Source organism: Vibrio sp. CUB2, from assembly GCF_001557945.1.
GTDB lineage: Bacteria > Pseudomonadota > Gammaproteobacteria > Enterobacterales > Vibrionaceae > Vibrio > Vibrio owensii.
The window spans coordinates 1-57,671 of record NZ_LNRB01000016.1; the positions used below are offsets into that span (position 1 = coordinate 1).

The window sequence follows — 57,671 nt, forward strand, 5'->3', positions numbered from 1 at the left end:
ATGAAACCTCAACTTCCTTAGCTCGGCGGCTTATACAGGTGTAGTGCGGGCAAACAAGCGGGATGTTAGCCAGCTTAAATACAGAGTCTAGAAAACCTTGTAGCGCTCTCAATGGCATAGAGAAAATGCGTTTCACCATCAGTGCGGTAGTAATGGCTAAGTCGCTGAATCGGCGAGGTCTACCACGCTTGCCTTGTTTGTTTTGTTTCCACTCAGCTATCGTTTCCTCATCAATCCAAAAGGTCAGAGAACCACGGTTGATTAAGGCTTTGTTGTACTGCTTCCAGTTAGTTGTTTTGTAACGAGGTTTAGGCATGAGGCTACGACGATTGATGGGGGTAGCCGATCAGATCGTAGCTTCTAGATTTAGTTCCATCGATTTAAGCAACAAAGCCCCATAAATACAAACAGGGCAGTACCGATTAAGGTACTGCCCTCTTATTTATAGCGACAAAATACTTAGAACAACAGAAAAGCTATCGCAAAACAAAGTTACGAATGCCTATTATTTTAGATTCTGCATCGCCCACTGCATGAATTCTTGTTGCTCTTGACGGCTTAGATCACTGAATGACTCTTTCAATGTCTTAGTGACAGCCGGAGACGCCGCGATGCTTGCTTTCGTCGATTGCGTGTTCATTGCTTTGTTGTAATCAGCCACTTCACGTTCATAGTCGCGGAACCCTTGTAGGCCGCCTTTGCGAAGTTGAACCATTGAAAACTCAACATCTTTGCCGCTTGCATCTTTCAGCGTCAGTTTCGGATCCATTTCAAATGCTTTGGCTTCTTCAATAGTGCGGAACTTATTGTATGTCAGCGTTAGCTCTGCATCTTTCGGTGCATCGAACTCAAGTAAAAGCGGCTGTGAATCAAACTTACGACGCTTGCCATCTTCAAACACAATTTGACCAACATTCACAGCAAGTTGGTTTGCACCATCTTCAACTTTGATGCTGTTGTTATCAGAGATCCACTCAGGGTAGACGAACTCACTGTTGAGAACGCGAGGAACCAATTCCGCTTGCAGAGTCAGTTGAGCAGCAAATGCAGGCGCAGAAAGGATTGCGCAAAGTCCTAATAGTGTGGTTGTTTTTTTCATCATGGTTTTCTCGTCTTATACCAATTTAGATAAGCCACTGAAACTAACAGGCCGGTCATTCCAATGGCTTATGTGAATAAGTATCAAGACAAAAAGGGCGTTTCCGCCCTTTTAACTGCTTCTATATTAGAAGTAGTATTCAACACCTACAGAGAACTCGTCGTAGTCAGCTGACTTCCAACGTGCTTTAGTGTTATCGTCTAGTTGAGACGCACCGTCACCGAAGTCTAGAGTACGTGCACGAGCGTAAAGTACTGCAGATGGGTCTACGAAGTACATGATCTGTGCAGATAGTACATCATCTGCTGTGTTGTCGATTGTCTTACCGTCACGTTCTAGGTCAAAGTTTGCTGCGTAACCCAGTTTGTACTGCCAGTCACCTGTTGTGTACATCAGACCTGCAGACATTGCATCTTGCTTCTCGTTTACACCGTTGCTTGCGTCAGCTTCCATGTATTTGTATTGAGCGAAGAAAGAGATACCGTTTTCAAACCAACCTTGAACACCTACTAGGTACGTGTTGTTTTCCCAAGTTTGACCTTCACCTTCGATGTTGCGGTTACCTTCGTACGCAGCATCCAATTGTAGTGGACCTAACTTGTAGTGAGCCGCGATGCCGCCCCAGTAATCGTCGCCTTCACCTAGACCAGCTTTGTCACCTGCACCCGCTGCGATATCTAGAGAGAATTTGTCAGCAAACATTGGAGAGTCCCAACGGATTGTGTTTGATTGACGGTCTTGGTACTTAGCACCACCGATCGCACCACCCCAGTCGTAAACATCGCCTAGACCTGGGTTAGATGCTGGCCAGTCAACCAACTCGTACATTGGAGTAAGAACACGACCTAGACGAACTTGACCCCAAGAAGCGCTTTCAAAACCTACGAATGTGTCACGCTCACCAAGGCCTGCACCTTCACCACCGAAGCTTGGGTCTACGTAGCCACCTTCGATTTGCCAAATGAACGTTGGTTCAAAGTTAGCGAATTGCTTTTTACCACGGAAGCCGATACGTGATTCGTTGTTTAGCTGCATGCCGCCCAAATCGTCGTCAGTTGCTTTGCTACCAGAATCGTAATCGCGGTACGCGGCCTGCATCGCGATAATGCCGTAAACTTCGTAAGAGAAAGAGTCTTTAGTTAGGTACTCTTTCGCTGCATCACTGTTTGCACCATCAGCAAAAGCTGAACCACTGAACATCATGCCTGTGATTGCAGTAGCAAGTAGGCTTTTCTTTAGGTAAGACATTTTTAACCCCTATATTTTTAGTTTTTTCCATTTTCAAATTCGCTAACTAGGACATTGCAGGAACTTGAAACAATGTGTGGACGGGGCAAATATGACAAACTTTTTTCGCAGTAAAAAACTTTCCAAACCGCAATCTGAGCAAGTTCAAAATCAGAAGATCAAAAGCAATATAAACCGATAATTAACAACAATTTATAGTGACAAATAAAAATATAAAAACGTCAAAACCACTCAATCTCTCTTTGTTTTTATATAAAAAGCTCAAAAATCGTGAGCGCCCTCACTCAACTTTTAGGCGTTTTAACGGAACTTTATATTCAAAGAGAAAAAACTTTGAGATAACTCGCAACAATCCCTGCACAAAGGCTGTGCAATAACGTCGATTTTGACGAATTTGTTTCGCGTCGAAAAACTTGACCTTCCCCTTGCAGGAAGGTTTATGCTCTGCTCATTACTATTATTGAGGACAAATTATGTATCAGTTCGTTGTACCTATGTCAGGGCTCAACTGCATGGGCTGTGCGAGAAAAGTTGAGAAAGCTTTACATGCCAATCACAGTGTTGAGATCATCAATTTGTCCCCGACCATGGTTGAGGTGAAAACCGAGTCCCCTCTTGCTTCTATTGTTGAATCGATCGAGTCCTTGGGTTATCACGCTGGTCACCAATATCAGTTTCACCTAGCTGGATTAAGCTGCGGCGGCTGCGTTAAGAAACTCTCTTCTTTATTAGAGGAGAATCAAGACGTCATTGCGTTTCAAGCATCGACAACCCAACTCGATATCACGACCCTACTCTCAGAGCAGCAAGTGATCGATCTTGTGGCAACTATTGGCTATACCGCTAGCCTTGATTCTATTGAAGTAGAAGAAGAAGGTTCATCAGAGCCTGAACTGGCAGAAAAGCAAAGCAATATTAAAGATGCACAGGTGCCACCAGCGAGCATTCAATTGCAAATGCTGATTCAAGGCATGACGTGTGCGAGTTGCGTCTCTTCAGTAGAGAAAGCACTTACTAACGTAGAAGGCATTGAGAAAGCACAAGTAAACCTTGCTGAGCAAAGTGCATTAGTGTTCGCCACTCAAGATACAGAAACCCTTCACCAAGCGATCGTTGAATCCGTAAAGCAAGCCGGTTACCAAGCAGAGATCTTGCAAGACGCAGCAACCCAACAAGAAAAGCAAGCGGCTCAACAACTTGCCCAACAAAAACGCTTCAAGCTAGATGCCATTGCTGGCTTAGTTGTCGGTGCGCCACTGATGTTGTGGGGAGTGTTTGGCGGCAACATGGTGATTCGCAATACGAACGACCAGTTGGCTTGGGGCGCGATTGGTATTCTGTGTCTCTTACTGCTTGCAACCGCGGGTAAGCACTTCTTTACTAACGCATGGTTAGCAGCCACTCACAAACGCGCCACCATGGATACGTTAGTCGCGCTAGGTACTGGTGCGGCGTGGTTCTATTCAATGCTTGTGGTGATTTTCCCAGACTGGTTCCCTCTTGCTTCACGCCACGTGTACTTTGAAGCGAGCGCAATGATCATCGGCTTAATTTCTCTTGGTCACTATATAGAGGCAAAAGCCAAAGCCAACACAACACGCTCACTGCAGGCTCTGATTAACCTACAACCTCAACAAGCAACAGCGATTACAGAACAAGGTGATCAACAGATCGCAGTTGAGCAAATCGCGCTAGGCATGAAACTGCGCATCAAACCGGGCGAGAAAGTGCCAGTAGATGGCGTTGTGATACAGGGTGAATCGTACATTGATGAGTCGATGCTAACCGGTGAACCCGTACCAGTGTTAAAAGCGCAAGATGCGCAAGTGTCTGCCGGTACATTAAATACCGATGGTGGATTAATCATTGAAGCAACGGGCATCGGCGCGAACACCATGTTGGCTCGAATCATTCGCATGGTACGCACGGCGCAAAGTAGTAAGCCTGCCATTGCAAAATTAGCAGACCAGATTTCATCGGTATTTGTTCCGGTCGTGGTCGGTATCGCAATCCTTGCCGCTTTGGTTTGGTTTGCTGTAGGTCCAGAACCTAAAGCCAGCTACATGCTTGTGGTAACGACTACCGTGCTGATCATCGCCTGCCCTTGTGCGCTAGGCTTAGCAACACCATTGTCGGTCACCGTTGGTGTCGGTAAAGCTGCAGAGCTCGGCATTCTGATCAAAGACGCTGACGCACTACAGTTGGCGAGCAAAATCGACACGGTCGTATTCGATAAAACTGGCACGCTTACTCAAGGTAAACCGAGTGTGCAGCAAGTATTTACTCACGCCACCAGCCAAGAGCACATGTTGGCTCTTGCATACGCGGCAGAGCGTCAATCTGAGCACCCGTTGGCAAAAGCCGTATGTGATTACGCGAGAAAGAACAATACTGAAAGTGTTGAGTTGAGCGCATTCGAGAACATTCGTGGCCGTGGCATCACCGCGACTTACCAAGCACAACCGCTACTCATTGGCTCATTGCAATTTATGCAAACCGAGCAGATTGATACCAGCTCAATGAAGCAAGCAATTGAAGATTGTGCAAACAACGCTTGGACACCAGTGGCTGTGGCTCTGAACAACGAACTGATTGGTTTAATTGCCATCGCTGACCCGATTAAATCTGATGCCAAACAAGCGGTGTCTGCATTAAAATCGCAGGGCATAAAAACCGTCATGCTCACAGGCGACAACCAACACGTTGCCAATGCTATCGGTAAAGAGCTTGGCATTGATGAAGTCATCGCTCAAGTGATGCCCGACGAGAAAGCACAACATATTGAACTGCTGCAATCTCAAGGCCGCACAGTTGCGATGATCGGTGATGGCATCAATGACGCGCCAGCCCTTGCACTAGCTGATCTTGGTGTCGCAATGGGAAGTGGCAGTGACGTGGCAATCGAAAGCTCACAAATGACCATTCTCAATACATCACCAATGGCCGTTGTGCATGCGATTGAACTCTCTCGCGCAACACTTAAGAACATGAAACAAAACTTGTTCGGCGCCTTTGTTTATAACTCGTTGGGTATCCCTATCGCCGCAGGCGTACTTTACCCAGCGTTTGGATTTTTGCTCAGTCCTGTCGTTGCTGGTGCAGCGATGGCACTGTCTTCAATCACGGTCGTCAGTAATGCAAATCGACTACGACTGTTTACCATTAAGTAAGCGACACTTCTTCTCGAGGATATTATGAAGTTGAAACTATTGACCTTTACAATGCTTGCTGTCACATCGGCGAACGTATTAGCCGCTGATGTCATCAACCACAAATCGCCATACTGTGGCTGCTGTGGCGAATGGACAAAACACATGGAAGAGAACGGCTTTACTGTGGAAGAAAAGCTGCATGATGACATGAATGCGATCAAACGCGATTTGGGCATCAAGAACGAACAGCTTTACTCTTGCCACACCGCAGAGATCGATGGCTACGTATTTGAAGGTCATATTCCTGCAGACGACATTAAAGCGTTTTTGGAAAACCCACCTCGAAATGCAAAAGGCCTGACTGTACCGGGCATGCCAATGGGCTCACCGGGCATGGAGTACGGTGATAAGAAAGACAGCTACGCTGTATACGCCTACAACGAGAAAGGTCAGGTTTACGAATACCGCTACCACAAAGGTAACGACCAATAAAAACAAAGCCCAGCGATTCAAACCGCTGGGCTTTTTCTTAATGGACAGTTAAGACAAACTTTTTAATTAGAAGCCGTAAGACGCACCGAACACGAACGCGTTGTTCACTAGGCTGTCACCCGCTGAGTTTTCTGCACCGTGAGCTTGGCTACGGAACTCAAAGTATGGCTGTACGCCTTTACGAGTCCATGTTGCACGCAACTCGTGGTCCATGGTCTCTGCTTCAATCATGTAAACGTTGTTGTAGCTGAAGGTCACGTCTTCATTCATCGCGTAACCAATGCGGTTATCCATGCGGTAATCTGTATCAGCATCAGCGTCTGTCGCATCAATGTGTGCACGAGTACGGTTGCTTAGCGAGATACCGTTATCGAAGTTGTAACCGATTTTAACCAAAGGACGGTATTGGATGCTCTCACCCGCAGAGAATAGGTGTTGGTAACCTGCTGCAACCCATAGGTGATCAGTGATGTTAAATGCTTGCTCACCACCCACAGTGATTGCTGGAGTTGTGTTACCTGCGCCGCCGTTTTCAGTTTCTAGTTTACCTAGTTGAATGCCGTCAAACTCAGTGTAAACCGTGAAGCCGCCGAATTGGTTATCGAAAGTGTGGCCTGCTTCTAGCGTTGATGTCATGTCCGAACCGTGGATTCGGCCATCATCGTGGAATTGGATGTTACCCGTTACGTAAGATGAGCCTGCGAAAGCGCTTGATGCGAAAACAAGAGAAAGTGCACTTAGTGCAAAAACGTTTTTCATAATTACTGCCTTTATTTGTTCACGTTATGCGATGAGATGTCCGGCTATCACTTGCCCTTCATCGCAAACATTGGGATGTGCCTCCCTGGCGACAGCAATACTGCGCAATTTAATTCGCATTGAAAAATAAATCGTTTAAAACAGTGATCCAATTCAAATCGACATTTTCGAAATCCAAGAATGTTTATTAAATACAATACCTTGCTATAAAACCTAAAAATTCGTCAAAAAAATAAAGTGTGAACTCAGGCTAGTTACACTCTCAAATCAAGCACTAAACAAGCATCAAGATCACACTATTCTTTTCTTTCTAAATTACGAACTTAATTATCAGTAAAAAATAATCAGACATTGATCACGCTTATTTTCCGTAGAAAAATAAACAAAGCCCCCAACATAAGTTGAGGGCTTTGAGTAAGGAACAATGATTTTAGTGAATGATTAGCAGAATTACTTCACGCTAGTCACGCGGCTTGTCTTCTCGCCTGTTGCAGATACAGAGCGAATAAACACTTCACCTTTCACATTTGGACGAGCATTGTCTGCGTAAGTTAGCCAGTTCTTGCCGTCTAGAGAGTATTGAAGCTTCACACCTGGGAACTGAACGTTCATTGCTAGCTTGCCATCTTCTACTTTCGCACCTGGTACAGGTAGGCGGTAGTCGATACCTGATTTCTCTAGCTTAGCCAGTTCACGTTGACCAAGAACGTTCGCAAAGCGGTTGTAGTCTTGGTTTAGCGCAGCTTTGTCTACTAGGTTAGAGTTTTGCGAGTATTCAACACCCACTTTGTAGTCGTTTTCCCAATCAGCACGGTGCCATGCACGCTCAGCGGCTGCTAGTACGCGAGGGAATACCATGTACTCGTATTGCTCGTCGTTACGTACTGTCTCAGACCAAAGCTGTGCTGATAGACCGTAGAAAGGTTTCGCTTCGATTTCACCTTTACCAGTGAAGCCATTGCCATCACGGTCTACTGAGGTTTCTGCGTTCTGAGGCATGTTCTCTGGTGCAAAACCAAACATCTTACGAGTATCTGTTGCACGTGTTGCCCAGTAGTAACCACGCTCTTTCGGGTCAACTTCGTATGGCATGTCCATGTACACGTAGTCTGGGTTAGAAACGATCACGTCGTAACCTTTCTTAGACCACTCGTACACTGATGATGTGCCACCCCAGTAAAGAACGTCCCAGAAGTTAACACGTGTGTTTTCTGTTGCGAACGCTTTCTCACCTTCACTGTATTTAAGACCATCTTGCCAAGCTTGGAAATTTGGAATGCCCTTCTCTGCCACAATCTTAGACACTTCTTCTGCAAAGTGACTTGGTAGATGAGCAAAGTCGCTTACCGTACCGTCTGCAATTAGCGTCTGACATTGTGGAGATTGTGCGAACGGCTTGTCTTGTTTAGACAGGTCAATCGTACCTTTCCAGCTTACTTTGTCTTCAGCGTTCACATCTTGGAAACCAGCGCCTAGCTTGATGTTCTTCGCTTCGTCACCACCAAAGTGCCATGTTGTTAGCGGCGTTCCTGCTTCTTGGTGCATTGCTGCTACTTCTGAAATCACTTTATCAACAAAGCGAGTTGAAGATTCCATACATGGGTTGATGAAGCTTTGCTTGTTGTAGAACTGAACCGTCGTTACGTTTGATGTATCTTGAGGATCCATCAGGCGGAACTCGTTCGCTTCTGCTTCTTTACCTTCTTCCATTAGGCGGTCGTAACGTGCTTCCATTGATACCACTGCTGCACGAGCGTGCGCTGGCATATCGATTTCAGGAATCACTTCGATGTTACGCGCTTTCGCGTACTTCAAGATGTCCACGTAGTCTGCTTTGCTGAAGAAGCCAGAACCAAAGTTGTCTGTCGTTGCACCTGAGCCAAGCTGAGGCAGTAAACAGCTTTTCTCTTCCAAATCGAAACAACGGTTAGCACCCACTTCAGTCAGCTCAGGCAGACCCGGGATTTCTAAACGCCAGCCTTCATCATCCGTTAGATGAAGGTGTAGTTTGTTCATCTTGTACGCTGCCATTTGGTCAAGCGTTGCAAGAATTGCGTCTTTAGAGTGGAAGTTACGAGCCACGTCCACCATCACACCACGGTAATCAAAACGCGGCGCATCTTTAATAGACAGTTGTGGTAGAGAATCAGCATTTTGGCTATCTACCAGGCCAAAGATAGATTGTACTGCGTAGAAAGCACCTGCTTGGTCAAACGCTTTAATCGCAATACCGTCGCCTTTGATGCTCATTTCGTAAGCACCAGATTTTGCTAATTCACCGGTGAAGTCTGCAGGAACAACAGTGATGCTTACAGGAAGATCACCACGAACATCCACACCTACCACTTCTGCACGATCTTGAATTGCTGCGTATTGAGTCGCATCGAATGCGTCTTTAGGCAGCGCGATACCCGCCGCGATATCTACCGTACCTTTACCTGCTTCAACAGACATTGGCGTTGGTAGTAACGTGGTTGATACGTCTTGTTTTGCTAGGTCTTCGTTCTTCTCGAAACGAGACACAGCGTTTGCAAATACGTTGTTGTCATCTGGCGTACGTTTTAGGTTGTTACCCTCAAGGCCAGTCACGAAAGATGCAACGTCTTCTGTGTTAAGAGAAGCGATCATCTTAGGCTCTGCATTTGGTGCAGCAACGAAGGCGCCTGGCATGAAGTCAGTTTCAAATAGCTGCCAGTATTCAGCAACAAGAGGAAGCACAACCTCTTCACCCGCAGCAAAACCATCAAACTTATCTGTTGGTTCTAGTTTGTGTAGGTCACCCGTTACGCGAGAGATTTTGAACTGCTCGTTTTCAACATCCAAAATCAGACGAATGCTGTGGAAGTAAATAGCCCAATCTTTAGAGTCAACCGCTTCACCTTGGTTAACTAGCGTCATGTTTACTTTGTTACAAGACGCCCACTCAGCACCCATGTCTTGACATGCAAGACCTTCATTTGCGCCGTGGTTAGTCAACACTTCATATTGAATATCAAGGTTGTCAGCCAATGAGTTTACAACTTGTTGCTCAGAGTTTTGTAGTGAAGAGCAACCTGCCAATGTAGCGATAACAGAAGCAGCAATCAGACTATGTTTCAACATCTTACTTTCCCCAAAAAGTCAGTGGTTCAAAACGACATTTATCAAAAATGGTGAGCACCTAAATGCGAGGCGCTTAACAGTTGCATTCAACATACAAGCAGTTATTTCTAAGCGTAAAATTAATGGAACTAAGAAGTGATCCAGCTCAAATTCAGCTTCAAGCAGAAAAATATAAACATATTAATTTCAATCACTTAGTCAAAACGTTAAAAACGACCAACTTTTTTTGACGAGTTTGTTGCGATCTCAATCACGAATATTGATGGGGTTCGACTGGTTTTATAGGATTTTGATCACTATTGGTTATTAAGTGAACCATTAACAACAAACTCAATTGAAACGCTTTCGTGAATTAGCTCTCATTTCTCCGCCGTTAAAACTCGTCAATATTTTTAAAAATGACGATTTTGCCGAACCGTGTTATAGATAAGATGCATATTGAATTCGAGGAGCAAAATATGTTTCGACTCTTGTCCGTAATGTCATCTCTGATCGTCTTTTTTACTTCTTATTCAGTTCAAGCCGAGCCACAGCATTGGCTAGCAAAGAAAGGCGATATGGAATACATGATTATTGGCTCCGTCCATGTCGGTGACAAAACCATGTACCCATTGCCAAAAGCCGTCACCCAGTTCCTCAAAAACAGTGATGGCTTAATCATCGAAGCCGATGTTCGAAATACTGAAGGCGTGACCTACCCAAAAACTGCATTTCTGGCCAAAGATGTTTTAGATAGAACCCAGCGCAAACATCTTGCTGAGATAGCCAATGACTTAGGCCTACAAGAAGCACAGTTACTCAATGCGCCGCCATGGTCTGCGGCTTTAACCATTCAATTGATGTTGGTAAACAAACTGGGTTATGCATCCGACCAAGGTGTCGACATGCACTTGATTAACCTAGCCGATAAAAAGCAAGTGCCGGTGCTGCCTTTGGAAAGTGTGCAGTTTCAATTGGATTTGATCGCAGGACAAAAAGATGGTGGTAAAGAACTACTGCTTTCTTCGATTGAAGAATACGATGGTGGTGAAAAACTGGTGCAATGCTTGATCGACAGCTGGAAGAGCGGTGACGGCAGCACATTAGAAGAAGCATCCATGAGCGAACAATCGAGCGATGAGTTCAACGAGGCTTTCTTGTATGACCGTAACCGAGATTGGGCTGAAAAATTAGATTCTGGCAGCGTGTTACCGAAGAAGTCAGGCCAATACACAATTGTTGTTGGCAGCTTGCACTTGGTCGGTAAAGACAACCTGATTGAACTGCTCGAAAAACGCGGCTTTACGATTGAACCACTTGGCAATACACGTAAGGCAGACTGCGATATCTAATCAATAGCTTTTTTAGATAGCCGGGATTAGGGATTCGCGGGATTAGGGATTCGATTGGACTGGCATTCCAGACCCCGACCCTCTGGTTCCAAACAAATATCACCAAATACGAAAAAGGCTCTACATTTCTGTAGAGCCTTTTTCTTAATATGGTCGGTGAAGAGGGATTCGAACCCCCGACCCTCTGGTCCCAAACCAGATGCGCTACCAAGCTGCGCTATTCACCGAGATGTTTAACTGAGGACTTATCCCCGTCAACGGATGCGTATATTACGGATTCTTTAGAGAGACGCAAGCGATTTTTACAAAAAAACCTAATGTCTTAATTCGATTGACGATTTACTGAACACTAGCACGTGAAATGTGACTAAGAACCCACAATAAAATACAGATTATTAACCTTGGCAACATAATTGATCCAGATCAGTGTGCAAAAAAACACCACCCATTAACGTTATCCATGTCGGGAACATCTTGGAGGAAACATATGGACTTTTGGCTTGAACTCCTATTTGGTAATGCGGTGGGACTATCGTCAATGATAGTAATCTTTGGGACAATTGGACTGATGTTGTTTTTCAGCGGTTTCTTCATTTACAAGATCATGAACGACAAATCTCCTCACTAGATCTCGCTTAGCTCTAGAAACGCTTTGCACCGGAGTTGGTAACCTGCCTGCTCCGGTTTTTTATTTGATCCCAGTACACCACTCGTTGATATAATCTAACTATTCCTACCCTGTTCTTTATGAGATTGCCGTTATGTCTCAAGACAACGATTTTGATCTGTTCCAACAGATGATGGGCGATGTAAAACCTATCGACCAAGACACTGCCGAGCATAAAAAAGTGCACCAAGTGACGGATGCTCAACTGGCGAAACGCGAAGCTGCAATTTGGCTTACGGAAGATGATCCAGAATACTTATCGATTGACCATGCAGAAATGCTCAAACCCGATGACTTTATCGAGTTCAAACGCGATGGTGTACAAGATGGCGTATACCGCAAGCTGCGCCTTGGTAAGTACCCGATTCAAGCTCGACTTGATCTGCACCGCAAAACGCTAAAAGAAGCGCGCGACGAAGTCGTTAAATTCCTCAAGCAATGTATTGAGATGGACATCCGAACGGTCGTCATCGTGCATGGCCGTGGCGAACGTTCAAATCCACCAGCATTAATGAAGAGTTTTGTCGCGAGTTGGCTGCAACAAATTCGTGAAGTGCAATGTGTTCACAGTGCACAACGATTCCATGGTGGCAGTGGTGCCGTGTACGTTCTATTAAGAAAGAGTGCTGAAAAGAAAATGGAGACCCGTGAACGTCATCAAAAACGTTTAGGCTAACCGGATTCTCGGTGCTAGAATGCCCGACCTTATCTCACCTTGCTGCTTTAATTAGCAGCAGGTACTTCTATTAACCGCCGTTGTGAAACGTTAGGAGACTTACATGTCACAAGACAACGCAAAACGCTTAAACAAATACATCAGCGAAACGGGCTTCTGCTCGCGTCGTGAAGCAGACCGTCTTATTGAGCAAGGCCGTGTCACGATTAATGGTCAACAACCAGAGATGGGCACAAAAGTACTGCCAGGCGATGATGTGTGCGTAGATGGCAATCCTGTTGCAGCGAAAGAAAAACCAATTTACATCGCGTTGAACAAACCAACTGGTATCACTTGTACTACTGAGCGTGATATTCCGGGCAACATCGTTGATTTCATCGGTCACAAAAAACGTATCTTCCCTATCGGCCGTCTGGATAAACCTTCCGATGGTTTGATCTTTCTAACCAACGATGGCGACATCGTAAACAAGATCCTACGTGCTGGTAACAACCACGAGAAAGAATACGTAGTGCGTGTTGATAAGCCAATCACAGGTGAATTCCTTAAGCAGATGTCGAGCGGTGTGAAGATCCTTGATACAGTAACTCTGCCTTGTAAAGTAGAGAAAGAAACCAAATTCTCTTTCCGTATCGTACTGACTCAAGGTTTGAACCGTCAGATCCGTCGTATGTGTGAAGCGCTAGGCTATGAAGTATTCAAGCTGCGTCGCGTACGTATTATGAACATCTCACTTGATGGCATTCCTAACGGTAAATGGCGTTACCTAAGTGACGACGAAGTGGCAGAGATCCTAGCAATGTGTGAAGGCTCTGTGGGAACAGAAGAAGCATCAAAAACAGATTCTAGAGGCCGCAACATTCGTAAAGCGACCGACGCAAAACTGTTTGATAGCCGTGAAGAGAACCAAGATTCTACTGCTCGTCGCAACCAGAAAACACGTACTTTCCGTGGCAACAACGCAGATGAATTCCGTCATGCACCGAACTCGAAGAAAGGCCAACAGCGTCGTCAGCGTGATGATGAAGGCGGACGTCCAACAAAAGAGCATTACAAAGCGAAACCACAAGGTGAACGCAGCAGACCACAAGGCGAGCATGGTAAATCGCACCGTAAGCCAGATGCATCGAGCAATACGCACTCAGCAAACAAACCTCAATCACCGAGTAAGCCTAAGCAGCATTACATGAATCCAAATGCCGCGAAGCCAAGCAAACCAGCTAAACGCACTGGTGGTACATTGAGTCTGAAGAAATAACGCTTCACTGACTGGCAAGATCAAAAAGGACGCTCATGGGCGTCCTTTTTATTGTATAGAGAAAACCCCCAGCTAGGCTGGGGGTTCCGTAAAGCTTACAGCTATAAGTCAGTTATATAACCCCTTTCAATTTGATAAAAACGTCTTGTGGTCTGGCAACTGCAAGAGTTAATTAAGAATTGAAAGGGGGTCCCAATGGGGGACGAAAAGAGCTTAGCGCATACGCGATGGAACTGTAAATATCATGTGGTCTTTGCACCTAAGTACCGAAGGCAGGTGTTCTATGGTGAGAAACGAAGGGCAGTAGGCGAGATACTTAGAAAACTATGTGAATGGAAGAACGTGAATATTATTGAAGCGGAATGCTGCGCAGATCATATTCATATGCTTTTAGAGATACCACCGAAGATGAGTGTTTCCTCGTTTATGGGGTATTTGAAAGGAAAAAGTAGCCTGATGCTCTATGAGCGATTTGGAGATTTGAAGTTTAAGTACAGGAATCGAGAATTTTGGTGTCGAGGGTATTATGTCGATACGGTAGGAAAAAACACCGGCAAGATACAAAGTTACATAAAGCACCAACTAGAGCAGGATAAAATGGGAGAACAATTGTCGATCCCGTATTCAGGTAGCCCGTTTACGGGTCGCAGGAAATAGTCATATGCAAATGTCAGATCACTACGCGCCTGCTAGGGCGCTGCCAGTAGGAGAGCCTTATAGGCGCATATGAAAAACCACCGGCTATGCCGGTGGATAATTTTTTTTGTCATGTATTTAGAGGCAAAGAGGGGCAAACTGACCACGAGTTAAGCTCAATAAATCTTTCGGTGCTAACTCGATTTCTAAACCACGTTTACCTGCACTCACACAGATTGTGTCTTGCTCTGTTGCGCTTTCGTGCAAAAAAGTCGGTAGTGCTTTCTTCTGCCCCAGTGGGCTAATCCCACCAACAACATACCCTGTGGTCTTTTGCGCGATTTCCGGATCGGCCATATCAGCCTTTTTGCCCTTCGCTGCTTTCGCCGCCAGTTTTAGGTTCAGCTTTTGATCAACAGGGATAATCGCAACTGCAAGGTTCTTTGGCTCGCCATTCAAGCAGAACAACAAGGTTTTGAATACTTTCTTTGGATCTTGTCCCAATACCTCAGCCGCTTCTAGTCCATAGCTGTCTGCTCTTGGATCGTGCTCGTATTGGTGAATGGTGTGTGTAACTTTTTTCTTTTTCGCAAGATTAATGGCCGGAGTCATCAAGATTCTCCTTATAAAACAAAAAACGCTGCACCTAGTGAGGGGCAGCGCTTTAAGTTAATGGTATCAGCGACTTTGAGTCAATCGCTTTTTACTTGTAAACGATGTCACCAGAAGGCGCGTACTCATTTACATCAATTGGACTGTGTGACTCCAAGAACTCTTTCAGTACCTCAGCATCCGTAAAGCCCGTGTTGACGTAACCCGGATGAGTATTTACTTTCGGGTAACCATCACCACCTGACGCATTGTAGCTTGGTACGGTAAAGCGGTATTGACCATCTAGGCGAAGTTGTTTTTCACCGATGAAAACATTCGATACTTTGCCATTTTCAACTGTCATGGTAATGCCAGCAAACTGAGCGTAAGCGCCAGAATCAACGGGTTTGGTCGCAACGACGTTTAAGTAATCAAGCACTTCTTTACCCGACATATCGACGTAAGACACCATGTTGCCAAATGGCTGAACCGTCAGCACGTCTTTGTAAGTGATGTCGCCCGCTTCAATCGAATCACGTACACCGCCTGAGTTCATCACAGCAAAATCCGCTTTAGCGCGCTCCATGTGAGCTGTTGCAATCAAACGACCAAGGTTAGTTTGTTGGAAACGAACGACGTTGCGGTCACCTTCCAGCTTTCCGTTAGATTCGGCAATTTTCACATTCAACTGACCCTGACCTTTTTCTTGGTAAGGGCGAAGGAAATCCAACATTGCTGAGTCTTGTGCGATTTCATCTTGAACCAAGACACGTTGAGACTCACCGTTCACTTTGATTTTCTTCTTCAAGTTAACCGGAATCAGATCGTAGCTCACCATCGACAATTCGCCGTTGCGGAACTCGTAATCAGCACGACCAACGTACTTACCCCACTCGTACGCTTGCACAATGTAAGTACCGTTTTGCTCATCTGGCTTACATTCGTCACCCGGCTTAAAGTTCTTCTTAATGACGTTAGGGCCTTCCATACAAACTGGCTCTTGTGAGTGCCCACCCACAATCATGTCCAAATCACCTTCATTTAGGTAGCGAGCCAAGGCAACGTCACCCGGAGCATTCACACCACGGTTGCCGTTTTCGTAGTGACCCATGTGTGTCACTGCGAAGATAAGATCTGGCTTTTCAGTTTGCTTTAGTTCAGCAATCAGCTTTTTCGCTTCTTCTTTCGGGTCGCGGAAATCAACCTCGCTGATGTATTCTGGGTTACCCAGTTTTGCCGTGTCTTCTGTCGTAAGGCCAATCACCGCAATCTTGATGCCTTGCTTGTTGAACATGGCATAAGGTTGGAACAATCGCTCACCGGTTTCTTTGTCGTAAATGTTGGCAGACAGCATCGGGAAGTTTGCCCACTCTTGTTGTTTGAACAACACTTCCAGTGGGTTATCGAATTCGTGGTTACCCAGCGCCATCGCGTCGTAACCAATCTTACTCATGCCTTTGAAGTCAGGCTCAGCATCTTGTAAGTCAGACTCAGGAACACCTGTGTTGATATCACCACCTGATAGTAGAAGCACGCTACCGCCTTCGGCTTGAATCTCTGCACGCAGTTCATCAATCAGCGTCTTACGTGCCGCCATGCCGTACTCACCGTACTTGTTTTGCCAAAAACGACCGTGGTGGTCATTGGTGTGCAGTACGGTCAGTTTGTAAGTTGTGTCTTCATTCCATTCGTGTGCTGGTTGCGTGGCACATCCGGCAAGAGTTGCCAAGATAGCTGCGCTCAAAGCGGTTTTTACAATCAGGCGTTGCTTCATTGTTTTACCTTTTTATCGTCTGGGGTCCACTGCATTACGCGCTCAGCAACCAAGAAACGGAGTTCTTATTGTGCTAAAACGCGCAAACTTGGCGCTAGTGTAAATCACTAAGGTATTGATTTCATGTTTCTGCGACGCACTTTACTCATAGCGAACCAGTTCGCCGCAAATCTAAGCAAATTATAGACATAATCAAAGTGGTGTAAGGAAGCGAGAAAAGGATAGTGAGGCAGAATCAATGTGCCGATACAAAAATGGCCAGCACATAGGCTGACCATTTCATTTAAACATTCACAGCAACCGATTATTTGATATCGATGTCTGCAAAGCTCTTGATTAGATCGTCTAGCGATTTCATTTGCGCTAGGAACGGCTCAAGTTTGTCTAGCGGCAGCGCAGATGGGCCATCACAACGTGCTTGATCTGGGTTCGGGTGCGCTTCAATAAATAGACCTGCAATGCCTGTTGCTAGACCTGCTTTCGCCAGTTCAACCGTTTGTTCACGACGACCGCCAGATGCCGCGCCCGATGGGTCACGCATTTGTAGTGAGTGCGTTACGTCAAAGATGATTGGGCTGCCTTTCGATGCGTTTTTCATCACACCAAAACCAAGCATATCAACCACTAGGTTGTCGTAACCGTGGCAAGAACCGCGCTCACAAAGGATGATGTTTTCGTTACCACACTCTGCAAACTTCTCAACGATGTTACCCACTTGACCAGGGCTCATGAACTGAGGTTTCTTAACGTTGATCACCGCACCTGTTTTTGCCATTGCTTCAACAAGGTCAGTTTGACGAGCAAGGAATGCAGGAAGCTGGATAACGTCAACCACGTCAGCCACTGGTTGAGCTTGTGCTTCAGTGTGAACATCAGTGATGATCTTCACGCCGAACGTGTCTTTCAGTTCTTGGAAGATTTTCATGCCTTCTTCTAGACCTGGGCCACGGTATGAGTGAACAGAACTGCGGTTTGCTTTGTCGAACGACGCCTTAAACACGTATGGGATGCCAAGCTTGTCCGTTACTTTTACGTAGTGCTCACAGATCTGCATAGCAAGATCACGAGACTCAAGAACGTTCATACCTGCAAATAGGGTGAATGGCTTGTCGTTAGCAACTTGAATGTCGCCAATATTAACGATTTTCTGTTCCATTTTGATTCTCTTTTATCTGTCTTCGACATGCCGTTCGAGCATGCCGATAAAATTAGTGAAGCGTAACGTGCTTTTCGCTCATGGCGTTAACTTGTGATTTTAGTAGCTCTGATGCCGGATCGTCTGGGCATTGGTCAATAAAGTACTGAAAATCAGACACCGCTACCTGATGGCAATCCAACTGCTGGAAGATAAAACCACGATCACGAATTTCGTATGGGTCATCAGGTACAAACGTCAACGCAAGATTGGTACAGCGCAGCGCCAATGTGTAACGCTCTTCACGTAACATGGCGCTCTTGATCAACGCCAACCAGCGACCAATTACAGTCGGGTTATCCGCTTCTTCAAAGTGTTCTGGCTTTAATGTAGCCAGCGGACCTTCTTGACCAATCAACCAAGCTTGAAGGATTTTCTCACCGACATACTCACCATTAAATGGGTTAATGTAGTCTGGTGTTTTGTGCATCCAATCCACTTTGATCAAAAACTGAGTCGGGAATGTCACCCCTTTCATCGGGAAACCAAGACGGTTGCCCAAGTAAAGTAAGATGGCACCAAGGCTTACCGGAATGCCTTTTTTGCGCTCCAACACCTTGTCGATAAAGCTGTTGTCAGAGATAAAGTACTCTTGCTCGTCGCCTTTAAAGCCCCACTCATAAAAGAATAAGCGCAGAAACGATTCGAAACGTTGTTCTTCATCCGTCTCGTGAACCAAGATAGCTTCCGCTTCTTTATAAAGGCGTTCTAGTTCCAGTTTTGCCCAATGGACATTGGTGTCTGGGTTGATGGAATGGTTTAGCTCTAACGCGCCTTCCACCAACGCCATGTTGTCAAAATCTTCGTCAAAAAACTCAAGCATGAAGATTACCCAAATAGGTTTGGATTTTTAGATACTGCAATATTGGCGGCCATGACTAACCAGCCCAGAGCGCCAAAGAAGGCAAAAATTCTCAGCAGCTTGTTTTTCGCCATTTTCAGAGCGAAGAAACCAAGAGCGATGTACGCTAGCACACAAGTGATCTTGTTGGTTAGCCAAGGTGCAGCATCCGTAAATGGAATGAAGCCGGTCACCATAATTAGGCCGATACCTGACAACAATAGTGCCGTATCAACAATATGTGGGATAACTTTCAAGAAGCGATTGTTGCGCTTTGGAGAATCCATCATCAACAATACAAATCGGATCGATAGCAGCGTCGCGCTCAATGCGATCGTTACTAAGTGAATGTGTTTTAGAGCTACGTACATTTTCTTTCTCTTTTATAAGTTACTGCTGACTTGCTCGTTATTATTGCGGCTTGTAACAACCGAGCGTCACTCGATCGTTATCACCATAGTCTTTTTCCGTAACGACTTGTTCAAAACCAAAGTGCGTCATGATCTCACGAACGGCTTCGCCCTGATCATAACCATGTTCGAACGCGAGCCATCCACCTTCTTGCAAATATTGACGAGCAAGATCTGAGATATGGCGAATATCCGCGAGACCATTCTCATCGGCAACTAGTGCCGATTTTGGTTCGAAACGCACATCTCCTTGAGAGAGGTGTGGGTCTTTTTCGTCGATGTACGGTGGGTTGGAGACAATTAAAGCAAACTTTGTTCCGCTGGCAATAGGTTCGAACCAACTACCTTGATCAAACGTCACATTTTTGATGTTTAATCGCGAAGCATTGTGCTCAGCCAGCTCTTTCGCCTCTTGCTTAAGATCGATACCCATCACTTGGCGATTTGGCATCTCGGACGCCAATGCTAAAGCTATCGCACCAGTGCCTGTGCCAAGGTCTAAGATCGGTCCCGTTTGTCCGAAAGTCTTATCTAATGCGACTTCAACCAAACGTTCAGTATCTGGTCTTGGGATCAATGTGGATGGCGAGACTTTAAGAGGTAAAGACCAAAACTCACGTTCACCAATGATGTAAGCCACGGGCTCACCAGCGATGCGTCGTGCCAAGAGTGCATCAAATTGAGCTTGTTGCTCGGTTTCTAATGCTCTTTCTGGCCAGGTCAGTAGGTAGGTTCTTGGTTTGCCAAGGACATGGCAAAGAAGGACAGCTGCATCGAGAGAAGGCGACTCTTTGCCGCCTTCTGTCAGAATTGCCGTCGCACTTTTCAGTGCTTGCTCAATAGATTGAACTTGGCTCATCGATTAGCCGTTCTCAGCTAGCGCCGCTAGTTGGTCTGCTTGGTGCTCTTGAACCACTGGATCGATCAGGCTTTGTAGATCACCTTCCATCACTTCGTTCAAACGGTAGATGGTTAGGTTGATACGGTGATCAGAAACACGACCTTGTGGGTAGTTGTAAGTACGGATGCGGTCACTACGGTCACCAGAACCTAGTAGGTTACGACGTGTGTCAGACACTTCTGCCGCACGACGCTCTTGCTCCGCTTGAACGATACGCGCAGCAAGTACTGCCATCGCTTTCGCTTTGTTCTTGTGTTGTGAACGCTCGTCCTGACACTCTACTACTGTACCAGTTGGTAAGTGAGTAATACGGATTGCAGAATCCGTGGTGTTAACGTGCTGACCCCCCGCGCCAGATGCACGGAAAGTATCGATTTTCAGGTCTGCAGCTTTGATTTCTGGCAGATCCGCTTCTGGGATTTCCGCCATAACCGCTACGGTACACGCAGAAGTATGAACACGACCTTGAGATTCTGTAGCAGGAACACGTTGTACACGGTGACCGCCTGACTCAAACTTCAATACGCCGTATGCACCGTCGCCGCTCACTTTCGCGATCATCTCTTTGTAACCACCGTGTTCTGCTTCGTTAGAAGACATCACTTCGATACGCCAACCACGCTTCTCTGCGTACTTACTGTACATACGGAACAAATCACCCGCGAAGATACCTGCTTCATCACCGCCTGCACCAGCACGGATTTCAAGGAAACAGTTACGATCATCGTTTGGATCTTTTGGAAGAAGAAGAATTTGTAGCTCATCAGTCAGACGCTCGATCGCACCTTTTGCTTCTTTGATTTCTTCCTGCGCCATTTCACGCATTTCTTCGTCGTCTTCGTTAGCCATATCTTCAGCAGCGATGAGATCATCTTGCGCTTGTTGATACGCTTGGAAGCAATTAGTAACTTCTTCTAGCTGAGAGTACTCTTTTGATAGAGCGCGGAATTTATCCTGATTTCCAATTACATCAGGATCACCAAGAAGATGTTGAACTTCTTCGTAACGTTCTACTAGCGTTTCTAGCTTAGTCAGAATAGAGGCTTTCATAGTGTCGTTTTCTTAATAAAAAGCGTGAGTTACAGATCATCCAAACCAAGGGTCTGGCGGATAACCGTTAATTTTGCTGGTTCGCCCTGCTCGGCCGCACTTTGTAGCGCACGAGTTGGGGCGTGAATCAGTTTGTTGGTGAGTTTATTACTAAGCTCGCGCAGCACTTTTTCTGGGTCTGCGCCCGTTGCCAATGATTGTAGGCTCTTACTTAGCAAATCTTCACGAATTTCGTTGGCCGATTTACGATAATCACGAATACTGTCCACCGCTTGGAGTGAACGTAGCCACGTCATAAATGCCGCGCTTTCTTCGCTGACGATCGCTTCTGCTTGAATCGCTTCTACTTTACGTTGTTCAATGTTGCTATCGATGATCGACTGCAAGTCATCCACCGAGTACAAGTAAGCATCATTCAATTCACTGACCTGCGCTTCCACATCACGTGGTACCGCAATATCCACCAAGAGCATCGGCTGGTGACGACGTTTCTTCAACGCAGTCTCGACCATCCCCTTACCAATAATAGGCAGTGGGCTCGCCGTTGAGCTGATCACGATGTCTGCTCTTGATAAATGGTCCGGAATTTCATTCAAGCTGATCACTTCTGCCCCAAATTGCTCCGCTAACACAAGAGCACGCTCTCGAGTACGGTTTGCAACAATCATCTTAGTACAGCCGTTCGACGCCAAGTGCTTCGCCACCAATTCGATGGTTTCACCTGCGCCAACCAACAATACTGTTGAGTCAGACAGTGATTCAAAGATGTGTTTCGCCAGTGTACATGCAGCATAAGCTACCGACACGGCGTTACCACCAATATCAGTTTCTGTTCGAACACGTTTTGCGACTGAGAAAGTCTTTTGGAACAACTTATCAATCGACGCATCCACCGCCTGATGATCTCGGGAATCAGAAAACGCTTGTTTTACCTGACCCAAAATCTGAGGCTCACCTAGTACCAGTGAATCAAGGCCGCAAGAAACACGCATCAAGTGCTTAATCGCCGCTTGCTCTTCATGGACATAAAGGCTGGGCATCAAATCTTCTTGATTAACTTGATGGAACTGGGCTAGCCAGTCGATAAGCTTATTTCGCGCTCCTTGCTTCACGTCGCAGTACACTTCGGTACGGTTACAGGTAGAAACAATCACACTGCCATTTACGGCTTCATGGTCTCTGAGTTGCTCAAGTGCTGGGCCCAATTTATCGGGTCCGAACGCCACTTTCTCTCGCAAGTCAACAGACGCTGTATTGTGATTGATTCCAATAGCAAGCAAGGACATCTAACGTGGTATCTCTGAGATCGGTTATAAAATAGGTTCAGAATTTTACTGTAAGCACGCATTTATTGAAAGGGTAAGCCGGATTTGTTTTCCTTCGCTCGGCTTTTCAATGCTATAGTTGTGAGCGATTACCGATGAAACTGATTAATAAGCCATCAAACATGACCTTACGCTCCTTTCTCATCTTGCTCTTATCGAGCCTAGTACTCGCGGGTTGTAGTTCTGTTCCTGAAAGTGTCACCAGCGTAGAGTGGCAAGCGCACGAACAGCGACTGGAAACCATTGATAACTTTCAAGCTACAGGCAAACTTGGCTACATTGGCCCTGATCAAAGACAAAGCCTGAACTTTTTCTGGAAGCATTCTTCCGCCTTAAGTCAATTGCGCTTAACCACTCTGCTTGGTCAAACCGCATTAAAGCTCACGATTACCCCGCAAGGCGCGACGGTCGAAACGTACGATGATCAAGTACTCTCTGCTCGTGACGCTAACCAACTCATTTTCCGTTTGACCGGTTTGATGATGCCCGTCGACCACATGCCAGATTGGCTACTCGGCTTACCAACCGATGCAGACTCTTTCCAGCTTTCACCAACCAACACGTTACAAGCGCTCGATAAACAGATCGGCCCGAATGATTGGAACATCGCTTATCAACGCTATGGCGACATTGAATGGCATCAACAGACATTGCCTCTACCAAACAAGTTAAAGCTGAGCACAGCAGACGTAAAAATTAATTTAGTGATCACAAAATGGAACATCACCCAATGATCGATATTTCAACCCGCTGGCCATCTCCGGCGAAATTGAATCTCTTTCTTTATATCAATGGCCGAACCGAAAATGGCTACCACGAGCTACAAACACTATTCCAATTCGTCGATCACGGCGATGAACTCACTATTCAAGCAAACGACTCAGGTGAGATCACCATTTCACCTGAGATTGAAGGTGTTCCTCTAAAAGACAACTTGATCTGGAAAGCTGCCACGGCGTTGCAACGCTACGCAAATTGCTCATACGGTGCCCATATTGATCTTCATAAGATCTTACCGATGGGCGGTGGCATTGGTGGCGGTTCTTCAAATGCGGCAACAGCGCTGGTTGCACTGAACTACCTATGGCAAACCCACTTAAGTGATGATGAATTAGCCGAAATCGGCCTTTCGCTTGGTGCGGATGTACCCGTTTTTGTTCGCGGCTTTGCGGCGTTTGCGGAAGGTGTTGGCGAGAAACTTTCTCCGGCTCATCCAGATGAGAAATGGTATTTGGTTGTTCGCCCAAATGTTTCCATTGCAACCGCCGACATATTCGGTCATCCAGATCTGACCCGAAATACGCCAAAACGCGATTTAGAAACGCTTTTAAACGCGCCAAGCGTAAACGATTGCGAAAAAATTGTACGAATGCTCTACCCAGAGGTTGATAAGCAACTTTCATGGCTGCTACAATACGCGCCGTCAAGATTGACGGGGACAGGATCTTGCGTTTTTGCTGAATTTTCGAGCAAAACCGAAGCGGAAACTATCCTTGCACAACTCTCTGATAAAGTCTCGGCATTTGTCGCTCAAGGGCGCAATGTTTCGCCACTGAAAGAGACTTTGGCTGAATACCAATCAGCCTCACACCGACCTATTTAAAACTGGACGCAAACCCGAGGTTTCCACCGTGCCTGATATGAAGCTATTTGCTGGTAACGCAACACCTGAACTAGCCCAACGTATTGCTGATCGTCTTTACATCTCTCTAGGTGATGCATCTGTTTCTCGCTTTTCTGATGGCGAAGTTGCAGTTCAAATCAACGAGAATGTTCGTGGTAGCGATGTTTTTATCATTCAATCCACTTGTGCACCGACTAACGACAACCTAATGGAACTGGTTGTTATGATTGATGCAATGCGCCGTGCTTCAGCAGGCCGTATCACTGCAGTTATTCCTTACTTCGGCTACGCTCGCCAAGATCGTCGTGTACGTTCTTCTCGTGTGCCAATTACTGCAAAAGTTGTTGCTGATTTCCTATCTAACGTTGGTGTTGACCGCGTTCTGACTATCGACCTACACGCAGAGCAAATCCAAGGCTTCTTCGATGTACCAGTTGATAACATCTTCGGTACGCCAGTACTTCTAGAAGACATGCAATCTCGCGGTCTAGAAAACCCAGTAGTGGTTTCTCCTGACCTAGGTGGCGTTGTTCGTGCTCGTGCAACAGCAAAAGCGCTAGGCGATATCGACATCGCTATCGTTGACAAGCGTCGTCCACGTGCAAACGTTTCTGAAGTAATGAACCTAATCGGTGACGTTGAAGGTCGTGACTGTGTGATCGTTGATGACATGATCGATACAGGTGGCACACTATGTAAAGCAGCTGAAGCGCTAAAAGAGCGCGGTGCTAAGCGTGTATTCGCTTACGCAACTCACGCTGTTTTCTCTGGTAACGCTGCAGACAACATCAAGAACTCAGTTCTTGACCAAGTTATCGTAACTGACTCTATCTCTCTATCTAAAGAGATGGCTGCAACTGGCAAAGTAACTACACTAAGCCTATCTCGCATGCTAGCTGAAGCGATTCGTCGTATCAGCAACGAAGAGTCAATCTCTGCAATGTTCAACTAATACGAACATTTCAGTTAGACTGATTTTAAAAGCACCCCTCTTTGGGGTGTTTTTTTATTTGTATCGATAGGCAGAAAATCCCTTGGTCGCCCACTGTGAGAATTCTGTGCTATCATACTGCGCTTTTTGAGATTCCAGAGAGATCCTAACCTTGACTCAACCAATCAAACTTCTTGTTGGTCTTGCTAATCCGGGACCAGAATACGCCAAAACTCGCCACAATGCGGGCGCTTGGGTTGTAGAAGAATTAGCTCGCGTTCACAACGTTACCCTGAAGAACGAACCAAAGTTCTTTGGCCTAACAGGACGCATTATGGTCAATGGCCAGGATCTCCGTTTGCTAATCCCAACCACCTTCATGAACCTATCTGGCAAGGCGATCGCAGCACTCGCGAAGTTTTACCAAATTAAGCCAGAAGAGATCATGGTTGCTCATGACGAGCTAGACTTACCGCCAGGTGTCGCTAAGTTTAAGAAAGGTGGCGGTCACGGTGGCCATAATGGCCTGCGTGACACGATTAGCAAACTGGGCAATAACAAAGATTTTTATCGTCTTCGTATCGGCATCGGCCATCCGGGACACAAAGATAAAGTGGCAGGTTTTGTACTAGGCAAAGCTCCAGCAAAAGAGCAAGAGCTACTAGACGCCGCAGCTGACGAGTCAGTGCGATGTCTAGATATCCTAATTAAGGATGGTCTATCAAAAGCACAAAATCGCCTCCACACGTTCAAAGCTGAATAAGGTTACTATCATGGGTTTTAAATGTGGCATCGTTGGTCTTCCTAACGTTGGTAAATCAACTCTGTTTAACGCACTAACTAAAGCGGGTATTGAAGCAGCAAACTTCCCGTTCTGTACCATTGAACCAAACACTGGTGTGGTTCCTGTGCCAGATCTACGTCTAGATGCTCTAGCAAAGATCGTTAACCCACAGAAAGTTCTGCCTACTACAATGGAATTCGTAGACATCGCTGGTCTAGTTGCAGGTGCATCTCGCGGTGAAGGTCTAGGTAACAAATTCCTAGCGAACATCCGTGAAACTGACGCAATCGGCCACGTTGTACGTTGTTTCGAAAACGACAACATCGTTCACGTTGCAGGTAAAGTATCTCCAATCGAAGATATTGAAGTTATCAACCTTGAGCTAGCAATGGCTGACCTTGATTCTTGTGAGCGCGCGATTCAGCGTAACGCTAAGAAAGCAAAAGGCGGCGATAAAGACGCAAAATTCGAACTAACGGTTCTAGAAAAACTGCTTCCTATCCTAACGGAAGGTGGCATGGCGCGTACTGTTGAGCTTACGAAAGAAGAACTAGCAGCAATTGGCTACCTAAACTTCCTGACGCTAAAACCAACTATGTACATCGCTAACGTGAACGAAGATGGTTTTGAAGACAACGCGTACCTAGACGCAGTACGTGAGTTTGCAGCCAAAGAAAACAACGTTGTTGTTCCTGTATGTGCAGCGATCGAATCAGAGATGGCTGAACTAGAAGACGACGAGCGTGAAGAGTTCCTAGCTGATCTTGGTATCGAAGAACCAGGTCTAAACCGTGTTATCCGCGCGGGTTACGAACTGCTAAACCTACAAACTTACTTCACAGCTGGCGTGAAAGAAGTTCGTGCATGGACAATCCCTGTTGGTGCAACTGCGCCAAAAGCTGCAGCGAAGATCCACACTGACTTTGAAAAAGGCTTCATCCGTGCAGAAGTTGTTGGTTACGACGATTTCATCCAATGCAACGGTGAAAGCGGTGCGAAAGATGCAGGTAAATGGCGTCTAGAAGGTAAAGAATACATCGTTAAAGATGGTGATGTTGTACACTTCCGCTTCAACGTATAATTAAGTGAATGAATTTTAAACACTTCATTTACATAAAAAGCCAGCCGTAGTGCTGGTTTTTTTTATACCTTTCATAAACAACAGAAAATAAACTCCCTCGCTCCAAGCCAATTTATTTCCAGTTTTAGATCATAAACGCGCCTCTTTGTTTAAAAAGGAAGCGAACGATGGATTTTGCGGGATTTATTGAAAAAAACTGTTGACGGATCTCACTCAACTTCGCATAATGCGCGCCGTTCCCGACAACAAGGCAACTTAGCGACGAGAACGAAAAACATGGTAATGGCTACGTAGCTCAGCTGGTTAGAGCACATCACTCATAATGATGGGGTCACAGGTTCGAATCCCGTCGTAGCCACCATTCCTAAACATTCTTTTATTAGAATAGTTAGGAATAGATGCGGTCGTGGCGGAATTGGTAGACGCACCAGATTTAGGTTCTGGCGCCGCAAGGTGTGAGAGTTCAAGTCTCTCCGACCGCACCATGTTTTAAGTAGTAGAAATACTACTGCCTGCAGGTCTATCGCCAAGCGGTAAGGCAGCGGCTTTTGATGCCGCCATTCCCTGGTTCGAATCCAGGTAGACCTGCCATTATTCCAAAGTGAGATTCCTTTAAGAAAAAGGGTTGTCACTTAGAGCGTGAAGGTTTATATTGTCTCGCTCAAAAAGATGGCTACGTAGCTCAGCTGGTTAGAGCACATCACTCATAATGATGGGGTCACAGGTTCGAATCCCGTCGTAGCCACCATTCTTTCTTTAATGAAAGAAAAAAATTCAACGATTAGTTTTTACCAATTAACTAATGGTTAATAGATTTCAAGATGCGGTCGTGGCGGAATTGGTAGACGCACCAGATTTAGGTTCTGGCGCCGCAAGGTGTGAGAGTTCAAGTCTCTCCGACCGCACCATCTTGAATCGAAACTAAATAAATATATGCGGTCGTGGCGGAATTGGTAGACGCACCAGATTTAGGTTCTGGCGCCGCAAGGTGTGAGAGTTCAAGTCTCTCCGACCGCACCATATATTTATTGCCTGCAGGTCTATCGCCAAGCGGTAAGGCAGCGGCTTTTGATGCCGCCATTCCCTGGTTCGAATCCAGGTAGACCTGCCACTATTTTAATTATTGAGTTTACTCAGTAGTTATGCGGTCGTGGCGGAATTGGTAGACGCACCAGATTTAGGTTCTGGCGCCGCAAGGTGTGAGAGTTCAAGTCTCTCCGACCGCACCATAATTAAAGTCTCTTTTATTAGAGCAATGTAGGGCTATCGCCAAGCGGTAAGGCAGCGGCTTTTGATGCCGCCATTCCCTGGTTCGAATCCAGGTAGCCCTGCCATATTTTCCCTTAAAAGGGACGTTATTGAGGTTTTACCAATTCTCTCGATAACAACAATTAAGACGCGGTCGTGGCGGAATTGGTAGACGCACCAGATTTAGGTTCTGGCGCCGCAAGGTGTGAGAGTTCAAGTCTCTCCGACCGCACCATCTTAATTAAAAGAATACATATGTTGTTAAAACATATTGTTGGCTACGTAGCTCAGCTGGTTAGAGCACATCACTCATAATGATGGGGTCACAGGTTCGAATCCCGTCGTAGCCACCATTTATTTTATTGTCTAGGTTTTACCAATTTCCTAGATGATTTAGAAAAGTCGCGGTCGTGGCGGAATTGGTAGACGCACCAGATTTAGGTTCTGGCGCCGCAAGGTGTGAGAGTTCAAGTCTCTCCGACCGCACCATACTTTTCTAATTTGATATGTCTTTTGACTATCGCCCCGTAGGTCTATCGCCAAGCGGTAAGGCAGCGGCTTTTGATGCCGCCATTCCCTGGTTCGAATCCAGGTAGACCTGCCATTATTCTCCCTTTAAAGGGATGTTATTGAGGTTTTACCAATTCTCTCAATAACAACAATTAAGATGCGGTCGTGGCGGAATTGGTAGACGCACCAGATTTAGGTTCTGGCGCCGCGAGGTGTGAGAGTTCAAGTCTCTCCGACCGCACCATCTTAATTAAAAACATATTGTTGGCTACGTAGCTCAGCTGGTTAGAGCACATCACTCATAATGATGGGGTCACAGGTTCGAATCCCGTCGTAGCCACCATTTATTCCGATAAATAGTTTATACTTAAGACTATTGATCAGAAGCGTTAAAGCGCGGTCGTGGCGGAATTGGTAGACGCACCAGATTTAGGTTCTGGCGCCGCAAGGTGTGAGAGTTCAAGTCTCTCCGACCGCACCATAACTTTCCTTAAATGGAAAGCACTTAGCTGAAAGACTAAGACCTGTAGGGCTATCGCCAAGCGGTAAGGCAGCGGCTTTTGATGCCGCCATTCCCTGGTTCGAATCCAGGTAGCCCTGCCATTACAAAACGTTGTTAAGGTTATACCAATCACCTTAGTAACTAAAAAACACGATGCGGTCGTGGCGGAATTGGTAGACGCACCAGATTTAGGTTCTGGCGCCGCAAGGTGTGAGAGTTCAAGTCTCTCCGACCGCACCATACTTTCCTTAAATGGAAAGCACTTAGTTGAAAGACTAAGACTTGTAGGGCTATCGCCAAGCGGTAAGGCAGCGGCTTTTGATGCCGCCATTCCCTGGTTCGAATCCAGGTAGCCCTGCCATTACAAAACGTTGTTAAGGTTATACCAATTACCTTAGTGACTAAAAAATACGATGCGGTCGTGGCGGAATTGGTAGACGCACCAGATTTAGGTTCTGGCGCCGCAAGGTGTGAGAGTTCAAGTCTCTCCGACCGCACCATGATTGAAAAACCCAGCATTAATTTGCTGGGTTTTTTCTTTTTTCCGATTCTGGACTCGGTAGATCTCTGATTTATCGAATTAAAAAAGCGAGCTCATGGCTCGCTTTTTTTCTATCTATTGCTTTTCTACCTGACGCTTAACGGTATCCAGACTTACATACCCAATGCGTACTTCAATACTTGTGCTTTAATCGGCCCTGAGTTTTCCGCCAACTTTAATGCCGCATTACGAGCGAACTTCAGTGCCCCTAAATCATTACTAAAGCCTTTGTAGAACACATCCATGCCCGTTTGCATTAGCAAGTTATCTGGTCGACGCGCGCGCTCATACTTGGCGAGTAATGAATTATTAAGTTGCTCTTGCTGATCCGTCACTGAAAGCAGCACATCAACATCCTTGAAGCCAAGATTCACGCCTTGCCCAGCAAGTGGGTTAATTGTATGAGCAGAATCGCCCACTAATACGCAATTCTTGTTTGAATAACTTTGAGCATGACGGCGAGTCAATGGGAATGAGCCAAACTGTAAAACCTCGACACCACCCAGTTCAGCAGGGAAATGACGTAGGATCTCTTCTGTTAGCTGAGGTTTGGTCATCGCGCACAATTGCTTAATGCGTTTTGGCGAGTCATACCACACCAACGAGCCCTGCCCTACTTCTTTGCCATCTTCAGTTAATGAGCATAGTGGCAAGAACGAGCGTGGGCCTGATGGAGTAAATTGCTGCCAAGTGATGTCTTGTTGAGGAAATTCGGTTTTCACGTTGATCAGCATGCAGTGTTGACGGTAATCCCATGCGGTTACGCCAATACCCGCTAATTGACGGACTTTTGAGTTCGCGCCATCGGCACCAATCACCCAACTCGCTTCAAACTGCTCACCACTTTCTAGTGTTATACGGTTAACCTCGGAAAATTCAATGTCTTTTAGTCGCTCTGGGCACATCACCGTTAAGTTGTCGTATTGTGCGAAAGTTTGCCAAAGGCCTAGTTGGATTAGGCGGTTTTCAACAATGTATCCTAACTGCTCCAATGACAGCTCATCAGAATGAAAACGAGTACGGCACTCTGGGTGTTCCCACGTTTCCAAGCGGCGATAAGGACACACTCGCATGCTCTCAATTGCTGACCATGCACCTAATGAATCAAGTAGCTTCACTGACTGATGAGAAATCGCAGAAACGCGAATATCCAACGCTTGAGAAGCCTCAAACGCCTTTGGCTCAGCACCTTCTACCACTACAACGCTTCTGCCTTGCTTGGCAAAGCCAACAGCCACCGCTGCCCCGACCATGCCGCCACCGATTACGGCGATGTCATACTTGTTCATTTTTTGCTCTTCATCATATTGATTAATTGGCGTTTTTTAATTGTACGTTCCGTGGCTATTTTTACAAAATTGTTTAACAAAAAACCTTGCTGTATATAGGGCAAAAAACTAGATTTCATCAGGGTTTGCAGAGAATTTGTCAGATCACTAGTCAGGTGCTTTTTAAAGCAGTACAATACGCCGCTTACCGCCGAGATGGCGGCTATAATTTGAGCAATAGCTCTCCGATTTAAGAACAACTGAACGAGCGAAAGTGAGATGAGTAAGAAACTGCTAATTAAAACCTGGGGCTGCCAGATGAACGAATACGATTCATCAAAAATGGCCGACCTGCTTAATGCTGCAAACGGCTATGAGCTGACCGAAGAGCCAGAGGAAGCAGACGTACTTCTACTTAACACCTGTTCGATCCGTGAAAAAGCGCAAGAGAAAGTTTTCCACCAGCTTGGCCGTTGGAAGACACTAAAAGATAAAAAGCCTGGCGTAGTTATCGGCGTAGGTGGTTGTGTAGCAACTCAAGAAGGTGATCACATCCGTCAGCGTGCTCCATACGTTGATGTAATTTTTGGTCCACAAACTCTTCACCGTCTTCCTGAGATGATCAAACAATCTCAATCGGATGAAGCACCAGTAATGGACATTTCATTCCCAGAAATCGAAAAGTTCGACCGTCTACCTGAGCCTCGTGCTGAAGGCGCAACAGCATTCGTTTCTATTATGGAAGGCTGTTCTAAGTACTGTACTTACTGTGTTGTACCGTACACTCGTGGTGAAGAAGTAAGCCGTCCAATGGATGACGTACTGTTCGAAATCGCTCAGCTAGCAGATCAAGGCGTACGTGAAGTAAACCTACTGGGTCAAAACGTAAACGCGTACCGTGGTCCTATGCACGACGGTGAAATCTGTTCATTTGCAGAACTGCTTCGTTTGGTTGCGTCTATCGATGGTATTGATCGTATCCGCTTTACAACAAGCCACCCATTAGAGTTTACTGATGACATCATCGCAGTATACGAAGACACACCTGAACTAGTGAGCTTCCTTCACCTACCAGTACAAAGTGGTAGTGACCGAGTGCTGACTATGATGAAACGTCCTCACACTGGGATTGAGTACAAGTCGATCATCCGTAAACTGCGTAAAGCACGTCCTGATATCCAAATCAGTTCAGACTTTATCGTTGGTTTCCCTGGTGAAACAGACAAAGATTTCCAAGACACAATGAAGCTAATCAAAGACGTAGACTTTGACATGAGCTTCAGCTTCATCTTCTCTCCACGTCCAGGTACGCCAGCGGCAGACTACCCTTGTGACCTATCAGAGCAAGTGAAGAAAGAGCGTCTATACGAACTACAACAAACCGTAAACGCACAAGCAATGCGCTACTCTCGTCTAATGCTAGGCACTGAGCAACGCGTTCTGGTTGAAGGTCCTTCTAAGAAGAACCTAATGGAGCTTCGTGCTCGTACAGAAAACAACCGTGTAGTAAACTTTGAAGGTAGCGCAGACCTAATCGGTCAGTTCGTTGACGTGAAGATTACGGATGTATTTGCTAACTCACTACGTGGTGAGCTAGTACGTACAGAAAAAGACATGGACCTTCGTAGCGTGATTTCACCAACGCAAATGATGGCGAAAACGCGTCGCGAAGATGAGCTAGGTGTAGCTACTTTTACGCCATAAGCTCGTACAAATAGCCATTGAGAGCCTGGTCGTTATCAGGCTCTCGTTAAATGGCATAAAATGAGAGGCAACATTGAGCAATAAAATCGTAACGCTAGAAATCAATCTAGAACCTTCAGACAACCGCCGACTAGCAAGCCTGTGCGGTCCATTCGATGACAACATCAAGCATTTAGAACGTCGTCTAGGCGTTGAAATTAACCACCGTAGCGACCTTTTCACCATTGTCGGTAAACCTCATACCGCAGCAGCTGCGCTGGATATTCTGAAAACCCTTTATGTAGACACCGCTCCTGTCCGCGGCGAAACGCCTGATATCGAACCAGAGCAGATCCATCTGGCGATCAAAGAATCAGGTGTGCTGGAGCAAAATACCGAGTCGAACATCGAACACGGTAAAGAAGTCTTCGTAAAAACTAAGAAAGGCGTGATCAAGCCTCGTACACCAAATCAGGGTCAATACCTGATGAACATGGTGACGCACGATATCACTTTCGGTATCGGTCCTGCAGGTACAGGTAAAACTTACCTAGCGGTTGCAGCAGCCGTTGACGCACTAGAGCGCCAAGAGATCCGTCGTATTCTACTTACTCGTCCTGCGGTTGAAGCGGGTGAGAAACTGGGCTTCCTACCTGGTGATTTGAGCCAGAAAGTCGACCCTTACCTACGTCCTCTGTACGACGCCCTATTTGAAATGCTGGGCTTTGAGCGCGTAGAAAAGCTGATTGAACGTAACGTGATTGAGGTAGCACCTCTTGCTTACATGCGTGGTCGTACTCTAAACGACGCCTTCATCATTCTTGATGAGAGCCAAAACACCACCGTCGAGCAGATGAAGATGTTCCTAACGCGTATCGGCTTCAACTCTCGCGCAGTTATCACCGGTGACGTCACTCAGATTGACTTGCCTCGTGGTGCAAAATCGGGTCTTCGTCATGCAATTGAAGTACTGAGCGAAGTTGACGACATCAGCTTTAACTTCTTCCAAGCTGACGACGTAGTGCGCCACCCAGTGGTTGCTCGTATCGTTAACGCCTATGAGAAGTGGGAAGCGCAAGACCAGAAAGAACGTAAAGAGTTTGAAAAACGCCGTCGTGAAGAACGTGATGCCAAACTGCTAGAAGCAGCCAAAGCAGAACTGAGCGCACAAGTCGCGGCAACTAAGGAATAACCATGGCAATTGAACTTGATTTGCAACTGGCAGTCGAAAATGAAGAAGGCTTACCTTCTGAGCAAGATTTCCAATTGTGGCTAGATAAGACTATTCCTCTTTTCCAACCACAAGCGGAACTGACGATTCGTATTGTCGACGAGCAAGAAAGTCACGAGCTAAACCACGAATACCGTGGTAAAGACAAGCCGACCAATGTGCTGTCTTTCCCATTCGAAGTACCACCAGGTATGGAGATGGATCTACTGGGCGATTTGATTATCTGTCGCCAAGTTGTTGAAAAAGAGGCAGTAGAGCAGAACAAGCCTCTACTAGCACATTGGGCGCATATGGTTGTACATGGCAGCTTGCATCTGCTAGGTTATGACCATATCGAGGATGATGAAGCTGAAGAGATGGAATCCCTCGAGACAGAAATCATGCAAGGTATGGGTTACGAAGACCCGTATATTGCTGAAAAAGAGTAACTTTGGTTGCTCGACAGGGAAAGGCGAACCACCCAGATAACCATCTCGTGCTCGTCTTTCTATGTGAGCTATCACACATCTGATAGCGTTACTTAATTGAGAAACAATGAACGAAGATAATTCTCCCTCTTCTAATGAAGGCAAGAAAGAAAAGGCAGAAGGTCCGAGTAGAAAGTCCTTCTTTGAACGTCTAGGTCAACTATTTCAAGGCGAACCAAAAGACCGCCAAGAGCTTGTAGATGTAATCCGCGACTCTGAAATTAATGACCTGATTGACCACGACACCCGCGACATGCTTGAAGGTGTTATGGAAATCTCCGAAATGCGCGTGCGTGACATCATGATCCCGCGTTCGCAAATGGTTACCGTTGAGCGCACAGACGATCTTGATACTTTGATCGCGCTAATTACTGATGCTCAACACTCTCGCTACCCTGTGATCAGCGAAGATAAAGACCATGTGGAAGGCATTCTACTAGCGAAGGACTTACTCAAATACTTGGGCTCAGGCAGTAACCCATTTGATATCGAAGAAGTAATTCGACAAGCAGTGGTTGTACCGGAAAGTAAACGTGTCGACCGTCTGTTGAAAGAGTTCCGTGAAGAACGTTATCACATGGCGATTGTTGTCGATGAATTCGGTGGCGTTTCTGGTCTCGTGACTATCGAAGATATCCTTGAAGAAATCGTAGGGGATATTGAAGATGAGTTCGATGACGATGAAGAAACCGATATCCGTAAGCTAAGCAAACACACGTTTGCTGTCAGAGCTCTGACAACCATTGAAGAGTTTAATGAGACATTCGGTACCAACTTCAGCGATGAAGAAGTGGATACCGTTGGCGGCATGGTAATGACTGCTTTTGGTCACCTACCATCGCGTGGCGAAGTCGTAGAAATTGATGCATACAGCTTCAAAGTAACGGCTGCCGACAACCGTCGTGTCATTCAACTACAAGTGACGATTCCAGACGAAGAAACGCTGGTTGAAGCCACTCAAGAGTAACGCGATACCCTAACAACGGGAATATCAGAAAAATATAATGATGAATGTACTCTTTCATCGCCTCAAGCGGCCCTTAGTGGCCGCTTTTGTTGGCGCCTCCACTACCCTAGCATTTGCCCCTTACCAGTTATGGCCAATCGCCATACTCAGCCCTGCTATCCTACTTATTCTTCTTGCAAACCAGTCACCTAAGCGAGCGCTTTGGATCGGTTATGCATGGGGTTTAGGACAATTCGCCACGGGTGTAAGTTGGGTTTACGTCAGCATTGCTGGCTTTGGCGGTATGCCGCTGATTGCAAACGTCTTCCTAATGGGTCTACTGATCGCTTACCTGTCGGTTTACACCGGCCTGTTTGCTTGGCTCAGCAATAAATTCTTCCCTGAATTCACGATAAGCAAAGCCCTTCTAGCAACTCCAGCGTTATGGCTAGTTACTGATTGGCTGCGTGGTTGGGTGATGACAGGGTTCCCTTGGCTATGGCTTGGCTACAGCCAAATCGACGCGCCTTTCGCAAGCTTCGCCCCTATTGGTGGCGTAGAGCTTCTAACGCTATTCATTATGATCAGCGCCGGTGCACTCGCTTACGCTTGGGTTCACAAACAGTGGTTGATGATCGTCATCCCTGCAGTGCTATTAAGTGCGGGCTTTGGTATTCGCCAATACGACTGGGTAACCCCTCGTGTTGAAGACACCACCAAAGTGGCTCTGATCCAAGGTAACGTTGACCAAAATCTAAAATGGTTACCGAGCCAACGTTGGCCAACCATCATGAAGTACGCAGACCTGACTCGTGAAAACTGGGATGCGGACATCATTGTCTGGCCAGAGGCTGCCATTCCTGCGTTTGAAATCGAAGTACCATCTTTCCTAAGAAACATCGATGCCGCCGCGAAGATGAACAACAGCGCCATCATTACTGGTGTCGTGAACCAAGGTGAAGACGGCCAGTTTTACAACAGCATTCTATCGCTGGGTGTGAATCCATACGGCGACTACAGCTTTGATATGGATAAGCGCTACCACAAACACCACCTATTACCATTTGGTGAGTTTGTTCCGTTTGAAGATGTACTGCGTCCACTAGCACCATTCTTCAACTTACCGATGTCATCGTTCAGTCGTGGTGACTTTGTTCAGCCAAATATCGTGGCGAACGGTAAGCACATGGACCCAGCACTGTGCTACGAGATCATCTTCAGCGAACAAGTACGCCAAAACGTCACTGACGATACTGATTTCATCCTAACGCTGTCTAACGACGCGTGGTTTGGTCATTCGATTGGTCCATTGCAACACATGGAAATCGCGCGTATGCGTGCTCTTGAGCTTGGTAAGCCACTTATTCGTTCGACCAATAACGGCGTAACAGCAGTAACCGACCATAAAGGTAAAATCATTGAGCAAATCCCTCAGTTTGAAACCGCCGTACTTCGTGCAGAACTTGTTCCAACTGATGGACAAACACCATACCGTGTTGTCGGCACTTGGCCGCTGTACATTTGGTCGGCGCTGAGCTTGCTACTTGCTTGGTGGTTACCAAGAAAGAAAAAGTCATAAACGCAAAAAAGAGGCTCTAGGGCCTCTTTTTTATTCTTTGTTCTTTCAACTACAAACGTTATGGCTTGAGTGACTGACGACTAAAGCCAGTATGATTGCACTTGATGCATGGAATGATCACGGTTGGGTGGTTGTATGTCGTCTTATGACCACATTCGTCACAGACTAAAGTACCAAGGCCAATCACCTCGCCCGCTTCATAAAGCCCTTGATGCTCCAAATCATCAAAGAGCTCGACCCATTCCACTTTGGTTCGATCGGTAATATCGAGCAGACCTTGCCAAATTGAATCAGCAATCGTGAGATAGAAAGGCCCACTCTTACCTTCTTCATAATTGTCGGAGAACTCTTTTAAATCGGCTTTTACATAGGCGGATATCAGTGAGAGTTCGTCTTTGGTCATGTCGTTGGCAGCATCCACTACTTTGCCCGACGTTTCGAATACTTTGTTAACTTCATCCGGACTGTGCTTCAAGGCTTCAATCACATCCTCGAGCATTTCCTCATAACCTGCTTTACGTTTAGGCATAACTGACCTCCATCTTTCCACTACCAAGCGTCACTTCAAGGCGCATGGGTATAGATTGGCTATTGTTGTGATCCCTAGCTTTAGGTATTCTATGACGATCTATTTAAGTCTGTTCTAACCGAACTCACAAATTCCAAGATAACCGGATACCATCGATGCAAGAACAATACAATCCACAAGACCTTGAACAGAAAGTTCAAAAGCACTGGGATGACAACAAGACCTTTGTTGTAAGTGAAGACCCAAACAAAGAAAAATTCTACTGTCTATCCATGTTCCCATACCCAAGTGGCCGACTGCACATGGGTCACGTGCGTAACTACACCATCGGTGACGTAGTATCTCGTTTCCAACGCCTACAAGGCAAAAACGTAATGCAACCAATCGGTTGGGATGCGTTTGGTCTACCTGCAGAAAACGCAGCGGTTAAAAACAACACCGCGCCTGCACCTTGGACTTACGAAAACATCGAATACATGAAGAACCAACTTAAGCTTCTTGGCTTTGGTTACGATTGGAACCGTGAATTCGCAACATGTACACCTGAGTACTACCGTTGGGAACAAGAGTTCTTCACTAAGCTTTACGAGAAAGGTCTGGTTTACAAAAAGACTTCTTCTGTTAACTGGTGTCCAAACGACCAAACTGTTCTTGCAAACGAGCAGGTTGAAGACGGCTGCTGCTGGCGTTGTGACACTCCAGTAGAGCAAAAAGAAATTCCTCAGTGGTTCATCAAGATCACAGAATACGCTCAAGAGCTGCTGGACGACCTAGACAAACTTGAAGGTTGGCCAGAAATGGTGAAAACCATGCAGCGCAACTGGATCGGTCGTTCTGAAGGTGTTGAGCTTAAGTTTGAAGTTAAGGGTCAACAAGACCTAGAAGTTTATACAACACGTCCAGACACACTAATGGGCGTGACTTACGTTGGTATCGCAGCAGGCCACCCTCTAGCGGCTATCGCAGCAGAGAACAACCCAGAACTAGCAGCGTTCATCGAAGAGTGTAAAAACACTAAAGTAGCAGAAGCTGAATTGGCGACAATGGAGAAGAAAGGTATGGCTACAGGCCTTACTGCTATTCACCCATTGAACGGCCGTGAAGTTCCTGTTTACGTAGCAAACTTCGTATTGATGGACTACGGTACAGGCGCTGTAATGGCAGTACCTGCACACGACCAACGTGACTTCGAATTCGCAACTAAGTACGGTCTAGATATCGTGCCTGTTATCAAGCCAGTTGATGGCAGCGAGCTAGACGTTTCTGAAGCGGCATACACAGAGAAAGGTGTACTGTTCGATTCAGGTGAATTTGACGGTCTAGAATTCCAAGCAGCATTCGATGCAATCGCAGCGAAGCTAGAAGCAGAAGGCAAAGGCACGAAGACAGTAAACTTCCGTCTACGTGACTGGGGTGTATCTCGTCAACGTTACTGGGGTGCGCCAATCCCTATGGTAACGACTGAAGACGGTGAAGTTCACCCAGTACCAGCTGACCAACTACCAGTCATTCTTCCAGAAGACGTGGTAATGGACGGCGTAACAAGCCCAATCAAAGCAGACAAAGAATGGGCGAAGACAACCTTCAACGGCGAACCTGCTCTACGTGAGACTGACACGTTCGATACGTTCATGGAGTCTTCTTGGTACTACGCACGTTACTGTTCACCACAAGCTGACGACATCCTAGATCCAGAAAAAGCAAACTACTGGCTACCAGTAGACCAGTACATCGGTGGTATCGAGCACGCTTGTATGCACCTATTGTACTCTCGCTTCTTCCACAAACTGCTACGTGATGCAGGCTACGTAACGTCTGACGAACCGTTCAAACAACTACTGTGTCAAGGCATGGTACTAGCAGACGCGTTCTACTTTGAGAACGAGAAAGGCGGTAAAGAATGGGTTGCTCCAACTGACGTTAAAGTTGAGCGTGACGGTAAAGGTCGCATCACTTCTGCTACTGACAACGAAGGTCGCAACGTTGAACACTCAGGCATGATCAAGATGTCTAAGTCTAAGAACAACGGCATCGACCCACAAGAGATGGTAGACAAGTACGGTGCTGACACGGTACGTCTATTCATGATGTTTGCTTCACCAGCAGACATGACACTTGAGTGGCAAGAGTCTGGCGTAGAAGGTGCTAACCGCTTCCTGAAACGTGTTTGGAAACTGGTTAACACTCACGCTTCAAAAGGCGCTGCTGAGTCTGTTGATACAGCTGCACTTTCTGGTGACCAAAAAGCGCTACGTCGCGACGTTCATAAGACTATCGCAAAAGTGACTGACGATATCGCTCGTCGTCAAACATTCAACACTGCGATTGCCGCTATCATGGAACTGATGAACAAGCTTGCGAAAGCGCCTCAAGAGTCAGCGCAAGATCGTGCGATCCTTGATGAAGCACTTAAAGCCGTAGTTGCAATGCTTTACCCAATCACTCCGCACATCTCATACGAGCTATGGACTGCGCTAGGTGAATCAGACATCGACAACGCAGTTTGGCCAACGTTTGACGAGAAAGCACTGGTTGAAGACGAGAAGACTATCGTTGTAATGATCAACGGTAAGCTACGTGCGAAACTAATTGTTGCTGCTGACGCTTCAGAAGAGCAAGTTCGTGAGCTTGGTCTAAACGATGAGAACGCGAAGAAGTTCCTAGATGGCCTAACTATCCGTAAAGTCATTTACGTACCAGGTAAACTATTGAACATCGTTGCAAACTAGCCTCTCGCTATTAACGAAACGCAGCTTGCAAAAGCTCAACGCCGAGCGAACTTATTCGTTCGGCATGAGTCTTTTAACAGGGTGAGTCATCACCCTGTTTATTTACCTCAAACCATTCACGTCGAGTGGTTTAAGGTAAATAACCCCTTCAATTTAGGATGAATACAATCAATGCGCTTTTTCTCTTTGATTAAACTGCCAGTGGTATTGGTATTAGCGGGGCTTCTTTCTGCCTGTGGTTTTCACCTTCGTGGTGAGTACTCCGTTCCGGAAGAACTGCACACAATGTCTTTCACGAGCTACGACGAATACAGCCCATTGACGCGCTACATCCGCGATCAACTTGAATTGAATAAAGTCGACTTGGTTCAACCATCTTCGAACACACCAAACCTGCATCTCATTGAAGCAACCATCGACGAGCGCACGCTATCTCTGTATCAAAACAGCCGTGCTGCAGAAAAAGAGCTGACTTACGTAGTGCAATACCGCGTGACCATTCCAGGCTTCGGTGCAAAAAACTTTACGACAACGGTAAACCGTAACTACCTAGACAACCCGCTAACTGCACTAGCAAAATCGGTAGAACGTGACGTTATCGAGGACGAAATGCGTCAACAAGCGGCGAGCCAAATGATGCGTCAGCTTGGTCGTGTTCGAGCGGAATACGAACAAGGTCACGTTGATCCTGAAGCGACAAACGCTAACTCTACGAACACTAACTCTTAATCAGAATGCGAATTTTTGCCGACAAGCTGGCTGACCATCTAGCGAAACACATTAAGCAGGTTTACCTGATCTTTGGTAATGAACCTCTGTTGATTCAAGAAAGCCGTCAAACGATCCAAAACATGGCTCGTCAACAAGGCTTTGAAGAAAGACACCGTTTTGCTGTCGATGCCAGCTTAGATTGGAATCAAGTGTACGACTGCTTCCAAGCGCTAAGCCTATTCTCTAGCCGTCAGCTCATTGAACTGGAGCTGCCAGAGGCAGGAGCTAACGCAGCGATCAGTAAAGAGCTGGTCAACCTATGCGAAATGCTGCATGACGACATCATGCTTGTGGTTGTGGGTAGCAAGCTGACCAAAGCGCAAGAGAACGCAAAATGGTTTAAAGCTCTGAGCGGCAAAGGCGATTGGGTAAGCTGCTTAACGCCGGATTTACAGCGTCTACCAATGTTCGTCCAAGCACGTTGCCGAGCTTTAGGACTAAAAGCAGACCAACAATCACTGCAAATGTTGGCACAGTGGCACGAAGGTAATTTGTTCGCGCTATCGCAAAGTTTAGAGAAACTTGCTCTACTCTATCCTGATGGTGAACTGACCGTTGTACGCTTAGAAGAGGCTCTGAGCCGCCATAACCACTTTACAACGTTCCACTGGATTGATGCTCTGCTTGCAGGCAAAGGCAACCGTGCCCAGCGTATTCTGCGCCAACTGGAAGCAGAAGGCGTAGAAACCGTTATGCTGATCCGTAGTGTCCAAAAAGAGTTCAACCAACTACTGAATATGCACCGTGACTTAACCCAAATGGGCATGAGTCAGGTGTTTGAAAAGCATCGAGTGTGGCAAAACAAACGCCCACTCTACAATGCTGCGCTGACTCGTCTGTCAGCCTCACGAATTTGCGCGCTTTTATCTCTTTTGGCGCACGCCGAGATAAAAGCCAAAACCCAATATGATGAATCTGTGTGGCCAACGATCCACCAGTTGAGCTTAGAAACCTGCTCTCCTGATATTAAGCTGGCAATTTAAAATTCAAAGCGTGATATAGTGCGCGACCAGTTTTGATAACCATTATTCAAAACGCCCACAGACAGAAAAGAAAATACCGAGGAAAACCGAGTGCTTCGCGAAGAACTTAAAGACTTTTTAGCCGATAAAGCCGACGACATGAAAGCGGAAGAGATTGTTATTCTAGATGTAGAAGGCAAATCAAGCGTGACAGATTACATGATCATTTGTACTGGTACGTCTAAGCGTCACGTTTCATCTATCGCTGATCACGTCGCATCTGAAGTGAAGAAAGCAGGTCTAGAGCCGCTAGGTATGGAAGGCGAAAATGAAGGCGAATGGGTTGTCCTAGATATGGGTGACGCAATGCTTCACGTGATGCAAGAAGAGCACCGCGAGCTATACCAACTAGAAAAACTCTGGGGTTAATCGTTTGAAAATTCAACTAATTGCCGTCGGCACAAAAATGCCAAAATGGGTCGAAGAAGGTTTTCAAGAATACCGTCGTCGTTTCCCACACGATATGCCACTCGAGTTGGTTGAAATCCCTGCGGGCAAACGCGGCAAAAATGCAGACATCGCGCGTATCTTGCAAAAAGAAGGCGAAGCGATGTTGGCAGCCGTACCGAAAGGTGCGCGAATTGTCACCCTAGATATCCCGGGCAAAAAGTGGGACACACCACAACTGGCAGAGCAATTGGAAGCGTGGAAACTCGATGGACGTGACGTATCGATTCTGATCGGTGGCCCTGAAGGTTTAGCTCCAGCATGTAAAGCCGCTGCAGACCAAAGTTGGTCACTGTCAGCCCTGACGCTACCGCACCCACTTGTGCGTATCGTGATGGCGGAAAGTTTATACCGAGCGTGGAGCATTACTGCTAACCACCCTTACCACCGCGAATAATCGCTACTAAGCTGTAGAGACAAGCGTTAATGATTCGTAAACGCCGCAGTCAAATTCGAGATTACCAAGCAGAAGCGCGCCTATTTTCTAGTCGCGCTATTTTTGCTTTTCTGGGTATCATCATTTTGATGGGCTTGCTGGTCACCAACATGTACAACATTCAGGTGAACCAGTTCCAAGACTACCAAACCCGTTCTAACGACAACCGCATCAAAGTGGTGCCAATTGCACCTAACCGTGGTCTTATCTATGACCGCAACGGTATTTTGCTCGCTGAAAACCGCCCTGTCTTCAACCTGGAACTGACTCCAGAAAAAATCAAAGACATTGACGGTACGATCAAAGAGCTACAAACCATCCTTGAGATCACGCCAGAACAGGTCGAGCGTTTTCATCGTGAGCGCAAGCGTACTCGCCGCTTCAAATCGGTACCATTACTGACTCAATTAGATGAAAGCCAAGTGGCTATCTTCTCGGTAAATCAATACCGATTCCCCGGTGTAGAAATCAGCGCAACACTGAAACGCTATTATCCATTCAGTGAAGTTCTAACCCACGTTATCGGCTACGTATCGCGCATTAACGATCGCGATATGCAGCGTCTGATCCGTGAAGAGAAAGATGCCAACTACCAAGCGACTCGTGACATCGGTAAGTTAGGTATTGAAAAGTACTACGAGGATTTATTGCACGGAACTGCGGGCTACCAAGAAGTTGAAGTCAACAGTCGTGGCCGCGTGATCCGCACCTTAAAGTACGTGCCACCGATTCCCGGTAAAGACATCGTATTGAACCTTGATATCAACCTACAGCTCTACGTACACCAACTGCTTGATGGTCGACGTGGCAGTGCTGTCGTACTTGATCCAAGAGACAACGGCGTACTTGCGATGGTATCGAGCCCAAGTTACGACCCGAACGCGTTCGTTCACGGTATTTCTGGCAAAGCATACCGCGCTCTACTGAACGATAAGAATCGTCCATTGGTCAACCGAACGACACTAGGTATCTATCCACCCGCCTCAACCATCAAGCCATTTATGGCAGTGGCAGCGCTGGAAGAAGGGGTTATCACACCAAAAACAACGCGTAATGACCCGGGTTACTGGCGCATTCCAAATTCAGACACTCGTCCATTCCGTGACTGGTTACGTTGGGGCCATGGCCGCGTTGATATCATTAAATCGATTGAAGAGTCCGTAGATACCTTCTTCTACCAAGTGGCTTATGACATGGGCATCGACCGCATCTCGAATTGGATGATGATGTTTGGTTTTGGTGACTACACGGGCATCGATATTTACGAAGAAAGTAAGGCCAACATGCCGACTCGTGAATGGAAGATGGCTCGTCATAAAACGCCTTGGTACAAGGGTGACACGATTCCGGTTGGTATCGGTCAAGGTTACTGGACAGCAACGCCAATGCAGATTGCCAAAGCAACCTCAGTACTGGTCAACGAAGGGGCAGTGACCGCTCCTCACTTATTGAAAGCTACCATCGATAATGGTGGTGATTTCGAAGAGCAAGAAAATTCGGAATACGTCACCTACCCACCGATTCAAAATGTGCCAGACAAGTACTGGAATATGGCGAAAGAAGGCATGCGTTTAGTAAACCATGGTACGAAAGGCACCGCTCGTCGCTCTTTCTACAATATGGATTACCAAACCGCAGGTAAGTCTGGTACGGCTCAGGTCTTTGGCCTTGGTGAAGACGAAGAGTACAACGCCGATGAAGTCGCCGAACACCTACGCGACCACGCCTTGTTCACTGGCTTTGCCCCATTTGAAGACCCCGAAGTTGTGGTATCAGTTGTACTAGAAAACGCCGGTGGTGGTTCAAGTAACGGTGCGCCAGTCGCGAGAAAGATCTTCGACCGAGTGATTATCGGCCCTGAAAAAATAGAACCTGATGAAGAGCAAAACAACGCGAAAGAAGAGGTAACGCAGTAATGAAAATGGATCCCTCTACAGGTAAAAACCGCGCCCTGTTTGAACGCTTCCATATCGATTTGCCGTTATTGCTCGGCATCTTTGCATTGATGGGCTTTGGCCTAGTTATTATGTACAGCGCAAGTGGCCAAAGCTTGGCGATGATGGATCGCCAAGCTATGCGTATGGTGCTGTCTTTGGTTGTGATGATCGTTCTGGCGCAAATCTCGCCCAGAACCTATGAAAGCCTTGCCCCATTGATGTTTGTTGGTGGTGTGGTTCTGCTGTTTGGTGTGCTGTTTTTTGGGGAAGCCTCCAAAGGTGCTCAGCGCTGGCTGAACCTTGGCTTCGTTCGATTCCAACCTTCCGAACTTCTCAAACTCGCGGTGCCATTAATGGTCGCGCGTTACATCGGCCGCCAACCACTTCCGCCGACATTCAAAACACTCATCGTCGCGCTGATCATGGTGTGTTTACCGACCATTCTTATCGCAAAACAGCCCGATTTAGGTACGTCGATTCTGATTGCCGCTTCCGGTATTTTCGTTATCTTCTTGGCAGGTATCAGTTGGAAGATCATTGCGGGTGCTGCAATCGCACTCGGTGGTTTCATTCCTATTCTGTGGTTCTTCTTGATGCGCGAATACCAAAAAGTTCGCGTACGTACTCTGTTTAACCCAGAATCAGATCCACTTGGTGCGGGCTACCACATTATCCAAAGTAAAATCGCGATTGGCTCTGGTGGTATTTCCGGCAAAGGTTGGTTGCAAGGTACTCAATCACAACTGGAATTCCTTCCAGAGCGACACACTGACTTTATCTTTGCAGTAATTGCAGAAGAATGGGGTATGATTGGATTTCTTTGCCTACTAACCATCTATCTATTTATTATTGGCCGAGGTCTCTACCTCGCTAGCCAAGCGCAAACTGCGTTTGGTCGAATGATGGCAGGCAGTATTGTACTCAGCTTCTTTGTGTATATTTTTGTAAATATCGGCATGGTGAGTGGCATCCTACCTGTAGTAGGCGTACCTTTACCGTTGATCAGTTATGGTGGTACCTCGATGGTGACGCTTATGGCTGGTTTTGGCATTCTAATGTCGATCCATACGCATCGAAAAGCATTCTCTAAGGCAACCTAGACCATGCAAAAACGCGCTTTATATTCCTTAGTCTTCTCTGCTGTGATTTTGGCCGGCTGTTCGTCTACCGATCAAAAAACACAAGAAGGCCGTTATGAACTTGAATCCGACGTGGCTCCTGACAAACCACTTTCGGTCGAGCACATTGAGGATGCGCATCCTAAATATGAGCCGTACAGCTTAGGCGGTAACAGCGATTACAACCTACGCGGTTCGGATTACAAAATCGTTCGCGATGCGAAAGGCTTTACAGAAAAAGGCCGCGCCTCTTGGTACGGCAAGAAATTCCAAGGCCACTTAACATCGAACGGTGAAATCTACGACATGTATTCGATGACAGCGGCACACAAAACGCTGCCACTGCCAAGCTACGTGAAAGTAACTAATACCGACAATGGCAAATCAACCGTTGTACGTGTTAATGACCGTGGCCCTTTCCACGAAGGTCGCATCATTGATTTGAGCTACGCCGCGGCACATAAGCTAGATGTCGTAAAAACCGGTACTGCGAACGTAGAGATTGAAGTCATCACGGTAGACAAACCAACCGATGAAAAGTCACTCGCTGCGCACCCGAGATATGTCATCCAAGTTGCTTCTTCAAAATATGAAGATCGAGCGCGAACTTTAGGCCAAGAGCTTGGTCAAAAGCTGGATACGGAAACTTTCTTGGAATCAACGAAAGATACGTATCGCTTGTTGTTGGGTCCATATACTGACTATTCCCTGACGCAAGCCACTCTGGATAAAGTAAAGTTGCTCGGCTATTCGTCCGCATTTATTAAAAAACACAAAACTGGCAAATGACCTTGGTGTCATGATTTTCTATGCAGAGCCCCTCTTACATAAGTGGGGATTCTGGTAAGATGTCGACAGTTAACCAAAAAATTTGAATTACCATGAATAAAAATAAGTTTGTGAAATCTATTCTCGTTTCTTCGGTTGCCCTATCTGCAACCATCGCTCAATCTGCTTTTGCTTCACCAGTTGTTGTCCCAGATGCGCCTCAAATCGCAGCTAAAGGCTATGTCCTTATGGATTACAACTCAGGTAAAGTTCTGGCTGAGAAAGAGATGAACACAAAATTGTCTCCTGCTAGTCTGACAAAAATGATGACCAGCTACGTAATTGGCCAAGAGCTAGCGCGTGGTAATATTTCAGAAGACGATGATGTGACCATCAGTAAGAATGCTTGGGCGAAAAACTTCCCTGATTCTTCAAAAATGTTTATCGAAGTAGGCACAACGGTTAAGGTTCACGACCTAAACCGCGGCATCATCATCCAATCAGGTAACGATGCTTGTGTGGCAATGGCAGAACACATTGCTGGCTCAGAAGACGCATTCGTTGATCTAATGAACGCATGGGCAAACACACTAGGCATGAAGAACACGCACTTCGCGAACGTTCACGGTCTAGACAACCCGAACCTATACTCAACGCCTTACGATATGGCGCTGCTTGGTAAAGCACTGATCCGCGACGTGCCAGACGAGTACCGTATCTACTCTGATAAGAAGTTCACTTACAACGGCATCACTCAGTACAACCGTAACGGTCTACTGTGGGATAAGAGCATGAACGTTGACGGTATCAAAACGGGTCACACGAGCAATGCAGGTTACAGCCTAGTAAGTTCTGCAACAGAAGGTCAGATGCGTCTGGTTGCTGTTGTAATGGGTACAAAAGATGCGAACGCACGTAAATCAGAAAGCAAAAAGCTACTGAGCTACGGTTTCCGTTTCTTCGAAACAGTAGCACCACACAAAGCGGGTGAAACCTTCGTAGAAGAAAAAGTATGGATGGGTAACAAAGACACAGTAGCACTGGGTCTTGACCAAGATACTTACGTGACGCTACCTCGCGGCGAAGCGAAGAACCTAAAAGCAAGCTTCGTACTTGAAAAAGAGCTAGAAGCCCCAATTAAGAAAGGTGATGTAGTTGGTAAGCTATACTATCAGATTGATGGTGAAGATATTGCTGAGTACCCACTAATGGCACTGGAAACAGTAGACCAAGGCAGCCTATTTAGCCGCATGTGGGACTACATCGTATTGTTGTTTAAGAGCTTCTTCTAACAGTCGCTTCTGACCAACAAACAAGTCTGCAAAGCCGCCAACTAGGGCGGCTTTGTTAATCTTGAGTTCACCCTAATTTGACTGTACTATTTCGCACCGCAACGAATACCAACTGGAGTTACCGATATGCTAACCATCAACTCTGATGCAAAATTGAAAGACCTGCTTGAGTTCCCTTGTTCATTTACATACAAGGTAATGGGTCATGCAAAGCCTGAGCTTCCAGAGCTAGTTCTAGAAGTTATCCAGCGCCATGCTCCAGGTGACTACAGCCCAACAGTAAAACCAAGTGCTAAGGGCAACTACCACTCGGTGTCTATCAACATCACTGCAACGTCTATCGAGCAGGTTGAAACCCTTTATAAAGAACTGGGTGAAATCGACATCGTACGCATGGTTCTATAATTTTTTGATAAATTAAATTTTTTTTGAAAGCAGCTTCGGCTGCTTTCTTTTTATTTATCATATAGATAATGCAAACCAACATATCTTTCAGTTAAAAATCTGTTACTCAGCTGTAGAGCATCGGGTTCATCCGGTTTATAATCCAAAAACTTTATTTATTAGCGACAGGAATTCCCATGCAACACCAACTTGTTGTGAAACGACTTGGACGCCAAGATTATGAGCCTGTATGGAAGGCGATGCATGAGTTCACTGACCAACGCGCAGACGACACGCCTGATGAAGTTTGGTTGGTAGAGCACAACCCAGTATTCACACAGGGTCAGGCGGGTAAAGCCGAGCACCTGATTAATACGGGTGACATTCCTGTTGTTCAAAGCGATCGTGGTGGTCAGGTGACTTATCATGGCCCGGGTCAATTAGTCGCGTACTTCTTGATCAACCTACGTCGCAAGAAATTAGGAGTGCGAGATCTCGTTACGCACATCGAGAACCTCGTTATTAACACTCTTAAGGCATACAATATCGATTCTGCTGCGCGACCTGACGCTCCGGGCGTTTATGTCGACGGTAAAAAAATATGTTCTCTCGGACTTCGTATTCGAAAAGGATGCTCATTCCATGGTCTAGCGTTGAACGTCAATATGGACTTAGGTCCGTTTTTACGTATAAACCCATGTGGCTATGAAGGAATGGAGATGGTTCAGGTTAGCCAAGTTGGTGGGCCAGAAGACATCGAAGCCGTGGAAAAACAACTAATACAAGAACTCGTTACTTTGCTTGATTACGAGCAAGTAGAATTCAGCACAGAAGCACCTTCTCAAGGTAACAAAGCATGAGCAAACCAATCCAGATGGAAAAAGGCGTTAAATACCGCGACGCCGACAAGATGGCATTGATTCCCGTAAAGAACATGCCTACAGAGCAGAAAGAAGTGCTACGTAAGCCTGATTGGATGAAAATCAAGCTACCAGCAGACAGCCAACGTATTCAAGACATTAAATCGGCGATGCGTAAGAACAACCTTCACTCAGTATGTGAAGAAGCATCTTGCCCTAACCTAGCTGAATGTTTTAACCACGGTACGGCCACTTTCATGATCCTAGGCGCGATCTGTACTCGCCGCTGTCCATTCTGTGACGTTGCCCACGGTCGTCCGCTTGCTGTTGAAGCTGAAGAGCCGAAGAAACTAGCAAAAACCATCGCAGACATGAAACTGAAGTACGTAGTAATCACTTCTGTTGACCGTGATGATTTGCGTGACGGCGGTGCTGAGCACTTTGCTAACTGTAACCGCGAAATCCGCGAACTGAACCCGCACATCAAGATTGAAACGCTGGTTCCTGACTTCCGTGGTCGTATGGATGTGGCACTTGATCTAATGAAAGACAACCCGCCAGATGTCTTCAACCACAACCTAGAAACAGCACCTCGTCTGTACCGTAAAGCTCGCCCAGGCGCGAACTACAAGTGGTCACTTCAATTGCTGCAAAAATTCAAAGAGCAGCATCCAAATGTACCGACGAAATCAGGTCTAATGATGGGTCTTGGTGAAACCAAAGAAGAGATCGTTGAAGTACTGAAAGACCTTCGTGCACATGGCGTAACTATGTTGACTCTTGGTCAGTACCTAGCACCAAGCCGTCACCACTTACCAGTAGAACGTTACGTTCCACCTTCAGAGTTTGACGAGCTAAAAGAAATCGCACTAGAACTTGGCTTCACTCACGCAGCGTGTGGTCCATTTGTTCGCTCTTCTTACCATGCCGATATGCAGGCTCAAGGTATTGAGATTAAATAAGTACTCGCTTGTTTTGAAAAGAAAGGTTGGCTCAGTGCCAACCTTTTTTTGTCTCTGCTAAATATAAACCACTGTCGCTCGTATAACGAACCTATCTCCCCAAATCAAAAGCGCGTCATTCAGAGAACCTAAGCGATATCAGGAATCTGATTTCAGCGCACTCTAGACAACAGTGGCAATTAGAGATTCCCTATCCCGCTCGTACCTCGCTTGTAGGGAATGACGCAGTTGGCTCTGGAGTAAATTCAAAGTATCTTCAGAGTCTAATCATCACTTTCGTTTTCCACTCAAATACTCTCAAGCGTCCACATATAACAACTTGTCTCTCAGAAACCAAAGCTCGTCATTCCGAAGAGCCTAGGCGATATCAGGAATCTCATTTCAACGTACTCTCTAAGCTGATATTTCCATACGCTAGAAAAACAAAAAGGCCCTCGAATGAGGACCTTTCATCAATCAAATAATCAAACTGAATCGCAGAAATAGAACGAGTTCGCCTGAGTTATTTTCAAAAAAGCGAATTTACGCAGAGAACTATGCGTAAACTGGTAGACGCTTACAAATCTCTAGAACTTTCTGTTTTGTTGCTTCGATAACTTCTTCGTTGCCGATGTTATCTAGAACGTCACACATCCAGTTTGCTAGCTCTTTCGCGTCATCTTCAGTGAAGCCGCGACGAGTAATTGCTGGCGTACCAACACGGATACCAGACGTTACGAATGGGCTGCGTGGGTCGTTTGGAACAGAGTTCTTGTTTACTGTGATGTTTGCTGCACCTAGTGCTGCATCTGCATCTTTACCAGTGATGTCTTTGTCGATTAGGTCAACTAGGAACAGGTGGTTTTCAGTACCGTTAGAAACGATCTTGTAGCCACGCTCTTGGAATTGACCAACCATTGCTTTCGCGTTTTTCACTACGTTAGCTTGGTATGCTTTGAATTCAGGCTCCATCGCTTCTTTGAACGCTACAGCTTTACCAGCGATAACGTGCATTAGAGGACCACCTTGACCGCCAGGGAATACTGCTGAGTTCAGCTTCTTGTACAGCTCTTCACCTTCATTAGAAAGGATAAGACCGCCACGAGGACCCGCTAGCGTTTTGTGTGTAGTCGTTGTTACTACGTGAGCGTGTGGAACTGGTGTTGGGTACTCGCCTGCAGCGATTAGACCAGCAACGTGTGCCATGTCTACGAATAGGTAAGCGTCAACTTTGTCTGCGATTTCACGCATACGTTTCCAATCAACGATTTGTGAGTACGCAGAGAAACCACCGATGATCATCTTAGGCTTGTGCTCAAGCGCTAGCTGTTCCATCTCGTCGTAGTTGATTTGACCTGCTTCGTCGATACCGTAAGGAATAACGTTGTAGTGCTTACCAGAGAAGTTTACTGGTGAACCGTGAGTTAGGTGACCGCCGTGCGCTAGGCTCATACCTAGAACTGTGTCGCCTGGGTTTAGAAGCGCCATGTAAACTGCGCTGTTTGCTTGAGAACCTGAGTGAGGCTGTACGTTCGCGTACTCACAGCCGAATAGTTGGCATGCACGATCAATTGCTAGTGCTTCAGCTTTATCTACGTACTCACAACCGCCGTAGTAACGCTTGCCTGGGTAGCCTTCAGCGTATTTGTTCGTTAGCTGAGAACCTTGTGCTTCCATTACACGTGGACTTGTGTAGTTTTCAGAAGCGATAAGTTCAATGTGTTCTTCCTGGCGAAGTGTTTCTTCCTGGATAGCTGCGAACAGTTCCGCATCGTAATCTGCGATGTTCATATCACGCTTAAGCATCTGTATCTCCTGACTCAGATTAGTACTGAAAGTTGCAAAAAAACCGACGAATGACCTAACGCAAACGTTTTCATCACCATAATGGCGCGCATTCTACATAATTTGATCTAGGTCATAAAGAGAAATTTACAATTTTTCTCATGCAGTTTTTTCATGATGACAAGTAAGGATTATCATGGCGATGTTGCAATCGTTTAACCAAGATCCACTAACTGTCAAATTTGTGCTTTACACCCTGTAAAACAACAATTACATAGGTTTACCGCAAATTTTACCCTCTAGCTACCGAAAAGATCATCTTTTTACTACTATGCACGCCCTATTTATCATTAACGACTGCATATTAGATGGAAAAACACTCAAGAAAAGAAGACTGGATGGCAATTCTTACAGGTACCTTTTTGGTAGCTCAAGGCGTTTTCTTTCTCCAATCCGCAGACCTCTTAACTGGAGGCACAACAGGATTGGCTCTGCTTATTAGCCAATTTACACCTTTTACGTTTGGTGTGCTTTACTTTTTAGCCAACTGTCCATTTTACTTGCTCGCATGGAAACGCTTTGGCCGTCGTTTTGCGATTAATAGTGCAATTTCTGGCGCTTTGGTTTCTATCTTTGCGGATAATCTGTATTTACTGATTTCACTCGAGTCGATTAACGAGATTTACTGTGCCGTGGCAGGTGGCTTGCTTATGGGCTTAGGTATGCTGATCCTATTTCGTCACCGCTCAAGTCTGGGTGGCTTCAACGTATTGTGCTTATTCATTCAAGATAAGTTCGGTATCTCTGTAGGGAAATCTCAGATGGCGATTGATGCTTGTATCCTATTTGCGTCTTTCTTCTTCGTCACACCTTGGGTTATCGGTCTATCGATTCTTGGTGCATTCGCACTAAACCTAGTGCTTGCAATGAACCACAAGCCACACCGCTATTCTGTGAGCTACGGTTCATAACCTTTCTATAATAATTGGAGCGCAATTTATAAGATTTTGCGCTCCAATGCCTATATAATATCTCGCCATTTCCTAATCACTCATGATGGTATGCGCGACTTCCTACAACAAGCCAAACAAACCAACAGTCAGATTGTTATTGGCGAACTGATCTACAACCCAGAGACTCAAACGCTTCACAAGCAAGCGGTCGTTATCGATCTTGAGCCGCGTAGCATCGAGTTGTTAGAACTGTTGCTCACCAGTGTTGGCCACCCGCTGTCTGCAGAAACCATCATAGAGACCATTTGGCAAAGTAAGTTTATCTCAAAGAACGTACTTACCAATCGAATCAGTACACTTCGAGCCTTGCTACAAGAGCACTTACCAGAGCACGATGCCGCTAAGCTATTGGTGACCTACCCGCGTAAAGGCTACTTCCTCAACCCAGCGAACATTCAACTATTGCCACCAGCAAAGTCGAGCAAGCGCAAAGCCAAACTCGCCAATGAGAATAAAGCGCCCTCTTCACGCAAACTTGGGGTTGTTTATGGCTTATGTGCTTTATTCGCGCTGACCAGTATTGGACTGGGAGTGGCTCTCTGGCAACAACAAGGCATTTCCACTCAACAGACGCGTAACCAACTGCTGATCCCGAAAGTCGAGCTTCTCCTAAATCGAGTCGATGCGATAGGCACCGCTGCACGTGAGTATCGTACCGTAGTGAAAGCCATCTTGCTCCAGCAGCAAGTCGAATACCCTTATACTGATATTGCCAACCAAGATGCTCCGAGCTACTTTCTCGATCCAATCAACGAAACGCCTTATTTCCCCGGCGCACGCAACATGCAGACCAGTGATTATCAGCTCAATATCGAACTCAAAGACAGTCCGACAGAGGGCATGATAAAAGCGCAAATGAACCTGATTTACCCAGCGACAGGAAAATTAGCGTTTCGAAATCAGTACGTCCTACGAATCGACCACCTGCAATCAGACTTATTCCGCTTGCACAGCGACATTGCTCAGTACTTCAATCTGCCGGAACCTTCAAAAAGCACTTGGCACTTTACTGACACACACGAAAAGATGTTGCTCGACGAGCAGTTTTCCAACGCACCAATTGAGCACATGGACGAGTTCACTGCTATCACCATCGCTCGTCATCTTGCGTTGTACGAACAAGATAAAACCAAGCTAGAGGAATACCTCACTCAGGCTCAATCGGAATTTGATGTTCTCCCTGACGAACTGAGTTTGTGGCTTGGTATCTTGCACTACAAGTTAGGTAACCTCGATAAAGCCAAAGCGTTACTGACGACACCAGCTGGCGACTCACGAATTCAAAACGCCTTGGTGTACACCTTCGTTTCTCATATCGCTTACAAGCAGAATAAGCTCGACCAATTCCGTCTCAATTACATGGAATCTTTGGTGGCTCTGCTACGCGTCATGCCTTCTGAAGAATTATTCAGTCGCTTGTCACAACCAGAATCAAAAGAGACCTGTTTACAACCTTGGACAAAACTGCGTGTCAGCATTAAAGAGAAAGAAATTGTGATGCGTTGGAAGGCGCTAATCGAAGAATACTGCACGAATATCGACGCTGAAATTACTCCAGATAAAACAAAGACCTAAATATAAAATTAAGCTTTCATTAAACTCTGTTAGCTTTTGTTTTTTGCCCTTTTTCTGCCACAAGACTTAGCATGGCGACATTCAAATAACGGCTCGATTTATCAGCCTTCTAAAATTAGGAATGTAAACTCATGCTTAAAAAAATGACGCTTATCGCAGCAGCTACGATCGCACTTTACGGCTGTGGTGGCGGCTCTTCTTCTGGCTCTTCAAGCGGCAATAAAGGTCCACAAAACAGCTTTGATTACCCGATTTCAAACTCATCTTTTGCACCAGTATCAACTACAAAATTGCGCTATGACATTGCTTCTGATGAACAGCAAATCGGTACAGTGACGATGGACTTTGAGGCAATGAGCAGTCAGGAGCTTATTGATGCTTTGTCTAACATTCCACAATCGGCACCTGTGATTCAAATCATCCACGATCTGGTTAACAACGGTATCACTCAATTTTATCTGTCTGAGCAAGTTGAAGAGAATGGCGAAGACGATAAGTCGATCTACTTTACTGGCACCGATGGCGCACTACACGAAATCACCGATGCTTACCTTGTTAACCGTATCTCTATCGCAATGCTTATGGATAGCAGTCCAGTGTTTCGCGTGGAAGGTTCGACGGTTAAGGAGAAAGATCCGAACATTGATATTAGCGTAAACACCATCTCTATTGATTTATCGCTGAATGGTGAACAAGTAGCTAACCTTTTGAATGATTTTGAGGATCACGAATGGGTAGAAAAGCTGCCAGATAACGCAGATTGCAAAGCTTGGTGGAGCCAACAAATAACTGAGACAGGTGCGCGTAAAACCTTCTCTGTATCTGGTCAATCGATTGAAGCGGCATACCTAACCGAGAAGAACACCTATAACCTAAGATGTGATGGCATGGATTCTATGGAATTTGAAACATCAGCAGAGCGTTGGTTTAACCCTGCACTAGGCTTGATTGAGCAAGTTGAACTGTTGAAAGCCGAACAGACTCAAATCAGTGAAGAGAAAGCAACACTGAGCAAGATCGAGAAAGCATAAGCCGCAATCTTATCGCATAGAAAAAGGCTTTGGGGAGCACTCCAAAGCCTTTTGTTTAGGATCTAAATCCTTAGGGGTACTTTTTATTTGCCTTAAGATTCAATCAGCAAGATGCGCGTTTCGTAAGGACGCAGAACTTGGTGATTGGAAGCAATCGCGCTGGTCGCATTCTGATAGTTGGAAAGCAGATTCTTGGCTTTACTCATGTCAAAGCGCTCTGGTAACACACACTCCACTTCTTCGCCGTAGTAGTTGTTAATACACAGCAGCGTTTGCTTATCGTTCTGACGAGCATAAGCAAAAATACGTTTGTGCTCTGGCAACAAGTCCTCGTAACGACCATCAGTGATCACTTGAACCTGTTTACGCAGTTCAATCAGACGCTTGTAGAAGTAGAACACCGAGTTCAAATCGGCAATTGCGGCTTCCGCGTTGATCTCTGAATAGTTCTGAGCCACTTCTAACCACGGCGTGCCTTCAGTAAAGCCCGCATGTTTCGCGCTGTTCCATTGCATTGGCGTACGTGAGTTATCACGCGACTTCTGTGCCAAAATCGCCATCATATCGTCGTGAGATACGCCATCGCGATTGACCATAATGTCGTACATGTTCGTGCTTTCAACATCACGATATTGGCTGATTTCGGTGTAACCCGGGTTGGTCATGCCGATCTCTTCACCTTGATAAACATAAGGCGTGCCTTGCATCATGTGTACCGATGCCGCAAGCATTTTGGCAGATTCAACACGGTATTGTTCGTCGTTACCTAATCGGCTCACAACGCGTGGTTGGTCGTGGTTACACCAAAACAGCGCCCCCCACCCTTTGCCATTTAAGCCGGTTTGCCAGTGGTTGAAGATCTGTTTCAGTTGGATGAAATCAAACGGCGCTTTCGTCCATTTATTACCATTCGGGTAATCGACTTTCAGGTGGTGGAAATTGAACACCATCGACAGCTCTTTGCCATCTTGCGCTGAGTATTGCTGACAATGCTCTAGTGTAGTGGAGGACATTTCACCCACCGTCACGCTTCCATATTTTTGGAACACAGCTTCGCTGATCTCTTGAAGGTATTCGTGCACACGTGGACCGTCGGTGTAGAAACGGCGACCATCACCAATATCGTCACTTGGGAAATCTTGCTGCTTGGAAATCAGGTTGATGACATCCAGACGGAAACCATCGACACCTTTTTCTGCCCAGAAGCTGATGACTTCTCTCACTTCTTCACGCACTACCGGATTTTCCCAGTTTAGGTCCGCTTGCTCTTTAGCAAAAAGGTGCAAATAGTACTGACCCGTTTTTTCATCCAGCGCCCAAGCGTTGCCACCAAACTTAGATTGCCAGTTGTTTGGCTCTGCACCATCTACCGGATCTTTCCAGATGTAGTAATCACGGTACGGGCTGTTTTTATCACCCAGTGCTGATTGGAACCACTTGTGTTCTGTCGAAGTATGGTTGACCACGATATCCATGATGATTCGAATACCCAGTTGGTGAGCCTCCGCCAACAGGGTATCGAAATCTTGCATGGTGCCGAAATCTGGGTTGATCGCGTAGTAATCGGAAATGTCATAACCGTTGTCGATCATTGGCGATTGATAAACCGGCGTCAGCCAAATCGCATCCACACCAAGGTGTTTTAGATAATCCAGTTTAGAAATGATCCCTTTAATATCGCCCGTGCCTTTACTTCCACTGTCACAAAAGCTTTTTGGGTAAATTTGGTAGATGGTTGCGGTTTTCCACCAGCTCTCATCATGCTTGGTCATTGCCATTTCTAACGCTCACTTACCATTAAACGGAAACTTAAAAATCTTAAAAATTAGAGGAGATAAACGAGGCAGCCAAATCGCTGCCTCAGTTTGAATTACGTGTTAGCGGTTTCTAACTCGCCTTTCATCTGTGCACGCTTATACAACAGAAGCGTCAACGCTACTGGGACCACAATCGCTACCAACATCGCCAAAGCAAAGACACCCCAGAACTGCGGTTGGATAGACAAGATGCCCGGCAAACCGCCCACACCGATACCGTTCGCCATCACACCTGCGCTGCCACAGATAGCGGCGGCAATCGCACTGCCGATCATCGCGCTCAACATTGGGAATTTGTATTTCAAGTTGATGCC

General features: G+C 46.1%; 50 protein-coding genes and 21 tRNA genes (1 of these 71 running past the window's edge). 52 read left to right on the top strand and 19 right to left on the bottom strand.

Annotation, left to right across the window (positions count from 1 at the left end; translation table 11 throughout):
• The 3 genes from ATB78_RS21215 to chiP all read right to left on the bottom strand — a co-directional run.
• On the bottom strand, nt 1-316 hold a 316-nt coding region (locus ATB78_RS21215), incomplete at its 3' end, for a transposase (RefSeq protein WP_179946996.1).
• Between the two features lie 189 nt (nt 317-505).
• Complete coding sequence (locus tag ATB78_RS21220) at nt 506-1,102, bottom strand: DUF2057 domain-containing protein (protein ID WP_061010410.1); 597 nt, start codon at nt 1,100-1,102, stop codon at nt 506-508.
• 123 nt (nt 1,103-1,225) lie between these two features.
• Nucleotides 1,226-2,347, bottom strand: coding sequence for a chitoporin (chiP, locus tag ATB78_RS21225; protein WP_005438625.1), 1,122 nt, complete (start codon nt 2,345-2,347; stop codon nt 1,226-1,228).
• Nucleotides 2,348-2,820: 473 nt separating this feature from the next.
• Between chiP and ATB78_RS21230 the strand changes: the two genes are divergently transcribed.
• Together ATB78_RS21230 and ATB78_RS21235 are read left to right on the top strand one after the other, a co-directional pair.
• Complete coding sequence (locus tag ATB78_RS21230; protein WP_061010412.1) at nt 2,821-5,517, top strand: heavy metal translocating P-type ATPase; 2,697 nt, start codon at nt 2,821-2,823, stop codon at nt 5,515-5,517.
• Nucleotides 5,518-5,541: 24 nt separating this feature from the next.
• The gene (locus ATB78_RS21235; RefSeq protein ID WP_009705665.1) at nt 5,542-5,991 is read left to right on the top strand and encodes a DUF411 domain-containing protein; all 450 of its coding nucleotides are present in this window, start codon (nt 5,542-5,544) and stop codon (nt 5,989-5,991) included.
• A 66-nt stretch (nt 5,992-6,057) separates the two neighbouring features.
• Here ATB78_RS21235 and ATB78_RS21240 read toward each other — a convergent pair whose 3' ends face one another.
• Together ATB78_RS21240 and ATB78_RS21245 are read right to left on the bottom strand one after the other, a co-directional pair.
• Nucleotides 6,058-6,750, bottom strand: a complete 693-nt coding sequence (locus ATB78_RS21240; RefSeq protein ID WP_005438618.1) for an oligogalacturonate-specific porin KdgM family protein — start codon at nt 6,748-6,750, stop codon at nt 6,058-6,060.
• A 450-nt stretch (nt 6,751-7,200) separates the two neighbouring features.
• Nucleotides 7,201-9,852, bottom strand: coding sequence for a beta-N-acetylhexosaminidase (locus ATB78_RS21245; protein ID WP_061010414.1), 2,652 nt, complete (start codon nt 9,850-9,852; stop codon nt 7,201-7,203).
• Between the two features lie 458 nt (nt 9,853-10,310).
• Between ATB78_RS21245 and ATB78_RS21250 the strand changes: the two genes are divergently transcribed.
• Nucleotides 10,311-11,183, top strand: a complete 873-nt coding sequence (locus ATB78_RS21250; protein WP_061010416.1) for a TraB/GumN family protein — start codon at nt 10,311-10,313, stop codon at nt 11,181-11,183.
• Between the two features lie 150 nt (nt 11,184-11,333).
• Here the strand turns inward: ATB78_RS21250 and ATB78_RS21255 are convergent.
• A tRNA-Pro gene (locus ATB78_RS21255) sits at nt 11,334-11,410 on the bottom strand.
• Between the two features lie 260 nt (nt 11,411-11,670).
• Between ATB78_RS21255 and ATB78_RS28650 the strand changes: the two genes are divergently transcribed.
• The 4 genes from ATB78_RS28650 (at nt 11,671) to tnpA (ending at nt 14,441) form a co-directional block, all read left to right on the top strand.
• Nucleotides 11,671-11,811 (top strand): DUF3149 domain-containing protein, encoded by a 141-nt coding sequence (locus ATB78_RS28650; RefSeq protein WP_020198127.1) that lies wholly within the window; start codon nt 11,671-11,673, stop codon nt 11,809-11,811.
• Nucleotides 11,812-11,944: 133 nt separating this feature from the next.
• The gene (smrA, locus tag ATB78_RS21260) at nt 11,945-12,526 is read left to right on the top strand and encodes a DNA endonuclease SmrA (protein ID WP_038896409.1); all 582 of its coding nucleotides are present in this window, start codon (nt 11,945-11,947) and stop codon (nt 12,524-12,526) included.
• A gap of 103 nt (nt 12,527-12,629) precedes the next feature.
• Complete coding sequence (rluF, locus tag ATB78_RS21265) at nt 12,630-13,784, top strand: 23S rRNA pseudouridine(2604) synthase RluF (RefSeq protein WP_061010418.1); 1,155 nt, start codon at nt 12,630-12,632, stop codon at nt 13,782-13,784.
• Nucleotides 13,785-13,979: 195 nt separating this feature from the next.
• Complete coding sequence (tnpA, locus tag ATB78_RS21270) at nt 13,980-14,441, top strand: IS200/IS605 family transposase (protein ID WP_033007073.1); 462 nt, start codon at nt 13,980-13,982, stop codon at nt 14,439-14,441.
• 117 nt (nt 14,442-14,558) lie between these two features.
• On the opposite strand, the gene ybaK is transcribed toward tnpA, so the two are convergent.
• From ybaK to hemA, 8 genes are all read right to left on the bottom strand, one after another.
• Entirely contained in the window at nt 14,559-15,032 is a 474-nt protein-coding gene (gene ybaK / locus ATB78_RS21275; RefSeq protein WP_005438610.1) for a Cys-tRNA(Pro) deacylase, read from the bottom strand.
• Nucleotides 15,033-15,123: 91 nt separating this feature from the next.
• Nucleotides 15,124-16,785, bottom strand: a complete 1,662-nt coding sequence (gene ushA, locus ATB78_RS21280) for a bifunctional UDP-sugar hydrolase/5'-nucleotidase UshA (RefSeq protein WP_061010420.1) — start codon at nt 16,783-16,785, stop codon at nt 15,124-15,126.
• Nucleotides 16,786-17,089: 304 nt separating this feature from the next.
• Nucleotides 17,090-17,941 carry a 3-deoxy-8-phosphooctulonate synthase gene (gene kdsA / locus ATB78_RS21285; RefSeq protein WP_005438608.1) on the bottom strand — a complete coding sequence of 284 codons (852 nt, stop codon included), beginning with the start codon at nt 17,939-17,941 and terminating at the stop codon, nt 17,090-17,092.
• A gap of 52 nt (nt 17,942-17,993) precedes the next feature.
• Nucleotides 17,994-18,803: a SirB1 family protein gene (locus tag ATB78_RS21290; RefSeq protein ID WP_005438607.1), complete on the bottom strand. Its 810-nt coding sequence runs from the start codon at nt 18,801-18,803 to the stop codon at nt 17,994-17,996.
• 5 nt (nt 18,804-18,808) lie between these two features.
• Nucleotides 18,809-19,192 carry a SirB2 family protein gene (locus ATB78_RS21295; RefSeq protein ID WP_005438606.1) on the bottom strand — a complete coding sequence of 128 codons (384 nt, stop codon included), beginning with the start codon at nt 19,190-19,192 and terminating at the stop codon, nt 18,809-18,811.
• A gap of 40 nt (nt 19,193-19,232) precedes the next feature.
• Entirely contained in the window at nt 19,233-20,090 is an 858-nt protein-coding gene (gene prmC, locus ATB78_RS21300; RefSeq protein ID WP_009705660.1) for a peptide chain release factor N(5)-glutamine methyltransferase, read from the bottom strand.
• Nucleotides 20,091-20,093: 3 nt separating this feature from the next.
• Nucleotides 20,094-21,182, bottom strand: a complete 1,089-nt coding sequence (prfA, locus tag ATB78_RS21305) for a peptide chain release factor 1 (protein WP_039988770.1) — start codon at nt 21,180-21,182, stop codon at nt 20,094-20,096.
• A gap of 29 nt (nt 21,183-21,211) precedes the next feature.
• Complete coding sequence (gene hemA, locus ATB78_RS21310; RefSeq protein WP_009705659.1) at nt 21,212-22,468, bottom strand: glutamyl-tRNA reductase; 1,257 nt, start codon at nt 22,466-22,468, stop codon at nt 21,212-21,214.
• Between the two features lie 134 nt (nt 22,469-22,602).
• Here hemA and lolB point away from each other — a divergent pair, with 134 nt between their 5' ends.
• From lolB to ATB78_RS21435, 25 genes are all read left to right on the top strand, one after another.
• Entirely contained in the window at nt 22,603-23,241 is a 639-nt protein-coding gene (gene lolB, locus ATB78_RS21315) for a lipoprotein insertase outer membrane protein LolB (RefSeq protein WP_080773098.1), read from the top strand.
• The gene (gene ispE, locus ATB78_RS21320) at nt 23,238-24,110 is read left to right on the top strand and encodes a 4-(cytidine 5'-diphospho)-2-C-methyl-D-erythritol kinase (RefSeq protein WP_061010422.1); all 873 of its coding nucleotides are present in this window, start codon (nt 23,238-23,240) and stop codon (nt 24,108-24,110) included. The genes lolB and ispE overlap by 4 nt, the downstream gene beginning before the upstream one ends.
• A 28-nt stretch (nt 24,111-24,138) precedes the next feature.
• A complete protein-coding gene (locus ATB78_RS21325; protein WP_010446481.1) occupies nt 24,139-25,083 on the top strand; it encodes a ribose-phosphate pyrophosphokinase in 945 nt (314 codons plus the stop codon).
• 151 nt (nt 25,084-25,234) lie between these two features.
• Nucleotides 25,235-25,825 carry an aminoacyl-tRNA hydrolase gene (pth, locus tag ATB78_RS21330; protein ID WP_005438598.1) on the top strand — a complete coding sequence of 197 codons (591 nt, stop codon included), beginning with the start codon at nt 25,235-25,237 and terminating at the stop codon, nt 25,823-25,825.
• Nucleotides 25,826-25,835: 10 nt separating this feature from the next.
• Nucleotides 25,836-26,927: a redox-regulated ATPase YchF gene (gene ychF, locus ATB78_RS21335; RefSeq protein ID WP_009705656.1), complete on the top strand. Its 1,092-nt coding sequence runs from the start codon at nt 25,836-25,838 to the stop codon at nt 26,925-26,927.
• A gap of 284 nt (nt 26,928-27,211) precedes the next feature.
• Nucleotides 27,212-27,288: transfer RNA gene (locus ATB78_RS21340), tRNA-Met, on the top strand.
• 39 nt (nt 27,289-27,327) lie between these two features.
• Nucleotides 27,328-27,412 (top strand) — tRNA-Leu (locus ATB78_RS21345).
• A gap of 31 nt (nt 27,413-27,443) precedes the next feature.
• Nucleotides 27,444-27,518 (top strand) — tRNA-Gln (locus tag ATB78_RS21350).
• Nucleotides 27,519-27,598: 80 nt separating this feature from the next.
• Nucleotides 27,599-27,675: transfer RNA gene (locus tag ATB78_RS21355), tRNA-Met, on the top strand.
• 75 nt (nt 27,676-27,750) lie between these two features.
• Nucleotides 27,751-27,835 (top strand) — tRNA-Leu (locus ATB78_RS21360).
• A gap of 27 nt (nt 27,836-27,862) precedes the next feature.
• Nucleotides 27,863-27,947 (top strand) — tRNA-Leu (locus ATB78_RS21365).
• Between the two features lie 16 nt (nt 27,948-27,963).
• A tRNA-Gln gene (locus ATB78_RS21370) sits at nt 27,964-28,038 on the top strand.
• 33 nt (nt 28,039-28,071) lie between these two features.
• Nucleotides 28,072-28,156 (top strand) — tRNA-Leu (locus ATB78_RS21375).
• A gap of 30 nt (nt 28,157-28,186) precedes the next feature.
• A tRNA-Gln gene (locus tag ATB78_RS21380) sits at nt 28,187-28,261 on the top strand.
• Nucleotides 28,262-28,325: 64 nt separating this feature from the next.
• Nucleotides 28,326-28,410, top strand: a tRNA-Leu gene (locus ATB78_RS21385).
• A gap of 41 nt (nt 28,411-28,451) precedes the next feature.
• Nucleotides 28,452-28,528, top strand: a tRNA-Met gene (locus tag ATB78_RS21390).
• A 51-nt stretch (nt 28,529-28,579) separates the two neighbouring features.
• A tRNA-Leu gene (locus tag ATB78_RS21395) sits at nt 28,580-28,664 on the top strand.
• Nucleotides 28,665-28,704: 40 nt separating this feature from the next.
• Nucleotides 28,705-28,779 (top strand) — tRNA-Gln (locus ATB78_RS21400).
• A gap of 65 nt (nt 28,780-28,844) precedes the next feature.
• Nucleotides 28,845-28,929, top strand: a tRNA-Leu gene (locus ATB78_RS21405).
• A gap of 22 nt (nt 28,930-28,951) precedes the next feature.
• Nucleotides 28,952-29,028: transfer RNA gene (locus ATB78_RS21410), tRNA-Met, on the top strand.
• 53 nt (nt 29,029-29,081) lie between these two features.
• Nucleotides 29,082-29,166, top strand: a tRNA-Leu gene (locus ATB78_RS21415).
• A 47-nt stretch (nt 29,167-29,213) separates the two neighbouring features.
• A tRNA-Gln gene (locus tag ATB78_RS21420) sits at nt 29,214-29,288 on the top strand.
• Nucleotides 29,289-29,342: 54 nt separating this feature from the next.
• Nucleotides 29,343-29,427: transfer RNA gene (locus ATB78_RS21425), tRNA-Leu, on the top strand.
• A gap of 46 nt (nt 29,428-29,473) precedes the next feature.
• A tRNA-Gln gene (locus ATB78_RS21430) sits at nt 29,474-29,548 on the top strand.
• Nucleotides 29,549-29,602: 54 nt separating this feature from the next.
• Nucleotides 29,603-29,687 (top strand) — tRNA-Leu (locus ATB78_RS21435).
• A gap of 154 nt (nt 29,688-29,841) precedes the next feature.
• Here ATB78_RS21435 and ATB78_RS21440 read toward each other — a convergent pair.
• Nucleotides 29,842-31,017, bottom strand: coding sequence for a 2-octaprenyl-3-methyl-6-methoxy-1,4-benzoquinol hydroxylase (locus tag ATB78_RS21440; protein ID WP_061010424.1), 1,176 nt, complete (start codon nt 31,015-31,017; stop codon nt 29,842-29,844).
• Nucleotides 31,018-31,275: 258 nt separating this feature from the next.
• Between ATB78_RS21440 and miaB the strand changes: the two genes are divergently transcribed.
• From miaB to lnt, 5 genes are all read left to right on the top strand, one after another.
• The gene (miaB, locus tag ATB78_RS21445) at nt 31,276-32,700 is read left to right on the top strand and encodes a tRNA (N6-isopentenyl adenosine(37)-C2)-methylthiotransferase MiaB (RefSeq protein WP_005438595.1); all 1,425 of its coding nucleotides are present in this window, start codon (nt 31,276-31,278) and stop codon (nt 32,698-32,700) included.
• A 73-nt stretch (nt 32,701-32,773) separates the two neighbouring features.
• Complete coding sequence (locus ATB78_RS21450) at nt 32,774-33,871, top strand: PhoH family protein (protein WP_005438593.1); 1,098 nt, start codon at nt 32,774-32,776, stop codon at nt 33,869-33,871.
• Nucleotides 33,872-33,873: 2 nt separating this feature from the next.
• Entirely contained in the window at nt 33,874-34,338 is a 465-nt protein-coding gene (gene ybeY, locus ATB78_RS21455; RefSeq protein WP_005425552.1) for an rRNA maturation RNase YbeY, read from the top strand.
• A 106-nt stretch (nt 34,339-34,444) separates the two neighbouring features.
• Nucleotides 34,445-35,344: a CNNM family magnesium/cobalt transport protein CorC gene (gene corC, locus ATB78_RS21460; RefSeq protein ID WP_005438590.1), complete on the top strand. Its 900-nt coding sequence runs from the start codon at nt 34,445-34,447 to the stop codon at nt 35,342-35,344.
• A gap of 37 nt (nt 35,345-35,381) precedes the next feature.
• The gene (lnt, locus tag ATB78_RS21465; RefSeq protein WP_061010426.1) at nt 35,382-36,902 is read left to right on the top strand and encodes an apolipoprotein N-acyltransferase; all 1,521 of its coding nucleotides are present in this window, start codon (nt 35,382-35,384) and stop codon (nt 36,900-36,902) included.
• 58 nt (nt 36,903-36,960) lie between these two features.
• Here the strand turns inward: lnt and ATB78_RS21470 are convergent, their stop codons facing one another.
• On the bottom strand, nt 36,961-37,431 hold the full coding sequence (locus ATB78_RS21470; RefSeq protein ID WP_061010427.1) for a zinc ribbon-containing protein: 471 nt from the start codon (nt 37,429-37,431) through the stop codon (nt 36,961-36,963).
• Nucleotides 37,432-37,586: 155 nt separating this feature from the next.
• On the opposite strand from ATB78_RS21470, the gene leuS reads away from it, so the two are divergent.
• From leuS to lipA, 12 genes are all read left to right on the top strand, one after another.
• Nucleotides 37,587-40,160 carry a leucine--tRNA ligase gene (leuS, locus tag ATB78_RS21475; protein ID WP_020196479.1) on the top strand — a complete coding sequence of 858 codons (2,574 nt, stop codon included), beginning with the start codon at nt 37,587-37,589 and terminating at the stop codon, nt 40,158-40,160.
• Nucleotides 40,161-40,331: 171 nt separating this feature from the next.
• A complete protein-coding gene (gene lptE / locus ATB78_RS21480) occupies nt 40,332-40,889 on the top strand; it encodes an LPS assembly lipoprotein LptE (RefSeq protein ID WP_061010429.1) in 558 nt (185 codons plus the stop codon).
• A gap of 5 nt (nt 40,890-40,894) precedes the next feature.
• Nucleotides 40,895-41,914, top strand: a complete 1,020-nt coding sequence (gene holA, locus ATB78_RS21485; protein WP_061010431.1) for a DNA polymerase III subunit delta — start codon at nt 40,895-40,897, stop codon at nt 41,912-41,914.
• Nucleotides 41,915-42,004: 90 nt separating this feature from the next.
• Nucleotides 42,005-42,322: a ribosome silencing factor gene (gene rsfS, locus ATB78_RS21490; RefSeq protein ID WP_005425840.1), complete on the top strand. Its 318-nt coding sequence runs from the start codon at nt 42,005-42,007 to the stop codon at nt 42,320-42,322.
• A 4-nt stretch (nt 42,323-42,326) separates the two neighbouring features.
• The gene (gene rlmH / locus ATB78_RS21495; RefSeq protein ID WP_005447517.1) at nt 42,327-42,797 is read left to right on the top strand and encodes a 23S rRNA (pseudouridine(1915)-N(3))-methyltransferase RlmH; all 471 of its coding nucleotides are present in this window, start codon (nt 42,327-42,329) and stop codon (nt 42,795-42,797) included.
• Nucleotides 42,798-42,826: 29 nt separating this feature from the next.
• Nucleotides 42,827-44,752 carry a penicillin-binding protein 2 gene (mrdA, locus tag ATB78_RS21500; RefSeq protein ID WP_061010433.1) on the top strand — a complete coding sequence of 642 codons (1,926 nt, stop codon included), beginning with the start codon at nt 42,827-42,829 and terminating at the stop codon, nt 44,750-44,752.
• Nucleotides 44,752-45,873: a rod shape-determining protein RodA gene (gene rodA / locus ATB78_RS21505; protein WP_020196475.1), complete on the top strand. Its 1,122-nt coding sequence runs from the start codon at nt 44,752-44,754 to the stop codon at nt 45,871-45,873. The genes mrdA and rodA overlap by 1 nt, the downstream gene beginning before the upstream one ends.
• A gap of 3 nt (nt 45,874-45,876) precedes the next feature.
• Entirely contained in the window at nt 45,877-46,680 is an 804-nt protein-coding gene (locus tag ATB78_RS21510; protein ID WP_005438578.1) for a septal ring lytic transglycosylase RlpA family protein, read from the top strand.
• A gap of 92 nt (nt 46,681-46,772) precedes the next feature.
• Nucleotides 46,773-47,951 (top strand): serine hydrolase, encoded by a 1,179-nt coding sequence (locus tag ATB78_RS21515; protein WP_005438576.1) that lies wholly within the window; start codon nt 46,773-46,775, stop codon nt 47,949-47,951.
• A gap of 126 nt (nt 47,952-48,077) precedes the next feature.
• Complete coding sequence (gene ybeD, locus ATB78_RS21520; protein WP_005384135.1) at nt 48,078-48,356, top strand: DUF493 family protein YbeD; 279 nt, start codon at nt 48,078-48,080, stop codon at nt 48,354-48,356.
• A 176-nt stretch (nt 48,357-48,532) separates the two neighbouring features.
• Nucleotides 48,533-49,195: a lipoyl(octanoyl) transferase LipB gene (gene lipB, locus ATB78_RS21525; protein WP_061010435.1), complete on the top strand. Its 663-nt coding sequence runs from the start codon at nt 48,533-48,535 to the stop codon at nt 49,193-49,195.
• Nucleotides 49,192-50,157 (top strand): lipoyl synthase, encoded by a 966-nt coding sequence (gene lipA, locus ATB78_RS21530; RefSeq protein ID WP_005438574.1) that lies wholly within the window; start codon nt 49,192-49,194, stop codon nt 50,155-50,157. The genes lipB and lipA overlap by 4 nt, the downstream gene beginning before the upstream one ends.
• 534 nt (nt 50,158-50,691) lie before the next feature.
• Here the strand turns inward: lipA and glyA are convergent.
• Nucleotides 50,692-51,942 (bottom strand): serine hydroxymethyltransferase, encoded by a 1,251-nt coding sequence (gene glyA / locus ATB78_RS21535; protein ID WP_005440106.1) that lies wholly within the window; start codon nt 51,940-51,942, stop codon nt 50,692-50,694.
• A gap of 347 nt (nt 51,943-52,289) precedes the next feature.
• Here glyA and ATB78_RS21540 point away from each other — a divergent pair, with 347 nt between their 5' ends.
• From ATB78_RS21540 to ATB78_RS21550, 3 genes are all read left to right on the top strand, one after another.
• The gene (locus tag ATB78_RS21540) at nt 52,290-52,892 is read left to right on the top strand and encodes a YitT family protein (protein ID WP_009705643.1); all 603 of its coding nucleotides are present in this window, start codon (nt 52,290-52,292) and stop codon (nt 52,890-52,892) included.
• A gap of 90 nt (nt 52,893-52,982) precedes the next feature.
• The gene (locus tag ATB78_RS21545; RefSeq protein ID WP_061010437.1) at nt 52,983-54,509 is read left to right on the top strand and encodes a winged helix-turn-helix domain-containing protein; all 1,527 of its coding nucleotides are present in this window, start codon (nt 52,983-52,985) and stop codon (nt 54,507-54,509) included.
• A 131-nt stretch (nt 54,510-54,640) separates the two neighbouring features.
• Nucleotides 54,641-55,540: a hypothetical protein gene (locus ATB78_RS21550; RefSeq protein WP_061010438.1), complete on the top strand. Its 900-nt coding sequence runs from the start codon at nt 54,641-54,643 to the stop codon at nt 55,538-55,540.
• Between the two features lie 92 nt (nt 55,541-55,632).
• On the opposite strand, the gene treC is transcribed toward ATB78_RS21550, so the two are convergent.
• Entirely contained in the window at nt 55,633-57,318 is a 1,686-nt protein-coding gene (gene treC / locus ATB78_RS21555) for an alpha,alpha-phosphotrehalase (protein WP_061010440.1), read from the bottom strand.
• Between the two features lie 92 nt (nt 57,319-57,410).
• Nucleotides 57,411-57,671 carry the 3' end of a PTS trehalose transporter subunit IIBC gene (treB, locus tag ATB78_RS21560; protein ID WP_061010442.1) on the bottom strand. It continues 1,164 nt past the right edge of the window, so the window shows 261 of its 1,425 coding nt (coding positions 1,165-1,425); its start codon lies beyond the right edge, outside the window — the gene reads right to left on this strand; it ends in the stop codon at nt 57,411-57,413.

Bases quoted from the DNA above. Each gene is read 5' to 3' on its own strand.
- ATB78_RS21220 (WP_061010410.1), bottom strand. From the start codon at position 1,102: ATGATGAAAAAAACAACCACACTATTAGGACTTTGCGCAATCCTTTCT.
- chiP (WP_005438625.1), bottom strand. From the start codon at position 2,347: ATGTCTTACCTAAAGAAAAGCCTACTTGCTACTGCAATCACAGGCATG.
- ATB78_RS21230 (WP_061010412.1), top strand. From the start codon at position 2,821: ATGTATCAGTTCGTTGTACCTATGTCAGGGCTCAACTGCATGGGCTGT.
- ATB78_RS21235 (WP_009705665.1), top strand. From the start codon at position 5,542: ATGAAGTTGAAACTATTGACCTTTACAATGCTTGCTGTCACATCGGCG.
- ATB78_RS21240 (WP_005438618.1), bottom strand. From the start codon at position 6,750: ATGAAAAACGTTTTTGCACTAAGTGCACTTTCTCTTGTTTTCGCATCA.
- ATB78_RS21245 (WP_061010414.1), bottom strand. From the start codon at position 9,852: ATGTTGAAACATAGTCTGATTGCTGCTTCTGTTATCGCTACATTGGCA.
- ATB78_RS21250 (WP_061010416.1), top strand. From the start codon at position 10,311: ATGTTTCGACTCTTGTCCGTAATGTCATCTCTGATCGTCTTTTTTACT.
- ATB78_RS28650 (WP_020198127.1), top strand. From the start codon at position 11,671: ATGGACTTTTGGCTTGAACTCCTATTTGGTAATGCGGTGGGACTATCG.
- smrA (WP_038896409.1), top strand. From the start codon at position 11,945: ATGTCTCAAGACAACGATTTTGATCTGTTCCAACAGATGATGGGCGAT.
- rluF (WP_061010418.1), top strand. From the start codon at position 12,630: ATGTCACAAGACAACGCAAAACGCTTAAACAAATACATCAGCGAAACG.
- tnpA (WP_033007073.1), top strand. From the start codon at position 13,980: ATGGGGGACGAAAAGAGCTTAGCGCATACGCGATGGAACTGTAAATAT.
- ybaK (WP_005438610.1), bottom strand. From the start codon at position 15,032: ATGACTCCGGCCATTAATCTTGCGAAAAAGAAAAAAGTTACACACACC.
- ushA (WP_061010420.1), bottom strand. From the start codon at position 16,785: ATGAAGCAACGCCTGATTGTAAAAACCGCTTTGAGCGCAGCTATCTTG.
- kdsA (WP_005438608.1), bottom strand. From the start codon at position 17,941: ATGGAACAGAAAATCGTTAATATTGGCGACATTCAAGTTGCTAACGAC.
- ATB78_RS21290 (WP_005438607.1), bottom strand. From the start codon at position 18,803: ATGCTTGAGTTTTTTGACGAAGATTTTGACAACATGGCGTTGGTGGAA.
- ATB78_RS21295 (WP_005438606.1), bottom strand. From the start codon at position 19,192: ATGTACGTAGCTCTAAAACACATTCACTTAGTAACGATCGCATTGAGC.
- prmC (WP_009705660.1), bottom strand. From the start codon at position 20,090: ATGAGCCAAGTTCAATCTATTGAGCAAGCACTGAAAAGTGCGACGGCA.
- prfA (WP_039988770.1), bottom strand. From the start codon at position 21,182: ATGAAAGCCTCTATTCTGACTAAGCTAGAAACGCTAGTAGAACGTTAC.
- hemA (WP_009705659.1), bottom strand. From the start codon at position 22,468: ATGTCCTTGCTTGCTATTGGAATCAATCACAATACAGCGTCTGTTGAC.
- lolB (WP_080773098.1), top strand. From the start codon at position 22,603: ATGAAACTGATTAATAAGCCATCAAACATGACCTTACGCTCCTTTCTC.
- ispE (WP_061010422.1), top strand. From the start codon at position 23,238: ATGATCGATATTTCAACCCGCTGGCCATCTCCGGCGAAATTGAATCTC.
- ychF (WP_009705656.1), top strand. From the start codon at position 25,836: ATGGGTTTTAAATGTGGCATCGTTGGTCTTCCTAACGTTGGTAAATCA.
- ATB78_RS21440 (WP_061010424.1), bottom strand. From the start codon at position 31,017: ATGAACAAGTATGACATCGCCGTAATCGGTGGCGGCATGGTCGGGGCA.
- miaB (WP_005438595.1), top strand. From the start codon at position 31,276: ATGAGTAAGAAACTGCTAATTAAAACCTGGGGCTGCCAGATGAACGAA.
- ybeY (WP_005425552.1), top strand. From the start codon at position 33,874: ATGGCAATTGAACTTGATTTGCAACTGGCAGTCGAAAATGAAGAAGGC.
- corC (WP_005438590.1), top strand. From the start codon at position 34,445: ATGAACGAAGATAATTCTCCCTCTTCTAATGAAGGCAAGAAAGAAAAG.
- lnt (WP_061010426.1), top strand. From the start codon at position 35,382: ATGATGAATGTACTCTTTCATCGCCTCAAGCGGCCCTTAGTGGCCGCT.
- ATB78_RS21470 (WP_061010427.1), bottom strand. From the start codon at position 37,431: ATGCCTAAACGTAAAGCAGGTTATGAGGAAATGCTCGAGGATGTGATT.
- leuS (WP_020196479.1), top strand. From the start codon at position 37,587: ATGCAAGAACAATACAATCCACAAGACCTTGAACAGAAAGTTCAAAAG.
- lptE (WP_061010429.1), top strand. From the start codon at position 40,332: ATGCGCTTTTTCTCTTTGATTAAACTGCCAGTGGTATTGGTATTAGCG.
- holA (WP_061010431.1), top strand. From the start codon at position 40,895: ATGCGAATTTTTGCCGACAAGCTGGCTGACCATCTAGCGAAACACATT.
- mrdA (WP_061010433.1), top strand. From the start codon at position 42,827: ATGATTCGTAAACGCCGCAGTCAAATTCGAGATTACCAAGCAGAAGCG.
- rodA (WP_020196475.1), top strand. From the start codon at position 44,752: ATGAAAATGGATCCCTCTACAGGTAAAAACCGCGCCCTGTTTGAACGC.
- ATB78_RS21510 (WP_005438578.1), top strand. From the start codon at position 45,877: ATGCAAAAACGCGCTTTATATTCCTTAGTCTTCTCTGCTGTGATTTTG.
- ATB78_RS21515 (WP_005438576.1), top strand. From the start codon at position 46,773: ATGAATAAAAATAAGTTTGTGAAATCTATTCTCGTTTCTTCGGTTGCC.
- ybeD (WP_005384135.1), top strand. From the start codon at position 48,078: ATGCTAACCATCAACTCTGATGCAAAATTGAAAGACCTGCTTGAGTTC.
- lipB (WP_061010435.1), top strand. From the start codon at position 48,533: ATGCAACACCAACTTGTTGTGAAACGACTTGGACGCCAAGATTATGAG.
- lipA (WP_005438574.1), top strand. From the start codon at position 49,192: ATGAGCAAACCAATCCAGATGGAAAAAGGCGTTAAATACCGCGACGCC.
- glyA (WP_005440106.1), bottom strand. From the start codon at position 51,942: ATGCTTAAGCGTGATATGAACATCGCAGATTACGATGCGGAACTGTTC.
- ATB78_RS21540 (WP_009705643.1), top strand. From the start codon at position 52,290: ATGGAAAAACACTCAAGAAAAGAAGACTGGATGGCAATTCTTACAGGT.
- ATB78_RS21545 (WP_061010437.1), top strand. From the start codon at position 52,983: ATGCGCGACTTCCTACAACAAGCCAAACAAACCAACAGTCAGATTGTT.
- ATB78_RS21550 (WP_061010438.1), top strand. From the start codon at position 54,641: ATGCTTAAAAAAATGACGCTTATCGCAGCAGCTACGATCGCACTTTAC.
- treC (WP_061010440.1), bottom strand. From the start codon at position 57,318: ATGGCAATGACCAAGCATGATGAGAGCTGGTGGAAAACCGCAACCATC.